The 56148-nt window shown below is 56.0% G+C and carries 58 protein-coding genes (2 of these 58 only partly in view); 29 read left to right on the top strand and 29 right to left on the bottom strand.

Annotated features, from left to right (window positions below):
* The 3 genes in view from flhB to FHW71_RS01580 are tightly spaced (each overlapping or abutting the next) and all read left to right on the top strand, a layout consistent with a single transcriptional unit that may run on beyond the window.
* Positions 1-109, top strand: the 3' end of a protein-coding gene (gene flhB, locus FHW71_RS01590) for a flagellar biosynthesis protein FlhB (RefSeq protein WP_008110543.1). 1043 nt of this gene lie to the left of the window's left edge; only the last 109 of its 1152 coding nucleotides appear in the window; its start codon lies beyond the left edge, outside the window; the stop codon is at positions 107-109.
* On the top strand, positions 102-2189 hold the full coding sequence (gene flhA / locus FHW71_RS01585; protein WP_061718560.1) for a flagellar biosynthesis protein FlhA: 2088 nt from the start codon (positions 102-104) through the stop codon (positions 2187-2189). The genes flhB and flhA overlap by 8 nt, the downstream gene beginning before the upstream one ends.
* Positions 2189-2596: a flagellar protein FlhE gene (locus FHW71_RS01580; protein WP_154181677.1), complete on the top strand. Its 408-nt coding sequence runs from the start codon at positions 2189-2191 to the stop codon at positions 2594-2596. Before flhA ends, FHW71_RS01580 begins: the two co-directional genes overlap by 1 nt.
* A gap of 57 nt (positions 2597-2653) precedes the next feature.
* Here FHW71_RS01580 and FHW71_RS01575 read toward each other — a convergent pair whose 3' ends face one another.
* The 8 genes from FHW71_RS01575 to galB form a co-directional block, all read right to left on the bottom strand.
* On the bottom strand, positions 2654-3955 hold the full coding sequence (locus FHW71_RS01575; RefSeq protein WP_179450564.1) for a cytochrome c: 1302 nt from the start codon (positions 3953-3955) through the stop codon (positions 2654-2656).
* 10 nt (positions 3956-3965) lie between these two features.
* Positions 3966-5567: a GMC family oxidoreductase gene (locus FHW71_RS01570; RefSeq protein ID WP_179450566.1), complete on the bottom strand. Its 1602-nt coding sequence runs from the start codon at positions 5565-5567 to the stop codon at positions 3966-3968.
* On the bottom strand, positions 5560-6087 hold the full coding sequence (locus tag FHW71_RS01565; RefSeq protein ID WP_179450568.1) for a sugar dehydrogenase complex small subunit: 528 nt from the start codon (positions 6085-6087) through the stop codon (positions 5560-5562). The genes FHW71_RS01570 and FHW71_RS01565 overlap by 8 nt, the downstream gene beginning before the upstream one ends.
* 15 nt (positions 6088-6102) lie before the next feature.
* Positions 6103-6558, bottom strand: coding sequence for a heme-binding protein (locus tag FHW71_RS01560; RefSeq protein ID WP_061718565.1), 456 nt, complete (start codon positions 6556-6558; stop codon positions 6103-6105).
* Between the two features lie 116 nt (positions 6559-6674).
* Positions 6675-7559, bottom strand: coding sequence for a DUF1932 domain-containing protein (locus tag FHW71_RS01555; protein ID WP_179450570.1), 885 nt, complete (start codon positions 7557-7559; stop codon positions 6675-6677).
* A 3-nt stretch (positions 7560-7562) separates the two neighbouring features.
* Positions 7563-8651: a 4-oxalomesaconate tautomerase gene (locus FHW71_RS01550; RefSeq protein ID WP_179450572.1), complete on the bottom strand. Its 1089-nt coding sequence runs from the start codon at positions 8649-8651 to the stop codon at positions 7563-7565.
* A 3-nt stretch (positions 8652-8654) separates the two neighbouring features.
* Complete coding sequence (locus FHW71_RS01545; RefSeq protein ID WP_179450574.1) at positions 8655-9368, bottom strand: 4-carboxy-4-hydroxy-2-oxoadipate aldolase/oxaloacetate decarboxylase; 714 nt, start codon at positions 9366-9368, stop codon at positions 8655-8657.
* Complete coding sequence (gene galB / locus FHW71_RS01540; RefSeq protein ID WP_061718569.1) at positions 9365-10105, bottom strand: 4-oxalmesaconate hydratase; 741 nt, start codon at positions 10103-10105, stop codon at positions 9365-9367. Before galB ends, FHW71_RS01545 begins: the two co-directional genes overlap by 4 nt.
* Positions 10106-10235: 130 nt before the next feature.
* Here galB and FHW71_RS01535 point away from each other — a divergent pair, with 130 nt between their 5' ends.
* Positions 10236-11462, top strand: coding sequence for a LysR family transcriptional regulator (locus FHW71_RS01535; protein ID WP_179450576.1), 1227 nt, complete (start codon positions 10236-10238; stop codon positions 11460-11462).
* Here the strand turns inward: FHW71_RS01535 and aroQ are convergent, their stop codons facing one another.
* The 6 genes from aroQ to FHW71_RS23980 all read right to left on the bottom strand — a co-directional run bounded on the left by aroQ (position 11463) and on the right by FHW71_RS23980 (position 17804).
* Positions 11463-11894: a type II 3-dehydroquinate dehydratase gene (gene aroQ / locus FHW71_RS01530; protein ID WP_179450578.1), complete on the bottom strand. Its 432-nt coding sequence runs from the start codon at positions 11892-11894 to the stop codon at positions 11463-11465.
* On the bottom strand, positions 11891-12730 hold the full coding sequence (locus tag FHW71_RS01525; RefSeq protein WP_179450895.1) for an amidohydrolase family protein: 840 nt from the start codon (positions 12728-12730) through the stop codon (positions 11891-11893). The genes aroQ and FHW71_RS01525 overlap by 4 nt, the downstream gene beginning before the upstream one ends.
* On the bottom strand, positions 12730-13989 hold the full coding sequence (locus FHW71_RS01520; protein WP_179450580.1) for a gallate dioxygenase: 1260 nt from the start codon (positions 13987-13989) through the stop codon (positions 12730-12732). The genes FHW71_RS01525 and FHW71_RS01520 overlap by 1 nt, the downstream gene beginning before the upstream one ends.
* An 18-nt stretch (positions 13990-14007) precedes the next feature.
* On the bottom strand, positions 14008-15387 hold the full coding sequence (locus FHW71_RS01515; RefSeq protein ID WP_061718574.1) for an aromatic acid/H+ symport family MFS transporter: 1380 nt from the start codon (positions 15385-15387) through the stop codon (positions 14008-14010).
* A 393-nt stretch (positions 15388-15780) separates the two neighbouring features.
* Positions 15781-17511, bottom strand: coding sequence for an arginine--tRNA ligase (argS, locus tag FHW71_RS01510; RefSeq protein ID WP_179450582.1), 1731 nt, complete (start codon positions 17509-17511; stop codon positions 15781-15783).
* A 170-nt stretch (positions 17512-17681) separates the two neighbouring features.
* A complete protein-coding gene (locus tag FHW71_RS23980) occupies positions 17682-17804 on the bottom strand; it encodes a hypothetical protein (RefSeq protein ID WP_007889544.1) in 123 nt (40 codons plus the stop codon).
* A gap of 311 nt (positions 17805-18115) precedes the next feature.
* Here FHW71_RS23980 and FHW71_RS01505 point away from each other — a divergent pair, with 311 nt between their 5' ends.
* Positions 18116-18676 (top strand): VOC family protein, encoded by a 561-nt coding sequence (locus FHW71_RS01505; protein WP_179450584.1) that lies wholly within the window; start codon positions 18116-18118, stop codon positions 18674-18676.
* Here FHW71_RS01505 and FHW71_RS01500 read toward each other — a convergent pair.
* Positions 18673-19812 carry a PatB family C-S lyase gene (locus FHW71_RS01500; RefSeq protein ID WP_179450586.1) on the bottom strand — a complete coding sequence of 380 codons (1140 nt, stop codon included), beginning with the start codon at positions 19810-19812 and terminating at the stop codon, positions 18673-18675. The two genes, FHW71_RS01505 and FHW71_RS01500, sit on opposite strands and share 4 nt — an antisense overlap.
* Before the next feature lie 85 nt (positions 19813-19897).
* Here FHW71_RS01500 and cutC point away from each other — a divergent pair, with 85 nt between their 5' ends.
* The 3 genes from cutC to FHW71_RS01485 all read left to right on the top strand — a co-directional run bounded on the left by cutC (position 19898) and on the right by FHW71_RS01485 (position 22538).
* Positions 19898-20650: a copper homeostasis protein CutC gene (gene cutC / locus FHW71_RS01495; protein WP_179450588.1), complete on the top strand. Its 753-nt coding sequence runs from the start codon at positions 19898-19900 to the stop codon at positions 20648-20650.
* Between the two features lie 169 nt (positions 20651-20819).
* Positions 20820-21677: a hypothetical protein gene (locus FHW71_RS01490; RefSeq protein WP_179450590.1), complete on the top strand. Its 858-nt coding sequence runs from the start codon at positions 20820-20822 to the stop codon at positions 21675-21677.
* A 240-nt stretch (positions 21678-21917) separates the two neighbouring features.
* Entirely contained in the window at positions 21918-22538 is a 621-nt protein-coding gene (locus FHW71_RS01485) for a LysE family translocator (protein ID WP_179450592.1), read from the top strand.
* Positions 22539-22541: 3 nt separating this feature from the next.
* On the opposite strand, the gene cmoB is transcribed toward FHW71_RS01485, so the two are convergent.
* From cmoB to FHW71_RS01470, 3 genes are all read right to left on the bottom strand, one after another.
* Positions 22542-23510, bottom strand: coding sequence for a tRNA 5-methoxyuridine(34)/uridine 5-oxyacetic acid(34) synthase CmoB (gene cmoB, locus FHW71_RS01480; RefSeq protein ID WP_179450594.1), 969 nt, complete (start codon positions 23508-23510; stop codon positions 22542-22544).
* Positions 23507-24235 carry a carboxy-S-adenosyl-L-methionine synthase CmoA gene (gene cmoA / locus FHW71_RS01475; protein ID WP_097097065.1) on the bottom strand — a complete coding sequence of 243 codons (729 nt, stop codon included), beginning with the start codon at positions 24233-24235 and terminating at the stop codon, positions 23507-23509. The genes cmoB and cmoA overlap by 4 nt, the downstream gene beginning before the upstream one ends.
* A gap of 78 nt (positions 24236-24313) precedes the next feature.
* Positions 24314-25135: a DUF72 domain-containing protein gene (locus FHW71_RS01470; protein WP_179450597.1), complete on the bottom strand. Its 822-nt coding sequence runs from the start codon at positions 25133-25135 to the stop codon at positions 24314-24316.
* Positions 25136-25367: 232 nt separating this feature from the next.
* Here FHW71_RS01470 and aspS point away from each other — a divergent pair, with 232 nt between their 5' ends.
* From aspS to ruvB, 6 genes are all read left to right on the top strand, one after another.
* Positions 25368-27149: an aspartate--tRNA ligase gene (gene aspS, locus FHW71_RS01465; protein WP_179450599.1), complete on the top strand. Its 1782-nt coding sequence runs from the start codon at positions 25368-25370 to the stop codon at positions 27147-27149.
* Positions 27149-27580: a dihydroneopterin triphosphate diphosphatase gene (gene nudB, locus FHW71_RS01460; RefSeq protein WP_179450601.1), complete on the top strand. Its 432-nt coding sequence runs from the start codon at positions 27149-27151 to the stop codon at positions 27578-27580. Before aspS ends, nudB begins: the two co-directional genes overlap by 1 nt.
* Before the next feature lie 271 nt (positions 27581-27851).
* Positions 27852-28595 carry a YebC/PmpR family DNA-binding transcriptional regulator gene (locus FHW71_RS01455; protein ID WP_008110488.1) on the top strand — a complete coding sequence of 248 codons (744 nt, stop codon included), beginning with the start codon at positions 27852-27854 and terminating at the stop codon, positions 28593-28595.
* Between the two features lie 37 nt (positions 28596-28632).
* Entirely contained in the window at positions 28633-29160 is a 528-nt protein-coding gene (gene ruvC / locus FHW71_RS01450) for a crossover junction endodeoxyribonuclease RuvC (RefSeq protein WP_008110486.1), read from the top strand.
* An 80-nt stretch (positions 29161-29240) separates the two neighbouring features.
* Positions 29241-29855: a Holliday junction branch migration protein RuvA gene (ruvA, locus tag FHW71_RS01445; protein WP_007889559.1), complete on the top strand. Its 615-nt coding sequence runs from the start codon at positions 29241-29243 to the stop codon at positions 29853-29855.
* A gap of 8 nt (positions 29856-29863) precedes the next feature.
* A complete protein-coding gene (gene ruvB, locus FHW71_RS01440; protein ID WP_007889560.1) occupies positions 29864-30868 on the top strand; it encodes a Holliday junction branch migration DNA helicase RuvB in 1005 nt (334 codons plus the stop codon).
* A 7-nt stretch (positions 30869-30875) separates the two neighbouring features.
* On the opposite strand, the gene znuB is transcribed toward ruvB, so the two are convergent.
* Positions 30876-31661: a zinc ABC transporter permease subunit ZnuB gene (znuB, locus tag FHW71_RS01435; RefSeq protein WP_179450603.1), complete on the bottom strand. Its 786-nt coding sequence runs from the start codon at positions 31659-31661 to the stop codon at positions 30876-30878.
* Positions 31658-32413 (bottom strand): zinc ABC transporter ATP-binding protein ZnuC, encoded by a 756-nt coding sequence (gene znuC, locus FHW71_RS01430; protein ID WP_036650204.1) that lies wholly within the window; start codon positions 32411-32413, stop codon positions 31658-31660. The genes znuB and znuC overlap by 4 nt, the downstream gene beginning before the upstream one ends.
* A gap of 77 nt (positions 32414-32490) precedes the next feature.
* On the opposite strand from znuC, the gene znuA reads away from it, so the two are divergent.
* The 3 genes from znuA (at position 32491) to lpxM (ending at position 35905) form a co-directional block, all read left to right on the top strand.
* Positions 32491-33462, top strand: coding sequence for a zinc ABC transporter substrate-binding protein ZnuA (gene znuA / locus FHW71_RS01425; RefSeq protein WP_179450605.1), 972 nt, complete (start codon positions 32491-32493; stop codon positions 33460-33462).
* A gap of 13 nt (positions 33463-33475) precedes the next feature.
* On the top strand, positions 33476-34804 hold the full coding sequence (gene mepM, locus FHW71_RS01420; protein ID WP_179450607.1) for a murein DD-endopeptidase MepM: 1329 nt from the start codon (positions 33476-33478) through the stop codon (positions 34802-34804).
* A 126-nt stretch (positions 34805-34930) separates the two neighbouring features.
* Positions 34931-35905, top strand: coding sequence for a lauroyl-Kdo(2)-lipid IV(A) myristoyltransferase (gene lpxM / locus FHW71_RS01415; RefSeq protein ID WP_154181687.1), 975 nt, complete (start codon positions 34931-34933; stop codon positions 35903-35905).
* A 53-nt stretch (positions 35906-35958) separates the two neighbouring features.
* Here lpxM and FHW71_RS01410 read toward each other — a convergent pair whose 3' ends face one another.
* The 3 genes from FHW71_RS01410 to FHW71_RS01400 all read right to left on the bottom strand — a co-directional run bounded on the left by FHW71_RS01410 (position 35959) and on the right by FHW71_RS01400 (position 39682).
* Positions 35959-37191: an MFS transporter gene (locus FHW71_RS01410; protein WP_179450609.1), complete on the bottom strand. Its 1233-nt coding sequence runs from the start codon at positions 37189-37191 to the stop codon at positions 35959-35961.
* A gap of 86 nt (positions 37192-37277) precedes the next feature.
* The gene (pyk, locus tag FHW71_RS01405; protein ID WP_008110470.1) at positions 37278-38720 is read right to left on the bottom strand and encodes a pyruvate kinase; all 1443 of its coding nucleotides are present in this window, start codon (positions 38718-38720) and stop codon (positions 37278-37280) included.
* 107 nt (positions 38721-38827) lie between these two features.
* Positions 38828-39682, bottom strand: coding sequence for a MurR/RpiR family transcriptional regulator (locus FHW71_RS01400; protein ID WP_061718589.1), 855 nt, complete (start codon positions 39680-39682; stop codon positions 38828-38830).
* Positions 39683-40054: 372 nt separating this feature from the next.
* Here FHW71_RS01400 and zwf point away from each other — a divergent pair, with 372 nt between their 5' ends.
* Together zwf and FHW71_RS01390 are read left to right on the top strand one after the other, a co-directional pair.
* Entirely contained in the window at positions 40055-41530 is a 1476-nt protein-coding gene (gene zwf / locus FHW71_RS01395; RefSeq protein ID WP_036650196.1) for a glucose-6-phosphate dehydrogenase, read from the top strand.
* Positions 41531-41717: 187 nt separating this feature from the next.
* Positions 41718-42359, top strand: coding sequence for a bifunctional 4-hydroxy-2-oxoglutarate aldolase/2-dehydro-3-deoxy-phosphogluconate aldolase (locus FHW71_RS01390; protein ID WP_008110463.1), 642 nt, complete (start codon positions 41718-41720; stop codon positions 42357-42359).
* 40 nt (positions 42360-42399) lie between these two features.
* Here FHW71_RS01390 and purT read toward each other — a convergent pair whose 3' ends face one another.
* Positions 42400-43578 (bottom strand): formate-dependent phosphoribosylglycinamide formyltransferase, encoded by a 1179-nt coding sequence (purT, locus tag FHW71_RS01385; protein ID WP_179450611.1) that lies wholly within the window; start codon positions 43576-43578, stop codon positions 42400-42402.
* 161 nt (positions 43579-43739) lie between these two features.
* Between purT and FHW71_RS01380 the strand changes: the two genes are divergently transcribed.
* Positions 43740-44381: a DUF533 domain-containing protein gene (locus FHW71_RS01380; protein ID WP_154156400.1), complete on the top strand. Its 642-nt coding sequence runs from the start codon at positions 43740-43742 to the stop codon at positions 44379-44381.
* Positions 44382-44520: 139 nt separating this feature from the next.
* On the top strand, positions 44521-46584 hold the full coding sequence (locus FHW71_RS01375; protein WP_179450613.1) for a prolyl oligopeptidase family serine peptidase: 2064 nt from the start codon (positions 44521-44523) through the stop codon (positions 46582-46584).
* On the opposite strand, the gene exoX is transcribed toward FHW71_RS01375, so the two are convergent.
* Positions 46578-47246 carry an exodeoxyribonuclease X gene (exoX, locus tag FHW71_RS01370; protein ID WP_179450615.1) on the bottom strand — a complete coding sequence of 223 codons (669 nt, stop codon included), beginning with the start codon at positions 47244-47246 and terminating at the stop codon, positions 46578-46580. The two genes, FHW71_RS01375 and exoX, sit on opposite strands and share 7 nt — an antisense overlap.
* 3 nt (positions 47247-47249) lie before the next feature.
* Positions 47250-47480 (bottom strand): DNA polymerase III subunit theta, encoded by a 231-nt coding sequence (locus FHW71_RS01365; protein ID WP_008110458.1) that lies wholly within the window; start codon positions 47478-47480, stop codon positions 47250-47252.
* A gap of 153 nt (positions 47481-47633) precedes the next feature.
* On the opposite strand from FHW71_RS01365, the gene copC reads away from it, so the two are divergent.
* The 7 genes from copC to FHW71_RS01335 all read left to right on the top strand — a co-directional run bounded on the left by copC (position 47634) and on the right by FHW71_RS01335 (position 50942).
* On the top strand, positions 47634-48011 hold the full coding sequence (gene copC, locus FHW71_RS01360) for a copper homeostasis periplasmic binding protein CopC (RefSeq protein WP_179450617.1): 378 nt from the start codon (positions 47634-47636) through the stop codon (positions 48009-48011).
* 3 nt (positions 48012-48014) lie between these two features.
* On the top strand, positions 48015-48896 hold the full coding sequence (gene copD, locus FHW71_RS01355) for a copper homeostasis membrane protein CopD (RefSeq protein WP_179450619.1): 882 nt from the start codon (positions 48015-48017) through the stop codon (positions 48894-48896).
* A gap of 33 nt (positions 48897-48929) precedes the next feature.
* Positions 48930-49277, top strand: a complete 348-nt coding sequence (locus tag FHW71_RS01350) for a YebY family protein (RefSeq protein WP_179450897.1) — start codon at positions 48930-48932, stop codon at positions 49275-49277.
* Between the two features lie 505 nt (positions 49278-49782).
* The gene (locus FHW71_RS01345) at positions 49783-49995 is read left to right on the top strand and encodes a cold-shock protein (protein ID WP_007889586.1); all 213 of its coding nucleotides are present in this window, start codon (positions 49783-49785) and stop codon (positions 49993-49995) included.
* Positions 49996-49997: 2 nt separating this feature from the next.
* Positions 49998-50141, top strand: a complete 144-nt coding sequence (locus FHW71_RS23975) for a cold-shock protein (protein WP_085982370.1) — start codon at positions 49998-50000, stop codon at positions 50139-50141.
* 195 nt (positions 50142-50336) lie between these two features.
* Positions 50337-50657: a hypothetical protein gene (locus FHW71_RS01340; RefSeq protein ID WP_154193655.1), complete on the top strand. Its 321-nt coding sequence runs from the start codon at positions 50337-50339 to the stop codon at positions 50655-50657.
* Between the two features lie 117 nt (positions 50658-50774).
* On the top strand, positions 50775-50942 hold the full coding sequence (locus FHW71_RS01335; RefSeq protein ID WP_008110452.1) for a hypothetical protein: 168 nt from the start codon (positions 50775-50777) through the stop codon (positions 50940-50942).
* 85 nt (positions 50943-51027) lie between these two features.
* Here the strand turns inward: FHW71_RS01335 and FHW71_RS01330 are convergent, their stop codons facing one another.
* On the bottom strand, positions 51028-51759 hold the full coding sequence (locus FHW71_RS01330) for a class I SAM-dependent methyltransferase (RefSeq protein ID WP_179450621.1): 732 nt from the start codon (positions 51757-51759) through the stop codon (positions 51028-51030).
* Between the two features lie 256 nt (positions 51760-52015).
* Here FHW71_RS01330 and FHW71_RS01325 point away from each other — a divergent pair, with 256 nt between their 5' ends.
* A complete protein-coding gene (locus FHW71_RS01325) occupies positions 52016-52663 on the top strand; it encodes a metallophosphoesterase (RefSeq protein WP_179450899.1) in 648 nt (215 codons plus the stop codon).
* A 3-nt stretch (positions 52664-52666) separates the two neighbouring features.
* Here FHW71_RS01325 and rsmF read toward each other — a convergent pair whose 3' ends face one another.
* Together rsmF and FHW71_RS01315 are read right to left on the bottom strand one after the other, a co-directional pair.
* Positions 52667-54091 (bottom strand): 16S rRNA (cytosine(1407)-C(5))-methyltransferase RsmF, encoded by a 1425-nt coding sequence (rsmF, locus tag FHW71_RS01320; RefSeq protein ID WP_179450623.1) that lies wholly within the window; start codon positions 54089-54091, stop codon positions 52667-52669.
* Between the two features lie 72 nt (positions 54092-54163).
* A protein-coding gene (locus tag FHW71_RS01315; protein ID WP_179450626.1) for a PqiB family protein crosses the window boundary here: on the bottom strand, positions 54164-56148 show its 3' portion. The gene runs 655 nt beyond the window's last position; only the last 1985 of its 2640 coding nucleotides appear in the window; the start codon falls outside the window, past its right edge; it ends in the stop codon at positions 54164-54166.

The raw sequence follows: 56148 nt of genomic DNA, 5'->3' as shown, positions 1-56148 counted from the left end.
GCAGCTGCGACGCTGGAAGCGCGAAGGCGGCCTGATTCCAAACAAACCAAAAAACCTGCCGGTTCCGGCAGACATGGACTTTGCAGGAGAGAACACTAACGATGGCTAATTTAGCCGAGAAGCTGCGTTTACCGGGCAACTTTAAAGACACGCAATGGCAGGTGCTGGCGGGCCCGGTACTGATCATGTTGATCCTGTCGATGATGGTGCTGCCGTTACCCGCATTCATTCTTGACCTGCTGTTCACCTTTAACATTGCGCTGTCGATCATGGTGCTGCTGGTGGCGATGTTCACCCAGCGCACGCTGGAGTTCGCCGCATTCCCGACCATTCTGCTGTTCTCGACGCTGCTGCGTCTGGCGCTGAACGTCGCCTCAACCCGTATCATTTTGCTGGAAGGCCATACCGGTGCCGATGCCGCCGGACGCGTGGTGGAAGCCTTTGGTCACTTCCTCGTTGGCGGTAACTTCGCCATCGGTATCGTGGTGTTCATTATCCTCGTTATCATCAACTTCATGGTTATCACCAAGGGTGCGGGACGTATCGCTGAAGTCGGCGCGCGTTTTGTGCTGGATGGTATGCCGGGTAAGCAGATGGCGATCGATGCCGACCTCAACGCCGGTTTAATTGGTGAACAGGAAGCCAAACAGCGCCGTACGGAAGTGACGCAGGAAGCCGATTTCTACGGCTCGATGGATGGTGCGAGTAAGTTCGTTCGTGGTGACGCCATCGCCGGTATCCTGATCATGGTGATCAACATCATCGGCGGCCTGTTGGTCGGCGTGGTGCAGCACGGCATGGATCTCGGTCACGCCGGTGAAACCTACACGCTGTTAACCATCGGTGACGGCCTGGTGGCGCAGATCCCGGCGCTGGTGATCTCCACCGCGGCGGGTGTCATCGTGACGCGCGTGGGCACCGATCAGGATGTCGGCGAGCAGATGGTGACCCAGCTGTTCAAGAACCCGCGCGTGCTGATGCTGAGTGGCGGCGTGATTGGTTTGCTTGGCCTGGTGCCGGGCATGCCAAACCTGGTGTTCCTGCTGTTTACCGCTGCGCTGCTGGGTCTGGCCTGGTGGTTGCGCGGTCGCGAAATGCAGCCGAAGAAACCAAGCGAAGCCTCCAGTCTGGTGAAAACCCAGGAAACGCCGGCCACCGTGGAAGCGTCGTGGACCGATGTGCAGCTGGAAGATTCGCTCGGCATGGAAGTGGGTTATCGCCTGATTCCGATGGTCGATCACCTGCAAAATGGCGAACTGCTGGGGCGTATCCGCAGTATTCGTAAGAAGGTGGCGCAGGAGGTCGGCTTCCTGCCGCCGGTGGTGCATATCCGTGACAACATGGAGCTGCCGCCCGCGCGTTACCGCATCCTGATGAAAGGCGTGGAAATTGGCAGCGGTGATGCTTACCCAGGCCGCTGGATGGCGATCAACCCAGGCACCGCCGCCGGTTCGCTGCCGGGCGAGCCGACTGTCGATCCGGCCTTTGGTCTGGCGGCGATCTGGATCGACAGCGCTTTGAAAGAGCAGGCCCAGATTCAGGGCTTTACCGTGGTCGAAGCCAGCACCGTGGTGGCGACGCACCTCAATCACCTAATTGGACAATACGCCAGCGAGCTGTTTGGTCGTCAGGAAGCGCAGCAGCTGTTGGATCGCGTTACGCAGGAGATGCCGAAGCTGACAGAAGATCTGGTGCCGGGCGTCATCACCCTGACCACGCTGCACAAAGTGCTGCAAAACCTGCTGACCGAGCGCGTCTCGATTCGCGATATGCGCACCATTATTGAAACGCTGGCGGAACATGCGCCGGTGCAGAACGATCCGCAAGAGCTGACCAGCGTAGTGCGTGTGGCGCTGGGACGTGCGATTACCCAGCAATGGTTCCCTGGCAACGGCGAAGTGCAAGTGATTGGCCTCGACGCTACGCTGGAACGTCTGCTGTTGCAGGCCCTGCAGGGCGGTGGTGGGCTTGAGCCGGGTCTGGCGGATCGCTTACTGGTGCAGGCGCAAGGCGCACTGCAGCAGCAAGAGATGGCGGGTGCGCCGCCGGTGCTACTGGTGAATCATCCGCTGCGTGCGCTGCTGGCGCGCTTCCTGCGCCGCAACCTGCCGCAGCTGATTGTGCTGTCGAATATGGAGCTGACCGACAACCGTCAAATCCGTATGACCGCCACCATTGGAGGCAAGTAATGCGTCGCTGGTGCTGGGCATTAATGATGTTGCCGATGATGGCGCTGCCGCTCGCTGCCGATGCGGCCAGCGGAGCCTGGAGCGCCAGCGCCAGCGGCCCAAGCATTGGCGTGCGCGGTAACTGGCTGATGACGCCAGCGCTGCGTGCGCCCTCCAGCGCACCGGGCAACATCTCGCTGGTGAACTGGCGTTATCAGCTCAGCCGTCCTGCGCCTTCGGGTCTGCTGGTACGCTTGTGCGCGGGCGATCGTTGTGTCGAGATTGAAGGCGCCAGCGGCAGTACGCGCGGCTTAGCAAACGTGGCGGCGGAAGAGACGCTCCATCTGGCGTTTGGCTTTCAGGGGAAGGGCGCATTGCCACCGGGATTGCGCGTGGTGAGCAGTGAAGTGACCGTGAATTATCAATAACGCGCGCTACATCGGCGGCGCGTCCTGCGCCGCCGAGTACGTTAATTAAGGCTTATCTCACTGACCGTAAATCGGAGGTGAAGCCAGTTTTGCATCCTCTCTTAACCCTTTCACCTGCTTCGCATCCACCTTGGCCGCTGCCGGATTACCAAACTGCTGGGTCACAAAGTTACTGACATCCGCCACCTGCTGGTCACTCAGTTCAGGGGCAAAAGGCGGCATAAAAACTTCGCCCTCGGTCATATGGCGATGTACGCCGTTGAGGATCACCGATACCACGTTCAGCGCATCTGCCGCGCCGGTGCTGGTGTGATGGAACAGCGATGGATAGGCATGGAATCCGCTGCCCGATCCCGCACCTTCCGCGCCATGACAGCTGGCACAGTTACCGGCAAACAGCACCGCGCCGGGCTGAGCATTGCGGGTTGCGTCATCGGCACCGCGCAGTGCAATCAGCGCAGTGGAAGGCTGTCCCCAGCTGTCGCGCGCACGGGTTTGCTGTGAGTCCGGCTGCGGCTTGACGCTGCGCAGATAGGTAGCGATATCCTGCAGATCACTCTCCGGCAGATATTGCAGGCTGTGCTCAATCGCTTCGGCCATCGGACCGGAGGCGCTGGCTTTATTGGCAACAAACCCGGTTTTCAGGTAGGTCACCAGCTGCTGCTGACTCCAGTCACCGATGCCTGCCTGCTTATCCGGCGTAATGTTGTACGCCATCCAGCCACCAAGATCGCCGCCCGCCAACGCTTTATCGTTATCCATGCCCATGGTCAGATTACGCGGCGTATGACAGGTGCCGCAGTGCGCCAGCGCTTCAACCAGATAGCGGCCGTTATTCCACTGCGCGCTCTGCTGCGTAACGGTCTGCAATTCGCCCTTATCGAAGTTAAACCACTTCCAGAAACGCATGCCCCAGCGTTGATTGAACGGGAACGGCAGGTCGGTTTGCGGTGAAGCCTGATGCACCGGCGGCATCGACAGCAGATAGGCCTTGATCGCCAGCACATCGTCGCGCTTCATTTTGGTGAAGGAGTCATACGGCATTGCCGGATAGAGCTGCTCGCCGTTTTTACCAATACCGTCGCGCACTGCGGCCACGAACTGATCGTCGCTCCAGCTGCCGATACCGTACTGCTTATCGGAGGAGATATTGCTGCCCCAGATCTGGCCGAAAGGCGTACTGACCGCAAAGCCGCCGCCAAACAGCGGGCCGTTGGTGGCGGTGTGACAGGCGGTGCAATCACCGGCGCGCGCCAGATATTCGCCGCGCTTAATCTGAGCGGCATTGTCTGCCGCCTGCGCCATAGCGCACTGCATCAGGACCACCGTGATAGCGGCCTGAATAAATACAGGTTTCATCGGGTGCTCCTTACAAGCTTGCCAGAACGCTATCGGCCATACGCAGCGCCAGCGCGGTTCCGGTCAGCGTTGAGTTAACCGTCGAGGCCGACGGCATAATGCCGGTGCCGGCGATAAACAGGTTCGGGTGATCGTGGGTACGGCAGTGACCGTCCACCACCGAATCCCGCGGATTGCTGCCCATGATCATGGTGCCGGTGATGTGCTGGTTGTTGTCGTAAACGCCGCGCTTGCTGTAAACCGCTTCCGTTCCGCCCATCTCTTTCACCATGCGCTGGAAGTCGATCATCGACTGGTCATAGCCGCGATGCACATATTCCGGGAAGCTGTAGTAAACCTCGAGGCGTGGAATACCCCACGCATCCTTCTCGGTTTTGCTCAGCGTGACGCGGTTTTGCGGCTCCGGCAGCATCTCCAGCAGGCACTTCAGCTGGACAAAGCGCTCGGCCTGGAAGGCCAGCTTGTCGTTAAGCGCCTTGCCGTAATAGCCCTGACGCACCAGACGTTCGGTGAGATAGCGCACCGGCGAGGTGTTGGCGAGGTCGATACGCAGCGCCGAACGCTCGCCACGAAAATCACCGTCGCGCATATTATTGATGCTGCCGGGACGCATCGGTCCACGGCCAAACCACACCGGCTCATCGGCGTAAAATTCTACTGACGATCCCGGATGATCCATCAGGTTGCGGCCCACCATGCCGGAACTGTTGGCAATGCCGTTCGGGTAGCGATCGCTGGTGGAGAGCAGCAGAATTTTCGGGCTTTCGATGCCGTTGGCGGTCAGGACAAACTGTTTGCCGGTCACGCGATGGCGCGCTTTGTTCTGATCGATATAGTGCACCGCCTGAATGGTGCCTTTGTCGTCGGCCTCAATGCGGAACACCACCGCGTTGGTAACGATTTTGACACCGGCATCCAGCGCCTTACGTGCGGCGATGCCGCCGTGATACTGCGCATCAATCGGGCAAACCGGCATGCAGTTGTTGTTGCCGCAGCAGGCCGGGCGACCGTCGTAGGCGATGCTGTTACGCGCCTGCGGGCCAATGCCGACCTCATAACCCAGCGGACCGAGACGCTGCTTCAGGCGATCGAAGCCGTACGGCAGCGGAATGCCTGGCAGCGGGTAAGGGCGCGAACGCGGTGAAGCCAGGTCGCTGTCGCCGGAAACGCCCATCTGGTATTCAGCGTCACAATAATAGGGTTCCAGCTCGTCGTAGCTGATCGGCCAGTCACGGCCAATGCCGTACAGTGACTGAATGCGCATATCGTTTGGCAACAGGCGGAACGCTTGTCCAGCCCAGTGCCATGTGGTGCCGCCGGTGCCGCGCAGATATTGGGCGCGATAGGGATCCGGGCCTTTCTGGATCAGGTAATTATTATCGCTGGGGATAAACTTCGGCTGCGGCGCCCACGGCTGTGGCGGATAAGGTTCGGTAAAGTCGCCCTTAAACGGCGAGTTGCGGAAATATTCCACCGCCTGATCGCGCTTAATCTCCGGGCCAGACTCCAGCATCAATACCGATGCGCCGGCTTTGGCCATTTTCAGCGCCGCCAGTGAACCGGCAATCCCGGCGCCAATTACTACCACATCGGCGCTTAATGAATCAGACATGTGCTCTCCTTGCAGGCGGCTGCGTCCAGAAGTTAGGTTGCCCCGGCGCGTAGCTCGGCGGTAACAGGGAATCGCGTAGCAGCTGATAACTGACGATGTTCTCAAAAGCGATGCATTGCGGGCGCGGCAGCGGGCCAACAACGCCGAGATACCAGCCGGAAACCAGCGCCTGATAAAGATCGTTGAGGGCTTTGGGCTGCGTACTCAGCAACGCCAGCAGGCTGCTGCCGTTGGCGGCGGGTTGCTGTTGCAGCAGCGCGTTGAGCGTATCGAGCTGGCTATCCAGCTGCGGGAAGTGGTCGTGCAGCCAGCTGTAGAGGCGCTGCGCCAGCAGAGCATCCGGCTGCTCCATTCCGGTTAATCGGGCGGAAATCGCAGTGAAACTGGCAGAAGGTGCGACTGCGGCGGCCAGCGGTGGCGAGGCGAGTGCCAGGCTGCCGGGAAGCGCCTGCGTCAGGACGCCAGCCACCAGCAGGCCCGCCGTGCCGGTCAGCAACCGGCGGCGTGAAAGAGTCATCATGGAAATTCCCGAAAGTTATTTCAGCGCCTGAGCGGCAGCCTCTGAAGCCTGGTTATCCAGATCCTGTTTGGGCGTGCTGACGCCGACCGCGCCGACCACTTCATTCTGCAGCGTGAGCGGGAAACCGCCGCCGAGCGCTACAGCGTGCGGGATGGCGAGCACCGTGGTTTCGCCGCTCTGCAGACGCTGCATAAATTTCAGGGAAGGGGCGTGATACAACGCCGAGGTGCGTGCTTTACCGATCGCGGCATCGACACAGCCCGGCGACGCGCCATCCAGGCGCTGGAAGGCCAGCAGCGTGCCGCTGGCATCAACCACCGCCACGCAGCCGGTGCTGTGCTGGGCGCTGATGCTGTTTTTCACACTGGTGATAACCTGGTTGGTGTGGCTGGCGTCCAGCGCGGCTGCGCTGGCCTGGCCAATACCCGCTGCCAGCAGCAGGGAAAGGGCGACAGATGCTCTAATCTTCATGTTTTGCTTCCGATATTTATTGTTTTATAACGTGCTTCTCGTCTCGCTTACGCTACGCCGTTGCAAAAATGTAAACAATTGCCGATAAACAAAACGCATACCTTTAGGCGTATAACTCATTGAGGTGGATAGATCTTATCCAGCGTCTCTTGCCAAACGAACGGTGTCAGTTGTTGATAACGCAGGGAACGGGCGTTTAACTCATCCACCAGCCCTTGCTGGGTGGCAACAATCGCTGCGCTCATGGCGGCCGGTACCTTGACGTCCTGCAGCGTTTTCACCACTTCCTGCATCTCTTCGGCGCGTCGCTGGCCGTGTTCCGCCACGCGGCTGATCAGGTAGTGCGGCAGCTGATCGTTCCAGCCCATCGACGGGAAGCTGGCATGCAGCGAATCGAGCACCGCTTGCTCTACGCCGTATTGCCGCGCCGCGCTCAGACATTCCGTCGTTAGCGCTTCGAGGCCTTTGATCATCACGCTGCGGCACATCTTAATCGCCGAGGCTTCACCCACTTCGCTGCCCAGCAGGCGGCTATTGAGGCCTAGCTGTTGCAGCAGCGGCTGCACCCGCTCAGCCTGCGCACCACCAATCAGCAGCGGCGTCGCCAGCCGCTTGGGCGGCACCGGCGCCATTACCGCCACGTCGATATAGCTGGCACCGGCGGCGTAAATCACTTCAGCTGCGGCGCGTTTGGTGTGCGGTGCCACCGAGTTGAGATCAAGAAAATGCTGCCCAGCCTGTAACAGCGCTGCCGCCTGCTGCGCCACGTTGAGTGCCTGCGCTGCGGTAACGGTGGAGAACACCAGCGTGGCATCCTGCATCGCGTCCGCCAGTGAAGCGGCCAATCGCACGCCGCCTTGTTGCGCTTTTTGCTGCAGCGCGGGCAGGGTTTCTGCCGCGAGGGCTTTGCGGTCCCACACCGTCACCGCGTTGCCTTGCGCCTGTAAGTCCTGGGCGAGAATGCCGCCCGCTTCGCCAAAACCGATAAAGGTGATGTTCATCAATTACTCCTTGCTGAATGGCCAGACCGCCGCCGGAATCATGACGTCACCGGCAAAAATGGCGCGCGCGGTGCGTAGCAAACCGCAGCCCGCCAGCGGGTTATCGCCTTCGCGCTGCAGCAATACACTGAATTCGCCGCTGGGATGCTCCACGCTCAGGCGCTGTTGGGATTGCTGGCTGGTGCGCGCCAGTCCGTCGGCGACGCTGCCGGGGATCAGGCAGGCGCTGGCGACGCTCACCGCGCCGAGCACGCCAATCGAGGCATGGCAGCGGTGCGGAATAAAGGTGCGTGAGCTGATTGCACCGCCGTGGCGCGCTTCGGCCAGCAGCGTGACTTTGGGCACCGTACGCTGGCTGACATCACCCAGATTCATACGCGGCCCGGCCTGCAGGCGAATCGACTCCAGCCGCTGCTTGAGCTCGCTGTCGCTGTCTAACGCGTCGCGGCTTTCATAGCCGCTGCGATTGACATCCGCCGCACGAATTAAAATCACCGGCATGCCGTTGTCGATGCAGGTGACATCGATGCCATCAAAACGGTCGCGCGGATGACCGGTTGGCAGCAACGCGCCACAGCTCGATCCGGCAATGTCTTTGAAGGTGAGGGCTATCTCGCCTGCGCTGCCGGGCACGCCATCAATGCGCAGATCACCTTCATAGTCGACTTCACCGTCGGGCGTGGCGAACTCTGCTTCGGCAATCTGCCCGGTGTTCTGCATGAAAATGCGCACGCGGGTGCGTTGATTGCCTGCCTTTACCAGCCCGCGTTCCACGGCGAAAGGCCCGACGGCGGCGAGGATATTGCCGCAGTTTTGCCCGTAATCGACGCTGGGTTGATCGACGTTGACCTGGGCAAACAGGTAATCGACATCGGCATCGTCCCGCCGCGAAGCGCTGACGATCGCCACTTTGCTGGTGAGCGGGTCGGCCCCGCCGAGACCGTCAATCTGGCGGATATCGGGCGATCCCATCACCGCCAGCAGCACCCGATCGCGAGCCGCAGGATCTGCTGGCAGATCCTGCGCCAGAAAACAGGCGGCTTTGGAGGTGCCGCCGCGCATCAGTAAGCAGGGAATGCTACGCTGGCGCATGGTTTACTCCTCCAGTTGATCGAGCGTGTCGAGATAGCGCAGTCCTTTTTCCGCCAGGCGCGGGCGCATCTGATAGATATCCAGTCCCAGCTCACCTGCCGCTAAACGCAGGCGTTTGCTCTCTTCCAATTCTTCGCGCTGACGCGCTTTGGCTGCCACGCTGGCGGTTTCATCGCGTGCTACCACCACCACGCCGTCGTCATCGGCGACGATCACATCACCCGGCCAGATCAGCTGCCCGGCACATACCAGCGGCACGTTCACCGAACCGAGCGTCTCTTTGACTGTGCCTTGCGCATACACTGCGCGCGACCAGACGGCAAAGCCCATCTCGCGCAGCGTGCGGCTATCACGCACACCGACATCCGCCACCAGTCCACGCACACCGCGCGCTTGCAGCGAGGTCGCCAGCAGATCGCCGAAGAAGCCGTCGCTGCACGGCGAGGTCGGCGCAACCACCAGCACATCGCCCGGCTGACAGAGCTCCACTGCGACGTGGAACATCCAGTTATCGCCCGGTGCCACCAGCACGGTGACCGCGCTGCCCGCGATGGCGCAATCCTGCTGAATCGGACGAATGGCGGGATCGAGCAAGCCTTTGCGGTCTTGCGCTTCATGCACGGTGGCTACGCCGGAGCGCGCCAGCGCGTCGATATCCGTAGCTGCCGCGCGCGGAATGTGGCGCACCGCGACGCCTTTTTTAGCGATAATGCTCATGCCAGATCCTCGGTTACGCGCGGGAAGATGCTCTGATAACCTTCGCCATAAATGATGTCGCGGCTGGTGGTAATCCCGACGTTACGCTTGGCCTGCACGCCGCGCTGCTGCGCCACGCGCGTGTAGTATTCCCACAGATGTTCCTGCCCGGCCATGCACTGAATCGCCTGATATTTTTTGTCCCACACCGAGGTGATATCCAGCAGCACATCCGGCTTCCAGTTGCACTGCTCGGGCTGATGCGGTTCGAAGCAGTAAACCGGCGGCGCACCGACGATTTTTTCGCCCGGACGGTAGCCTTCGGCCTGGGCGATAATGCGCGCTTCCTGCGCCAGATGCGTGGCCATTGGGTGATCGTAGTTGTAGGGATCCTGCAATGAGTGGGTCAGAACAAAGTGCGGCAGCACCCGGCGATAGACATCGGCGAGGCGGAACAGGGTTTCTTTGTCGGCACGCAGCGGATAATCGCCGAGATCAAAAAATTCGATGCTGGCACCGAGAATCTCAGCGGCGGCCTGCGCTTCACTGCGGCGGGCGGCTTTGACTTTCGCCTCGCTCATCTCCCCTTTGCGCCACAGCTTGGCTGACTCGCCGCGTTCACCGAACGAGAGGCAGACAACGTGGACGTCATAGCCCTGCGCATGGTGCAGCGCGATGGCACCGCCGGCGCGCCAGACGAAATCCGCTGAGTGAGCGCTGACCACCAGCGCGGTTTTTTTTGGGGTGTTGTTAGTCATGGCATACTCCTCCGCTGTTTTTTTCCATGCTGTCACTGCCAACCTGGCGGCGATAATTCATTTAATTGCAGCGGGTATGCGTTTTATTTATATTGCGACATCGATCGGTGGCGAAAATGGGCAGGGAAAGATGGCGGAAAAGGACTCGCAGGAGCTGACAAATCTGATGCAAATCAGGGCATTTAGTCAGGTGGTGGCACAAGGCAGTGTCTCGCGGGCGGCAGATGAATTATTTCGCACCCAGTCGGCCATTACCCGCGCCATTCGCGACCTGGAGCTCACCTTAGGCGTGACGCTGTTTGAACGTCACGCCGGTGGCATGATGCTGACTGACTTCGGTAAATGCGTGCTGCCGCGCGCGCTGCGGGCGATCGATGAGCTGCATCAGGTGCCGCAGCGGCTGGCAAAATTGCAGGGACGCGGCGCGCTGCGTAGCGATGCGGAACCGCTGTGGCTGTTTAACGTGCGTCGGCTGCAAATTTTTATCACCCTGTGTCAGACGCGGCATATGCAAACGGTGGCGGCGCGTCTTGGGCTCAGCCAGCCAGCGGTGAGCGCCGCGCTGCGCGTACTGGAAAATGGCGCGGGCATCGCGCTGCTGGAGCGCACGCCGCACGGCATGATGCCTTCGCTGGCCGGACGTGAAATTGAAGCCAACGTGCGACGCGCGTTGAACGAGCTGCGCCATATTCCGGCCGATATCGCCGCCCGCAGCGGGATACTTGAGGGAACGGTGCGCGTGGGCGCATTGCCGCTGGGACGCACGCGCATCCTGCCACAGGCGATCGTGATGCTGACGGCGCGATATCCGGGCGTGCGCGTGGTAACCAGTGAAAGCGCCTTTGGCGTGCTGGCCTCGGAAATGCGCTCGGGCGATATCGATTTTATCTTTGGCGCGCTGCGCCGCGATGAAGATGCGCTGGACGTGACGCGCGAGACGCTGTTTTCCGAACGCATGGTGCTGCTGGCGCGTCACGATCATCCGCTGTTAGGACGTGAGCTTTCTACCGAAGATCTGCGCGCTGCGCGTTGGGTGCTGCCGCGTTCGGCCACGCCAGCGCGATATCTGCTGAATAACAGTTTTCAGGCGATGGGCATTCCGGCGCCCGATCCGGTGGTGGAAACCGGCGATTTGGCGTTGGTGCGCGGCTTGCTGATGCAGTCGGATATGCTGGCGGCGGTCTCCGCGCACCAGTTGGAAGTGGAACTGGCGTCCGGTGCGCTGGTGGCGCTGCCGGTGCCGTTACCGGATACCGATCGCGCTATTGGGCTGACGGTGCGGGCGGGCTGTCTGCACTCACCGGCAGCGGATGCGCTGATCCGCTGCCTGCGAGAAGTGTGCGGGCAGGATGAATAATCAGCCTGCGCGCGCCGCTTCCATCAACGCATAGCGGTAACCGCGAATGCCGTAGCCGCAGATAACGCCCTGCGCGACATCGGAAAGATAGGAGTGGTGACGGAAGGGCTCACGCTTGTGCACGTTGGTGATGTGCACTTCCCACAACGGCAACGCCACGCCAGTCACCGCATCGCGGATCGCCACTGACGTGTGCGTCCACGCCGCCGGGTTGATCACCAGCGCCTGCGCTTCGTGACGCGCCTGCTGAATCCACTCAATCATTTCACCTTCGTGGTTGGTCTGGCGAAACTCAATCGCCACGCCCAGCTCTTCCGCCGTTGCGCGGCACAGCGCTTCCACGCTTTGCAGCGTGTCGGAGCCGTAGGTTTCTGGCTCGCGCGTGCCCAGCAGATTGAGGTTCGGGCCGTTCAATACATAGATGGTTCTCATCGTGACTCCTGTAATTCAGTAAAACCAAACAGCCGCTGTGGCGTGTGCCAAAGCACCTGACGGCGACTCTTTTCATCGGGGATCAGCTGTTCGAGCAGCAGCAGTTGCGTGCCCATATCCATGCGTTCAGTGGCGCGCAGGAAGGGCCAGTCCGATCCCCACATGCAGTTTTCCGCGCCGAAAGCGTCCAGCAAGGCCAGCAAATAGGGATGTCCATCGCTGAAGGGATACGGCTGCCGGGAGAATTTCGCCAGCCCGGAAAGTTTCACGCTGGTACGTTGCTGACCGGCCAGCGACAGCAGCGCCTGAAAGGCCGGTTGTGCTATGCCTGCGCCGACATCTGGTCGGCCGGAGTGATCGATAAGCAGGCGCGTGCGGGTGCGTGACAGCAGCGGCATTAGCGCTAGCAGCTGATCGTTCTGCACCTGAATCTGGGCGAAGAGATCCAGCTCCGCCAGCCTGCCCATCAGGGCATCGAGCTGGAGAAACGGCTCGGTGCCGAGCATCGCCACGTTAAGCGCAATGCCGACGATGCCCTGATCTTTCAGGCTGGCGAGCGTGTCGCTATCCACATCACGCGGCGTGACGGCAATGCCCTTGAAACGGCCTTCACCGCGCTTGATGGTATCCAGCAGGCAGCGATTGTCAGTGTTATAGCCCGACGTCGGGCCGACAATCAGCGAGTGGCGAATGTTGTAGGCCTGCATCACGGCGCGATAGTAATCCGGCGTCGCCAGCTCGTGTCCGTCCGGGTTGTAGGCGCTTTCGGGCGCCCAGGGAAAGTTTTTGGGATCAAAAACGTGGTGATGGCAGTCGATAACCGGTTGCGTAAACATCACTCTTTTTTCCCCGCTACCGAGTAGAGCACCTGCTGATTGCGCGTCTGCTGGAACTGTTCCAGCGTTTCGCCACGCATCGCCGAGTAGATATGCAGGTTAGACACGCCCACCACTGCACCCAATTTTTCCAGCAGGAAGAAGCTGACGCCGTAATGGATCATGCCGCGCCAGTCGAGCTCGGTAATCAGCGTTTGCTCTTCAGCGGTCAGTCCGGCTTCCTGATACAGTGCCTGCGGAGCTTCGCGGAAACGCTTACGCCACTCTGGCTGAATCATGCGGTGCAGGAAGCGGTTGATACGCAGTGCTTTCAGGCTGCGCGCCTGGGTGAACGGATAGGTGCCGGGCAGTTTTTCCACGCCGCTCAGTTGCAGGTTGATCTTATCGCGCTGACGCTGATGCACATCAACCGGTGCTTCGCGTGACTGGTTTTCGAGGATCAGCGTGGCGATACCGGTCATCGAAGGCAGATAGTAATCCTGATGCAGTTTCTCGACGTTGGCCGACAGCGCACCGCGCATGATCAACCACATAATCACTTCCGCACCTTCCAGGCCGCCGAGCGTGGCGTATTCCGCCAGGGTGATTTCGGTCAGGCGCTCGGGATCGTTGATCAGCAGATCGATAAACTGCGCATCCCATTCGGGATTGTTGAAGCCGCAGCGCTCGCCGTGAACCTGATGTGATACGCCGCCGGTGGCTACCACCGCAACTTTCAGATCTTCCGGGAAACTCTCCACCGCGCGCTTCAGTGCCTGGCCGAGTTTATAGCAGCGACGTGCCGTCGGAATCGGGAACTGTAAAACGCCGACCGCCAGCGGAACCACCTGCATTGGCCAGCCGCCTTGCCACGGTGCCAGCGCCGACAGCGGCGAAAACAGGCCGTGATCCAGCGCTTTGTCCTGGAAGAATGACATATCGAACTCATCCGCCATCAGGCTGGCACCAATATGCTGTGACAGCGCCGCATGACCTTTTACCGGTGGCAAGTCGCGCGGGCCGCCGCCTTCGTCCGCCACGGCATATTGGTCATCAATGCCCAGCACAAAGGCCGAGTAGTGATCAAAAAAGAAGGAGGTGACGTGATCGTTAAACACATACAGCAGCACGTCCGGTTTCTTCTCCTCCAGCCAGCGCTGCATCGGCGCAAAGCCATCGAAAATCGGTGCCCATGCGCCTTCCTGCTGCTTGTTGTGATCAACCGCAAAGCCAATGGTGGGGGTATGGGAAACCGCTAAACCGCCTATGATTTTAGCCATAATTTTTTGACCTCTACTTCATCGATTATTGAGGGTACGCGACAGGGACGGCAGGTCATTAAGGTCGATGCCTTTAACCTGACGGGCCACCTGTGCAGGGTGATGTCGGGTGATGGAAAGTGCCGCCAAAACTGCCGGGAGCGACAAAACGATAAAAATGGCTGTTTGCCCAGGGAAAACGCCGAGCAGCACGCCGCCCAGCGAGGAGCTGATAATGGCGCCGCTGCGTCCAATGCCGTGCATCCAGCACACGCCGGTGGCACGCATTTCAGTGGGATAAAAGGCCGGGGAGAAGGCTTGCAATCCGGTTTGCGCCCCGTTGATACAGACGCCAGCGAGGAACACCAGCAGGGCCAGTACATTCGGGCCAAAGCTCCAGATGCCCTGCGATACCAGGCAGAAACTGCCCAGCAGATAGAACAGGGCGATAACGTATTTCGCTTTGAAGCGGTCCATCAGCCCACCGACCATCAGGCCGCCAAAGGTGCCACCGAGCTGAAACAAGCCCGCGACAATCGCGGCGCGCTCCAGCGTTACGCCGCCAGAACGCAGAATGGTCGGCAGCCAGCCGTTCAGCAGGTAGATGACGAACAGCCCCATGAAGTAGGTGAGCCATAACACCACAGTGCCGCCCGCATAGCCGCGGCTGAACAGCTGCAGCACCTGAGCCTTTTTCGGGATGATGGGCGCATTGAGCACAAAGGCGGTGCCAGCGGAGAACTCGCCGCCCAGACGTTTGAGCACCGCTGCAATCTTGTCGCGACTGACTTTACGCACCACCATGTACATCGCCGATTCCGGCAGCAGCCACAGCAGCAACGGCAACATCAGCAACGGCAGCAGGCCACCCAAACCCAGCACCGCTTGCCAGCCAAAGTGCGGCAGCATGCCGGCGGCGATGAATCCGCCCAATCCGGAGCCGATATTAAATCCGCTGTACATCACGGTGATCATCAGGCTGCGGCGGCGCTCCGGCATATATTCCGACACCAGCGTGACGCAGTTGGGCATCACCGCGCCGAGACCGAGGCCGGTGAGAAAACGTAACGCGCCCATTTCCAGCGGCGTACGGGCGAAAGCGCTCATTAGACTGAAGCAGGCAAAGACGGCAATCGACAACAGCAGCACGCGCTTCCGGCCGAATTTGTCGGACCACGGACCGGCGATCAGCGCGCCAATTGCCACACCAAACATCGCAGCGCCGAGAATTGGCCCCATTTCCGCGTGGCTGATGCCCCAGTCTTCAATCAGCGCGGGCGCAATGAAACCCATCGCTGCCGCGTCGTAGCCATCAAACATGATGATGATGAAACACAGGCTGAGGGTCAGCCACTGGTATCCGGTGATCGGGCGGGCGTCGATCCAGCCTTTTACATCGATAATGTCGTGATTGCTCATAGGATACGCTCTGATTTTTTTATTAATGACGTTATCGGGTTGAGATTCTTTTCCGCCCTGACGTTGGCCGGGGGCATCACTTTAACCCGATTACAGGGGTAAGTTTTATAGTTTTTAGCTTTTAAAACAGCTTGTTGCATGTTTATGCTTTCTTGCTTTCAATACCAAATTAGGGATGGCTTGCGACTTTGTCTGCCATAAAATGGTTATGAAGGTATGAGTTTTGTTTATTTGGTGAGCTGTGTCGGAAAATTGAGAAAGCGTGTGAAGCGAGAGAAATTGCAGGTATTGAGCAGGATAAAAGCCAAATTCAGAGCGGATTGAAGGGATTTTTAACAGGAAGGAAGAGGGAAAGCAGCGGAGAGCCGTTTGCGGTGCTCTCCGCTGTTGATATTACATGCGCTCGACGGTTTTAATGCCCAGCGTGTCCAGACCTTGCTTCAGCGTTTTCGCGGTTAACGCGGCGAGCTGCAGACGGCTCTGACGGATGTTCTCGTCCTCGGCGGAGAGAATAGGGCAGTGTTCGTAGAAGCCGGAGAACTGGCCGGCCAGATCGTACAGGTAAGCACACATCACGTGTGGCGTACCGTCGCGCGCGACCTGCGTAATCACTTCTTCGAACTGCAGCAGGCGCGTAGCCAGCTGCGCTTCACGCTCTTCGGTTAGCACGATGTCGCCGCTCAGGCTATCGGCATCAATGCCGGCTTTGCGGAACACCGACAGCACGCGCGTGTAGGCGTATTGCATGTAAGGCGCGGTGTTGCCTTCGAATGCCAGCATGTTGTCCCAGTCGAAGATGTAATCGGTGGTGCGGCTTTTCGACAGGTCAGCGTATTTCACTGCGCCGATGCCCACCACTTCCGACAGATCTTTCAGCTCCTGCGCTGACATCTCTGGATTCTTCTCGCTGACCAACGCATGCGCGCGTTCGACTGCTTCATCCAGCAAATCGGCGAGGCGAATAGTGCCGCCGCTGCGGGTTTTGAATGGACGACCATCTTTGCCGAGCATCATGCCGAATGCGTGATGCTCTAGCGGTACCGATTCCGGCACATAACCGGCTTTACGCACGATGGTCCAAGCCTGCTGCAGATGCTGATGCTGACGGGAATCGATGTAATACAGCACGCGATCGGCATGCAGGGTTTCGAAACGGTATTTGGCGCAGGCGATGTCGGTGGTGGTGTAGAGATAGCCGCCATCTTTCTTCTGAATGATTACGCCCATCGGTTCGCCTTCCTTGTTTTTGAACTCATCAAGGAAAACTACCGTGGCGCCTTCGCTGGTCACCGCCAACCCTTTTTCGCGCAGGTCGGCGACGATGCCCGGCAGCATGTCGTTGTACAGGCTTTCACCCATCACATCTTTGCGCGTCAGCGTCACGTTCAGGCGGTCATATACCAGCTGGTTCTGGCTCATGGTGATATCAACCAGCTTCTTCCACATGCTGCGGCAATATTCATCGCCACCTTGCAGCTTCACCACGTAATTACGTGCGCGCTCGGCAAAGGCTTCGTCGGCATCGTAGGTCACTTTGGCTTCGCGGTAGAAGGCTTCCAGGTCAGCCAGCGCAATCTCTTCATGGTGTTCGTTCTGCTGCTTTTCCAGATAGGCAATCAGCATACCGAACTGCGTGCCCCAGTCGCCGACGTGGTTGGCGCGGATCACCTTATGGCCGAGAAACTCCAGCGTACGCACTGCGGCATCACCAATGATGGTGGAGCGGACGTGACCGACATGCATCTGCTTCGCCACGTTGGGCGCGGAGTAATCCACCACGATAGTTTGCGGCGCGACACTGCTCACACCGAGGCGCGGCAGCTGCAGCGCCTGCGCGGTTTGCGCCGCCAGCCATGCACGATCGAGGAAGATATTGATAAAGCCGGGACCGGCGATTTCGACTTTGCTGGCGATGCCGTTAAGATCCAGATGCTGAATCACCTGCTCAGCCAGTTGTCGCGGTGCCTGACCGAGCTTTTTCGCCACGGCCATCATACCGTTTGCCTGGTAATCACCGAACTGTACCTTCGCAGACTGACGAACCTGAGGTTCGCAATCGGCAGGCGCACCCGCCGCAATCATTGCCTGACTGACTTTGTCGGAAAGAAGAGCCTGAATATTCACCGCGTTACCTTCATATGCTGAAAAGGCCCGCCTGTAGGCGGCGAGCCGATGTCGTCATCCCGCAACTGCGCGGCGGGACGGAAAAATAAGAGGGGAAGTATACGTGAAATGTTAAAGTGAGTCAGCTATTCGGTATTCAGTGAGACATAACATCGGGCCCTCAGCGCCGATTAACGGCGCCGTGGGTGACGACGAGGATTTTTAACGCTTTTGTCTTCACGCACCTTCCAATGGCGGGAAATTGCAAATCCCATTAATGCAATCAGGACCGCGACAACAATGAGCATAGACATAAGGCCGTTCCTTGTAGTTGTGAAACACAAATTTATAAGAAAGGGTATCAGGCTGCAATTGTTTGCAACTTAAATAAGAGTTATCTCATTGTATTAACTATCCTGAATAATAACAGAAGGTTAAGCCACTTTCATAAAGTAACTGCTGGACCTGTTTTGGCGATAAATCCGAAATGAATGGTCTATTTATGCGGTTTTCAGCCTTTTTGACGCCTAAATCGGATGAATCCGACAATTTTGTCAAGCGGAATCAACGGCTAGCAAATTTCATATTGATTAGTAAACCTGAACTGAATTAGAGGTAAAACGTGATGCGGACCAACTTTCCTATGGAATTGGATGATTTAAAACAAGACCTGGCTCGTTTTGAGCACTCTTTGGCGCTATTTGCTGAACGTTTAGGCATTAACCTGGCTGAACATGAAGCCGATCACGTTGCGGTGCGCTGCCACCAGTTTGCGACGGCAGAACGCTGGAAAACTGGATTGCTGCAAATCGCCACACAGTTTTCCGAAGCAATGATCAATGGTCGCCCGATCTGCTTGTTCAAACTGCATCAGCCATTGAACCTCGCGGGCTGGCAAATCGATGTGATTGAACTGCCTTGGCCGGGCGAGAAACTGTATCGCCATGAAGGGTGGGAACACGTGGAGATTGTGCTGCGCGGTGAACCGGAAACGCTGGGTGTGCGCGCGATGGCGTTGCTCTCGGATGATGCGCTGACGCAGCCGGGCATCTCGTTTAAAACCAGCGCGCCCAAAGGCGAGAATGAACGTTTGCCCAATCCGACACTGGCGGTGACTGACGGGCAAACCACCATCAAGTTTCATCCGTGGCGACTGGAAGAGATCGTCGCTAGCGAGCAGGCTTAACGGCGCGCTGCTACCGCCAGCTGCAAACGCGCCACCGCCTGTTCCAGCGTGGCGCGCGTACAACCAAAGTTGAAGCGCACGAAATTATCGTCGCCGAAATCGTGACCCGGTGAAAAACCGAGGCCGTGCTGCTCGAAGTAGTCCATTGGGCTGGCGACATCCAGTTTGCTGGCGTCGATCCAACCGAGATAAGTCGCTTCCGGCGCGGCCATCTGCAGTTCTGGCAGCGCATTGATCTGCGCCACCAGCCAGTCGCGATTGGCACGCAGATAATCCAGCTGCGCCGCCAGCCATTCATCGCCATCGCGCCACGCCGCTTCGGCTGCCACCAGCGCCAGAATATCCACGCCAGGCACGATGCCTTCCCGCACACGTTTAAAGCGTGCGCGCAACTCTGGATTGGGAATGATCGCCATCGACGCGCCTAATCCGGCAATGTTGAAGGTTTTGGACGGCGAGATCAGCGTGATGCTGCGTTGTGCGGCATCTTCACTTAATGACGCAAACGGAATGTGTTGCGCGCCGGGTGACAGCAACAGATCGCAATGGATTTCATCGGAGCAGACAATCAAATCATGCTGCTGCGCAAATGCCAGCTGGGCTTCCAGCTCGTCGCGACGATAAACCGTACCACCCGGATTCTGCGGGTTACACAGCATCAGCAGGCGCTCATTGCCCTGCATGGCGCTGGCGTCGAGATCCATCACCCAGCGATCGTCCTGTAAACGCAGCGGTAAATGCACCTGTGCGCGATCGGCCAGTTTTGCCGCACCGCGAAACGGCGGATAAATCGGCGTTGGGGAAACCGTGGATTCGCCCGATTCCGTGAATGCGCGGACCGAAAGATTTAAACCGCACACCACGCCGGGCAATAACACAATCCAGTCCGGCTCAATCTGCCAGTTGTAGCGCTGCGCTAAACGGGAAAGGGTGATATCAATCAATCCGCCTGGCGTTGCGCCATAGCCAAAAACGCCGTGCTCAGCGCGCTGTTTAATGGCCTCAATCACACTCGGCGGCGAACGGAAATCGCTGTCCGCTACCCAGAGCGGCAGCACATCGCGATCACCATATTTGTGCCATTTCAAACTATCGCTGTGACGACGGTCTATCCATTGATTAAAATCGAATGCCATAGTGCGAGTTCCACGTAAACTGTCCAATTAAGTAGACTAACTGAAGCATTCATCCCGAGCCAGAAGTCATGAGAAGGAGCATGGTATGACGAAACTGGAAATTTGTTGCTACGGCATCGACTGCGCAATGACTGCGCAGCTGTCCGGTGCCGATCGCGTGGAGCTGTGCAGCGCACCGCGCGAAGGTGGGTTGACGCCTTCAGCCGGCGTGCTGGAAGTGGCACGACGTGAAATTTCGATCCCGGTACATCCTATCGTCCGTCCACGCGGCGGCGATTTTTGCTACACCAACTATGAGTTTGAGTCGATGAAATCGGACGTTGCGCTAATGCGTGAACTCGGTTTTCCCGGCTTAGTGATTGGCATGCTGGATGAAGATGCGCATGTTGATATCGCCCGTATGCAGCAAATTATGACGCTGTGTGACGGCATGGACGTCACTTTCCATCGCGCCTTCGATTTATGCCACAGTCCAAAACGCTCACTTGAGGTGCTGGCTGATTTAGGCATCGCGCGTATCCTGACGTCTGGCCAGCAACAGAGCGCCGAAGCAGGAATTGCATTATTACGGGAACTAAATGAACACAGCACAGGTCCGATTATTATGGCCGGTGCGGGCGTGCGTTTGAGCAACATCCAGAAGTTCATCGACAGTGGATTGCAGGAAGTTCACAGCTCCGCCAGCCGTTTAGTCGCTTCGCCGATGCGCTACCGTAAAGCCGGTGTTTCCATGTGCTCCGAAGCGGAAACCGATGAATTCAGTCGCTATTGCGTTGATGGTGATGTGGTTGAAGCCATGAAAAGCATGACGCAGATGAGCGCCGTCCGGGTAGCCTGAATTCACCCCGATTTTGCCGCGCAGCACGCCAGTCCAAACGACGTGATGTTTGCAAGTACCAACCCCAGTTCTTCTAACTGGGGTTCTTTTTATCTGCCATTCCCGCAGAGATAGCGTGATCGTGTAAATGATGCTTTGATTACTCTATGGCCTCGTACGGATAACCTTCATGAAATCCATCCCTTGTACCGTTTTACTGCTGCTTCTCCCCTACTGCGGCGTTGCGCTGGCTGTCAGCACGGCGTGTCCACCGATGAGCAAAAACATCACCAGCAGCAACAACTGGATCATGCTGGGTGGCGATGCCAAAGGCGCGGTGCGTCAGGTGGTGGCGGGCGAATTTGGCAAAGATGTGAACTCGCAAAAGCGCGTACTTGGCCAGTTTGATCAGTGCGGCGATTTAATGGTGGCCGATATCTCCTACGACAAAAACGAAGGCAACGTCCTGCTGACGATGGAACAGCATATCGCCCGCGTTCAACGCGGCTGGGTGGCGGAATATGCCTACATGGTCAAAGTGATCAAAGCGGGTCAGGAGGAAGTGGTTGATAACCGTCAGGGCACCATCAGCTGGCAAATCGGCCAGCATGGCAACATCGTCAGCTCATCCGATAAATTCACCAGCATGGGCAAAGATGGCTTTACCGATACCACTTACCGCTATGACAAACAGTTCAGAGTAGAAAAAAGCGTGGCGCGCGGCAGTGATAGCATGACCAGTGGCGAAAGCAGCTGGCGCTGGAATCCACAAGGATTGGTCACCTCATCCAGTAGCGCGCGTAGCAAAGATACTTACAGCTACGATAACCAGTGGCGGGAACTGCGCCTGAACGGCACATCGACCACGCCAGTCAGCACGCTACGCTCGATTGACGAGTGCCAACTGTGGGATGAAGTGGGCAACTGTACGCTCAGTTATCTGCATGAAACCGAAGTATTCGCCAAAGGCACCATTGAACGCCATCTCAGCTCCGCTTATAAATACCAATACTGGAACGCCCCCAGCGAAACAGCCGCACAAGATTAAACCGCACAAAACCCACATAAAGGCAAAGAATCAGGGCCGCGGAGTAAAGCTTCCGCCGCATGGACAAAAACGCCGGGAGCGTTTTTGAACAACGCAAAGCGTTGGCCCACGAAGTGGGCGAGCCTCATGGATGAGGCGAGTAACCGGCGGCAGAGTCCACAGGGATGTGTTCACGACGCCTTTACGGAGCGGCCCTGATTCTTTGCCTGAAACGCACGGAACTAAACAGGGAGCCCGCACATGACACTGATCCTTTCATTCCTTTTCGCCATCACCATCCTCACGCTCACGCCCGGTTTTGATACCGCATTAGTGTTGCGTTCCGCCGCCGCGCAAGGCTGGAAGCGTGCATCGGCCACGGCGTTTGGCGTCACGCTGGGTTGCCTGGTGTGGGGCATTGCGGTGGGTTTAGGCTTGGGCGCGCTGCTGCTGGCTTCGGAAATGGCGTATAACCTGCTGAAATGGATCGGTGCGGCCTATCTGCTCTATCTCGGCGTCAAATTACTCATCAACCCACGTACCCAAGCGGAAGCAGGTCAGCATGCGCAGAATAAAGAGCAAAGCTATGTTGCCTGCTTCACACGCGGACTATTCGGTAATCTGTTAAACCCCAAAGTCGGCGTGTTCTACGTCACCTTCCTGCCGCAGTTCATTCCGGCGGGCGCATCGGTGCCGCTGTGGTGTACGCTGATGGCTCTCACACATATGGTGATTGGATTAGTGTGGAATGCGGTGCTAATTGGTAGCAGCCAGTACTTTGCGACGCATCTGCGTCGTCCAGCGGTACTGAAAGTGATGGATCGCCTGACGGGCTGCGTCTTTATTGGCTTTGCCGCGAAGCTGGCGCTATCGCGGCGTTAAGCATTACGGCTTGCGCGCCACTAACACAGCACGCAGCGGGGCGGGATAACCTTCAACGGTCTTACTGCTGTCATTCGGATCAAGGAACTCGGCCAGCGACTCGCTGGTCATCCAACTGGTACGACGCTGCTCTTCCACGGACGTCACCGCGTAATCTGCGATGCGCACATCGACAAATCCGCACTTCTCCAGCCAGCTCTTCAGCGCTGCCGCAGAAGGGATAAAGTACACATTACGCATCTGCGCATAACGCTCACCCGGAACCAGCACCGCGTTCTCATCGCCTTCAATCACCAACGTCTCCAGCACCAACTCACCGTCGCTAACCAACTGATTTTTCAGCTGCATCAAGTGGTCGAGCGGTGAACGGCGGTGATAAAGCACGCCCATCGAAAACACGGTATCGAACGCTTGTAACGCCGGAAGCTGCTCAATGCCCAGCGGCAGCAAATGCGCCCGACGATCATCGCCCAACAGCTTACGCACCGCTTCAAACTGGCACAAAAACAGCTGCATCGGATCGATGCCGACCACCAGCTTCGCGCCCGCACCAATCATGCGCCACATGTGATAACCGCTGCCGCAACCAACATCCAGCACCGTGCGATGCAGCAACGGCGAAATGTGCGGCAACACGCGATCCCATTTCCAGTCAGAACGCCACTCGGTATCGATCTCGGTGCCGTACAGCGAATAAGGACCTTTGCGCCACGGCATTAAATTGCGCAGCAGATTCTCAATGCCAAGACGCTGACGATCGGTCAGATCCTCAACATCCGCGCTCACGCTGTGCAACAAATCCAGCTTCTGCGGCGTCAGCAGCGGCAGATAATCAACGGACTTCTCCCAGTCGCGAAACTTACCGTGCAAATTGTCACGCTGCCATGCGGCAACTTGCGCCGGTAACACTTCCAGCCAACTGGCCAGCGGGCCGGTGGCAATCTGCTGATAAAAACGGCCAAACTCAATCATTTCAACGCCACCAACGAACCAAAATTAAAGCACTGGAACCACAACTCCGCATGTTTGAAACCGGCGGTTTTCAGGCGCGCCTTATGCGCTTCGACGCTATCGGTCAACATCACGTTCTCCAGCATGCTGCGTTTCTGGCTGATCTCCAGTTCGCTGTAACCGTTAGCGCGTTTGAAATCGTGATGCATGTTAAACAGCAACTCGCCGACATCGGCATCTTCAAAACTAAACTTCTCGGACAACACCAGCGCGCCACCCGGATTTAATCCATTGACGATCTTCTTCAGCAACTCAAGACGGGCCGGCGGCTCAAGAAATTGCAGGGTAAAGTTAAGCACCACCAACGAGGCGTTCTCAATGTGGATATCCTGAATATCCGCTTCGATCACCTGCACCGGGGTATCCGCGCGGAAGGCATCGATGTGGCGACGGCAACGCTCAACCATCGCTGGCGAATTATCTACAGCAATAATCTGGCAGCCAGGCACATGAATATTGCGGCGCACCGACAGCGTGGCGGCACCCAGCGAACAGCCAAGATCGTAAACCTGGCTATTCGGCTGAACGAAGCGTTCTGCCAGCATGCCAATCATCGAAATGATGTTGGAATAACCCGGCACCGAGCGCTGAATCATATCGGGAAAAACTTCAGCTACGCGCTCGTCAAAGGTCCAGTCGCCCAGCTTATCGATGGGCGCGGAAAATAGCGTATCGCGATCAGACATAATGAAAGGTCCGGAGAGAAAACGGAAAGGGCGCTATTTTGGCAGAAACGCGGGCGGGCTGCACCCTTTGCGTTGCGTCTAGAACAGGCTTGATTGCTGCGGCCAGTCGGGCAGATCGCGTAACGATGGCTCCAGCTGCTGCAACTGTGACCACAACGCCTGAATCAGCGGAAACACCTCGCCCATATCCGGCGTATGAATAAACAGCATTGGATCGCTATCCAGCTGCCACGCTTGCAGCTTGCTGTGCCACGGCTGAAACAGCGGCACGCTCTCCGCCACGTTATCGCTGCCAATGAAACGCACCATCGGTTGCGAACCGGTGCGCACCGCATGCGGCGGCACGCGCGGCTTTTTCGCTCGCGCGTCCACGGCGGCGGCGGTTTGCGAGGTTGAAGCATGCACCGGACGACTATCTAAAATCACCCGATTAACGCCGCGATCCAGTAAACCGCGATTCAGCGCGCGTTCGGCTTCACCTTTGGCAAAAAACGCCTGATGTCGCACCTCAACGCCATAGCGGAAATTGCGTGGCAAACTATCGAGAAAGGACCATAAATCAACCAGCTGTGCCGGTGAAAACGCGGCGGGTAACTGCAGCCAATATTGACCAATGCGTTGGCTCAGCGGATCGAGCAGGCGGAAAAACTCCGTCAGCAACTCATCGCAATCGCGCAGCGCCGCTTTATGGCTGATGCTATCGGGAAACTTAAAGCAGAAACGAAAATCGTCGTGCGTCATATCCCGCCAGCGCATCACCACTTCAGGCTTTGGCAGCGCATACAACGTGGTATTGCCTTCCACACAACCAAACAGCTGCGCGTAGTCGGCTAAGGTTTCAATGCCGAACTGTTTCCATTGCGCGTGCTGCCATTGCGGTAATCCTATGCGAAGTGTCAACGCGAACTCCTGAATCCTTTAGGGGCGGGAAAGGGCGGCTTAATGTACCCTGTTTTGATGTCGGCAGGAAAAACAGCGCGATAAAGCATAATGTTTTGTCCGCTTTGATCGGGCTCCACTTATCCTGCCTGGGTTTTTCCATTATAATAGCCGCCTTTTTTGCGACAGCATCTCATAAGGTTACGCGGCCTGATGTTGTCTGGCAGCAGCGGCGAAGTTAAAAGGATACGTTATGCGTACAGAATATTGCGGACAGCTCAATCTGTCTCACGTGGGTCAGCAAGTCACTCTCTGCGGCTGGGTAAATCGCCGTCGCGATCTGGGTAGCCTGATTTTTATCGATATGCGTGACCGTGAAGGTATCGCTCAGGTGTTCTTTGATGCCGATCGTCAGGACGCTTTCCAGCTGGCATCTGAGCTGCGTAACGAATTCTGTATCCAGATCACCGGCACCGTGCGTGCACGTGACGAAAAGAACAAAAACAGCGACATGGCAACCGGCGAAATCGAAGTGTTCGCTCATGAGCTCAACATCATCAACCGTGCTGAACCGCTGCCGCTGGACTCTAACCAAGTGAACAGCGAAGAAGCGCGCCTGACCTATCGCTATCTGGACCTGCGTCGTCCGGAAATGGCGCAGCGTTTGAAAATCCGCGCTAAAATTACCAGCTTCGTGCGTCGCTTTATGGACGACCAGGGCTTCCTCGATATCGAAACGCCAATGCTGACCAAAGCCACGCCAGAAGGCGCGCGTGACTATCTGGTGCCAAGCCGTGTGCATAAAGGCAAATTCTACGCGCTGCCGCAGTCGCCACAGCTGTTCAAACAGCTGCTGATGATGTCGGGTTTTGACCGCTACTATCAGATCGTTAAGTGTTTCCGTGACGAAGATCTGCGTGCCGATCGTCAGCCTGAGTTCACCCAGATCGACGTGGAAACCTCTTTCATGACCGCCGAGCAGGTGCGTGAAAAGATGGAACGTCTGATTCGTGAACTGTGGATCAACATCAAAGGCGTGGATCTCGGTGACTTCCCGCAGATGACCTTTGCGGAAGCGATGAACCGTTACGGTTCCGATAAGCCAGACCTGCGTAACCCAATGGAGCTGGTGGACGTTGCCGATCTGCTGAAAAACGTGGAGTTCCAGGTGTTTGCCGGTCCAGCCAACGATGCCAAAGGCCGCGTGGCTGCCCTGCGCGTACCGGGCGGCGCTGCGCTGACGCGTAAGCAAATTGATGAGTACGGCGAATTTGTAAAAATCTACGGCGCTAAAGGGTTGGCGTGGATGAAGATCAACGAACGCGCTAAAGGCTTCGAAGGCGTACAGAGCCCGGTTGCCAAGTTCCTCAGTGCAGAAATCGTTGAAGACATTCTCAACCGCACGGGCGCACAAGATGGTGACCTGATCTTCTTCGGCGCGGACCGCGCTAAAGTGGTAGCGGATGCGCTCGGCGCGCTGCGTCTGAAAGTGGGCCGCGACCTGCAGATCACCAATGACAAAGCCTGGGCACCGCTGTGGGTAATCGACTTCCCAATGTTTGAGGAAGATGAAGAGGGCGGCCTGGCAGCAATGCACCATCCTTTCACGTCGCCGAAAGACATGAGCGCAGAAGAGCTGGCAACCGATCCGGTACAAGCGGTGGCCAATGCCTACGATATGGTGATTAACGGCTACGAAGTGGGCGGCGGTTCCGTGCGTATCCACAGCGGGAAAATGCAGCAGACGGTATTCAGCATCCTCGGTATCACCGAAGAAGAGCAACGTGAGAAGTTTGGCTTCCTGCTCGACGCGCTGAAATACGGTACCCCGCCGCACGCGGGCCTGGCGTTTGGTCTGGATCGTCTGACCATGCTGTTGACCGGCACCGATAACATCCGTGATGTGATCGCGTTCCCGAAAACCACCGCCGCCGCATGCATGATGACCGAAGCCCCAAGCGAAGCCAATCCAGCTGCGCTGCTGGACCTCGGCATTCTGGTGGCGCCGAAGAAAGAAAAGACAGAGAACAAGTAATGGGCTTTAAACATCCGGTTTCGGTGCTGGTGGTGATTTTTGCCCGCGATACCGGCCGGGTGTTAATGCTGCAGCGACGTGATGACGACAGCTTCTGGCAATCGGTCACTGGCAGCCTGGAAGCGGGCGAAACCCCGTGCCAGGCGGCTCAGCGCGAAGTGTTAGAAGAGCTTGCCATCGATATTGCGCACGAAAAGTTAGTGCTGGACGATTGCCACAAGCAAATCGAGTTTGAGATCTTCCCGCACTATCGCCATCGTTACGCACCGGGCACCACGCACAACCGCGAACACTGGTTCAGGTTGGCCATACCCGCAGAGCGCGACCTGCTGCTCACCGAGCATCTCGCCGCGCGCTGGCTCGAACCCGCCGCTGCCGCAGCCCTCACCAAGTCCTGGAGTAACCGCCAGGCAATTGAAGAATTTATCTGAATGCTCACCGCCGCGCGTTTTTCCCGTGGCAGTTCAGTTAAATTCCGTTAATTCGACGAAGTTATTCCTTCGTCCCTTAAACCCGGTGCAGGATGTGAAACCTGCACAATTAAAATTGAACAGTCGGGCGTAATCGTCGCAGCGAGGTCGGTTACCGCCAGCGCACAGCAACCGGAGCGTACTTATGTACGTGAGGATTGCGAGCACTGCCGGGAGCCGAGATCGCAAGTAAGATAGCCCGTGCGATTGATAAGATCGGAGAATATGCAAAATGGCTGGACACAGTAAATGGGCGAACACCAAGCACCGCAAGGCTGCTCAGGACGCTAAGCGCGGTAAAATCTTCACCAAAATCATTCGCGAGCTGGTCACCGCCGCGAAACTGGGCGGTGGCGATGCGGGTTCCAACCCACGTCTGCGCGCAGCGATGGACAAAGCGCTGTCTAACAACATGACGCGCGACACCATGAACCGTGCCATCGCACGCGGCGTGGGCGGTGAAGATGATTCCAACATGGAAACCATCATTTATGAAGGTTACGGTCCAGGCGGCTCAGCGGTGATGATTGAGTGCCTGAGCGACAACCGTAACCGTACCGTGGGCGAAGTGCGTCATGCCTTCACCAAAACCGGCGGCAACCTCGGTACCGACGGTTCTGTTGCTTACCTGTTCAGCAAGAAGGGCGTTATCTCCTTCGCGCCAGGTCAGGACGAAGATGCGGTGATGGAAGCGGCGCTGGAAGCCGGTGCAGAAGACGTTGTGGCTTATGACGACGGCGCGATTGATGTCTTCACCGCGTGGGAAGAGATGGGTGCAGTGCGTGATGCGCTGGAAGCGGGCGGTCTGAAAGCCGACTCGGCTGAAGTCTCAATGATCCCTTCAACCAAAGCCGAAATGGATGCCGAAACTGCGCCGAAACTGCTGCGCTTGATCGACATGCTGGAAGACTGTGACGACGTGCAGGAAGTTTACCATAACGGTGAAATCTCTGATGAGATCGCAGAAACGCTGTAATGGCGTTGCTTAAAACCCCACTCACCGGAGACGCGCTGTGGCGATAATTCTCGGGATCGATCCCGGCTCGCGCGTCACCGGTTACGGTGTTATCCGCCAAACCGGCCGCCAGCTTACCTATCTGGGCAGCGGCTGTATCCGTACCAGCGTCACCGATCTGCCGACGCGTCTCAAACTGATCTACGCGGGCGTCAGCGAAATCATTACGCAGTTCTCACCCGACTATTTCGCCATCGAGCAGGTCTTTATGGCGAAGAACGCGGACTCAGCGCTCAAGTTGGGCCAGGCGCGCGGTGCGGCGATTGTCGCGGCGGTGAATCACGATTTGCCGGTGTTTGAGTATGCAGCGCGTCAGGTGAAGCAAACTGTCACCGGCACTGGCGGCGCAGAGAAAAGTCAGGTGCAGCATATGGTGCGTACCTTGCTGAAACTGCCGGCCAATCCGCAAGCGGATGCCGCCGATGCGCTGGCCATCGCCATCACGCATTGCCATATGAGCCAAAATGCGGCGCGTATCAGTGACACCAAATTGGTGATGACGCGCGGTCGTATGCGATCGGGTTAGCAAACGCCAAGGCTGGATATTCATCCAGCCTTTTTTGTGCTATAAACTCAGGCTTACTTACAGATTAAGGAACTGCTCAGGTGATTGGTCGTTTACGAGGCAACATTCTGGAGAAACAGCCGCCGCTGGTGTTGATTGAGGCGCACGGTGTCGGTTATGAAGTGCACATGCCAATGACCTGCTTTTACGAGCTGCCGGAGATCAATCAGGAAGCGATCATCTTCACCCAGTTCGTGGTGCGTGAAGATGCGCAGCTGCTGTTCGGTTTTAACAACAAGCAGGAACGCACGCTGTTCCGCGAGCTGGTAAAGGTGAATGGCGTTGGACCAAAGCTGGCGCTGGCGATTTTGTCGGGTATGTCGGCCCAGCAGTTCGTGACCGCCGTTGAGCGACAAGAAATTGCCTCTCTGATCAAACTGCCGGGCGTGGGTAAAAAAACCGCCGAGCGTCTGATTGTGGAGATGAAAGACCGCTTTATCGGCATGCACGGCGATCTGTTTGGTGGTGATTCAACCTTTACGTTGACCACGCCTTCTGCGGCACAAGACAATAACGATGCCGAAGCCGAAGCGGTCTCAGCGCTGGTGGCTCTCGGTTATAAACCGCAGGAAGCCAGCCGGATGATCAGCAAAGTTGGTAAACCGGATGCGGATTGCGAAACCCTGATTCGTGAAGCCCTGCGCGCAGCTATTTGAGGTAAAGCATGATTGAAGCCGATCGTCTGGTCTCGGGCAGTTCCTTTAATGAAGAAGAAACGCTCGACCGTGCCATTCGCCCCAAGCTGCTGACGGAATATGTTGGTCAGCCGCAGGTGCGCGAGCAGATGGAGATTTTCATCCAGGCGGCGAAACTGCGTGGCGATGCACTCGATCATCTGCTGATTTTCGGTCCGCCAGGATTGGGTAAAACTACGCTGGCTAACATCGTCGCCAACGAAATGGGCGTCAATCTGCGCACCACCTCCGGGCCGGTGCTGGAAAAAGCCGGCGATCTGGCGGCGATGCTCACCAATCTTGAGCCGCATGATGTGCTGTTTATCGATGAGATCCATCGCCTGTCGCCGGTGGTTGAAGAAGTGCTGTATCCGGCGATGGAGGATTATCAGCTGGATATCATGATCGGTGAAGGTCCAGCAGCGCGTTCGATTAAGCTCGATCTGCCGCCGTTTACCCTGATTGGTGCCACCACGCGCGCCGGTTCTTTAACCTCGCCACTGCGTGACCGCTTCGGCATTGTGCAGCGTCTTGAGTTCTATAACGTTCCCGATCTGCAGCACATCGTTGGCCGTAGCGCGGCTTGTCTTGGCCTGGCGCTGAGTGAAGAGGGCGCGCTGGAGATAGCGCGTCGTGCGCGCGGAACGCCGCGTATCGCTAACCGTTTGCTGCGCCGCGTACGTGACTTTGCTGAAGTGCGTGCCAACGGCAACCTGAGCGGTGAAGTGTCAGCCAGCGCGCTGGATATGCTTAACGTCGACAGCCAGGGTTTTGATTATATGGACCGCAAACTGCTGCTGGCGATTATCGACAAGTTCTCGGGTGGTCCGGTTGGCTTAGATAATCTGGCTGCGGCGATCGGCGAAGAGCGGGAAACTATCGAAGATGTAATTGAACCCTTCCTGATCCAGCAAGGATTCATACAACGCACGCCACGCGGCCGAATGGCAACGCAGCATGCTTATAAACACTTTGGTATTAGTCGCGAAGAGTAAACCGGCATTATGCCGCCGGTTTTTTTGCCATACTGATGATGAATAATACCGCAGCGCATAACACCACCGAAGGACCGGCTGGCGTATCGTAGGTGGCGGAGAAGGCGAGTCCGCCGGTCACCGCGATAATACCGGCAATCACCGCAAAACCGGCCATCTGTTCCGGTGAGCGCGAGAAGCGACGTGCCGTCGCCGCCGGGATAATCAGCAGTGACGTAATGATCAAGGCACCAACAAACTTCATTGCCACGCCGATGGTTAATGCCGTCACCAGCATCAGCATCAAACGCGTGCGCTGAATGTTGACGCCATCGACCTGCGCCAGCTCCGGACTGATGGTCATCGATAACAGTGAATTCCACTGCCACGCCATCACCGCCAGTACAATTGCCACGCCGCCACCCATCATCCATAAATCATCGGGCGTCACCGCCAGCAGATCGCCAAACAAGTAAGCCATCAGATCGACACGCACGCCTTGCATCAGACTGACAACCACTAAACCCAGCGACAGCGCGCTGTGCGCCATAATACCGAGCAGCGTGTCGATGGCCAGATGCGGGCGACGCTCCAGCCACACTAATCCCAACGCCAGACATACGGTCACTAAAATCACCGCATAGTAAGGATTTACGTTAAGCAGCAAACCAAACGCCACACCCAGCAAAGATGCATGCGCGAGAGTATCGCCAAAGTAGGACATGCGGCGCCAAACCACAAACGAGCCAAGTGGACCGGCCGCCAGCGCCAGCAAAACGCCGCCCAGCCAGCCAGGTAATAACAGTTCAATCATGACGGGCCATTTCCTTTACGCAGAACAATGCGTCCCTGTAAATCGTGACGGTGATTATGATGATGACGATAAATCGCCAACTGCTGCGCGCCGCGTGGGCCGAACATCGCAATAAACTCAGGATGTTGTGATACCGCTTCCGGCGTGCCCGAGCAGCAGATGTGATGGTTGAGGCACAGCACTTCGTCGGTTTTCGCCATCACCAGATGCAGGTCGTGTGAAACCATCAGCACACCGCAATTTAATTCACGGCGCAGTTGATCGATCAAATCGTACAGCGCAACCTGGCCGTTGACGTCAACGCCTTGAGTTGGTTCATCGAGCACCAGCAATTGCGGCTCATTGAGTAATGCGCGCGCCAGCAGCACACGCTGCGTTTCACCGCCGGAGAGTTTTTGCAGCGTCGCGTGCAACAGATGCCCGGCCTGGACGCGCTTCAGCGCCGGCAAAATGGCATCGCGTTTGGTGCCCCGAGACAGACGCATAAAGCGCTCAACGGTGATCGGCAAAGTCGGATCGATGTGCAGTTTTTGCGGCACATAACCGATACGTAAATCAGTGGCGCGTTTGACGCTGCCGCTGGTGGGTTTAAGCAGCCCCAACACCGCGCGAACCAGCGTGGATTTACCGGCGCCATTCGGGCCGAGCAGGGTGAGAATTTTTCCCGGCTCAAGTGTGAGGCTAATGCCTGCAAGCACTGGACGCTGGGAGAATTTCACAGAAATGTTTTCAAGAGTAACAAGTGGCGGCATGTTATTTACGGGTTGCATTGAATTTCGAATGTTATAATATCACATTCCATCACCTGGTCACGATGGAATGACGTATTATGTTACACAATAAAAAGCGCCTTATTTTCACCCTTACTGCTGCGGCAATTGCCGCCACAAGCGCGTTACCCGCGCACTCTGCAGTCGTAGCTTCAATTAAACCTATCGGATTTATCGCAGCGGCTATCGCAGATGGCATTACGCCGGTTGAAGTATTGCTGCCTGATGGCGCATCAGAACATGATTATGCCTTACGTCCCTCTGATGTAAAACGTATTAAAAACGCAGACTTAGTGGTGTGGACGGGGCCTGAAATGGAAGCTTTTCTCACCAAGTCAGCGGCCGAATTACCGGCCAATAAAAACCTTGAAATAGCCGCTTTGCCAGGCATAAAACCGCTTTTGATTAGCGGTGATGATGGCGATGAGGAACATGAGCACGGTCACGATCATGATCATGACTCAGAAAATTCTGAACAACAAGACCTGTCTCATGCACACCACCACCACGGCCAGTTTAATATGCACCTGTGGATGTCCCCTGACATGGCCTTACAAACTGCGGTTGCAATCCATGGAAAATTATTGGAACTTATGCCGCAAAGCAAAGCCAAACTTGACGCTAATCTGCAGGAATTTAAGGCAGAATTAGCCGATGCAGACAAACACATCGGCGCGCAACTCGCGCCTGTGCGGAACAAGGGTTATTTCGTTTTTCACGACGCTTACAGCTACTTTGAAAAACATTACGGTTTGTCACCTTTAGGTCATTTTACCGTCAATCCTGAGATCCAGCCGGGCGCCCAGCGTTTACATCAAATACGAACACAGTTGGTTGAGCAGAAAGCCGTTTGCGTTTTCGCTGAACCACAATTCAGACCGGCCGTCATCGATGCCGTGTCCCGTGGAACTTCCGTCCGTAAAGGCACGTTAGATCCATTGGGAATGGACATCAGCTTATCTAAAGACAGCTATGTGAAATTCCTTTCACAGTTGTCGAGCCAGTATGCGAGCTGCCTGAATGGAGCATGAGGAATAGGTAAAAGTGCAGCAGATAGCCCGCTCTGTCGCCCTCGCATTTAATAATTTGCCGCGCCCCCACCGCGTTATGCTGGGTTCATTAACCGTTGTTACGTTGGCCGTCGCCGTATGGCGGCCTTACGTTTACCATCCGCGTGATGTTGCGCCCATCGTGAAAACCATCGCGTTGGATAAAGACGAACTGCGTACGCTGTTGCCCGAAGCCAGTGAGCCGATTGATCAGACTACCGAAGAACCGGCCGACGATATTCCTGCTGACGACATCGATAAAGACGTTCCGGACAATCCCAACGTACATGATTACACCGTCTCTTCAGGCGATACGCTGAGCAGCGCGTTAAATCAGTACGGTATTGAGATGGGCGATATCAATGCACTGGTCAGCAGCGATAAAGATTTGCGCAACATGCGAGTCGGCCAGCAACTGAGCTGGACGCTGGATGCCGATGGTCAACTGCAAACCTTCAGCTGGGAAATCGATCGTCGTGAAACCCGTACTTATCAGCGCGCCGACAACGGAAGCTTTAAGATGCAGCAGGAGCTGCAAAAGGGTGAATGGCGTAACAGCGTCTTGAAAGGTGAAGTACACGGTAGTTTTGCCGCCAGCGCACAGCGCGCGGGCTTAAGCAGCTCGGAAACCAGCAACGTCATTAAAGCGATGCAGTGGCAAATGGACTTCCGCAAACTGCGTGCCGGTGATGATTTCAGTGTATTGATGTCACGTGAAATGCTTGATGGCAAAAGTGCTCAAAGCCAACTGCTGGGCGTGCGTTTACGCACCGGCGGCAAAGATTATTACGCCTTCCGCGCGGAAGACGGCAAGTTCTACGATCGCAATGCATCTGGTTTAGCACGTGGCTTTATGCGTTTCCCAACGGTTAAGCAATATCGTGTCTCTTCCAACTTCAATCCGCGCCGCCTTAACCCGGTAACCGGTCGCATCGCACCGCATAAAGGCGTCGACTTCGCGCTGCCGATTGGTACGCCAGTGTTAGCTGTGGGTGATGGTGAAGTGGTGATGGCGAAAAACGGCGGTGCTGCCGGCAATTACGTGGCAATTCGTCACGGTCGTCAATACATGACGCGTTATATGCACTTGAGTAAAGCGCTGGTGAAACCGGGGCAAAAAGTGAAACGCGGTGATCGTATTGCGCTATCGGGTAACACCGGACGTTCAACCGGCCCACATCTGCACTATGAAGTATGGATCAACAATCAGGCAGTGAATCCATTGACGGCAAAACTGCCGCGCATGGAAGGGCTGACGGGTAAAGATCGCAGCACTTACATGGCGCAAGTCAAAACCTGGTTGCCGCAGTTGACGTTGAAATAACGCATTATTGCGCGTAACACAAAAAAACCGACGGATTCTTCGTCGGTTTTTTTCTATCTGGCGCTTGAAGATTGCAAAATTAACCATCGTCACTATTATTGACCGGTCATTGTCAGAGGCGAGTGCATGGAAACCCGAAAGAAAAATAACAGTGAGTTTATTCCCGTTTTTCAACGTTCTTTTTTAAAGCCGAAATACTGGGGAAGTTGGTTGGCGATTGGTGCGCTGGCCGGCATGGCATTACTTCCCGCCAAAGTGCGCGATCCGATTCTGGGCGGATTGGGCAAGTTCGCCGGTAAACTGGCGAAAAGTGCGCGCCGCCGTGCGCTGATCAATCTCTATTATTGCCTGCCGGAATTGAGCGAAGCGCAGCGCGAAGAGATTGCTGATCGTATGTTTGCCACCGCACCGCAGGCGATGGCGATGATGGTTGAACTGGGATTACGCAATCCCGAACATGTGCGTAAGCGCGTTGACTGGCACGGCCGGGAAATCATCGAGCAACTGCAGGCGAACAAAGAGAACGTTATTTTCCTTGTGCCGCATGGTTGGGGCGTGGATATTCCGGCGATGCTGCTGGCGTCTGAAGGTCAGATGATGGCGGCGATGTTCCACAATCAAAGCGATCCGTTAATGGATTATTTGTGGAATACTGTGCGACGCCGTTTTGGTGGCCGCATGCATGCGCGTAATGACGGCATTAAGCCGTTTATCGCTTCGGTGCGTCAGGGTTATTACGGCTATTATCTGCCGGACCAGGATCACGGCCCGGAACACAGCGAGTTTGTGGATTTCTTTGCCACTTATAAAGCAACGTTGCCGGCAGTCGGCCGCCTGATGAAAGTGTGCCGCGCACGCGTGGTGCCGCTTTTCCCGGTGTATAACAGCGAAACCCATCGTCTGGAAATCTACGTGCGTCCGCCTATGGATGACTTGCTGGATGCTGATGACAATACGTTGGCGCGCCGCATGAATGAAGAAGTAGAAGTGTTTGTGCGCCCCCATCCAGAACAGTACACCTGGATTTTAAAACTGCTTAAAACGCGCAAGGAAGGTGATATTGAACCTTACGCGCGTAAAGATCTTTATCCTCGGAAGTAAATGGTAGGGTCGCCATTCATGGCGACCAGGTGCGCATCACTGCGCACCTTACATTACACTGCTGCCACATGACTGCGACGCTTACGCTCGCGCAGGAACAGCGTCACCAGCCCAAACCACAATACGCCAGCCACGAAGTTAATCCCGCTAAACCACGGTGTGCCGCCGCTGAAGTAACCACTTTTCGCCAGCTCAATCCCGACCGCTAAGGTCAGAATACTGATCATCCCGAGCATCGCCGCCACGCTGCCTTTGCCTTCGTTACTGGAGTAAAGCGTCAGTCGGTACAGACCGGCATTCACCATGCCCGCGCCAAAAGCGTACAGACTTAAACCGGCAGTCAGCAGCAGATAGGTGTGGCTATCCAGCAAGTTCGCCAGCAGCGAAATGCTCAGACCAATCAGGATTGGCCACGCAGCAAATTTCACTGGCTGCTCAATCGGCACGCGGCCCGCCAGTTTGCCGAGAGTGATATTGCCGGCAATCATCGCCAGGAACACCGGCAACTGCAGCAGCGCATACTGCATGCGCGACAATCCTTCATCATGCATCAGAATCACTGGCGACAGCGCCACCCATGTCAGGATCGGGATAAACACCAACCCAATGGCAAAGGATCCGAACATCACCTGACGATCGCGCGCTAAACGCGCATAGCCGCGCGCCAGCGTTGGCAGGGCGATAGAGTGACTGTGATCGCCAGCCGTTTCCGGCATTACGCGCCACAGCAGGGCAAACGCAATCACGCTGCAAATCGCAAACAGCCAGAACATGCTGCGCCATTCGCCAACGGTAAGCCATGCCGCACCGGCCAGCGGGCCGGCTAACGGTGCCAGCAGCGCAACGTTGGCCATTAGCGCCATCATGCGCACCGCCAGCGCTTCGTCAAAGGCTTCCTGCACCGCCGCATAGCTGACAGCGCCAATAAAGCACAGGCTAATGCCCTGCACAAAACGCAGCGCGACAAACTCTTCAATACTGCTGACCCACGTTGTCAGAATGCAGGCGGCGGCAAAAAACAGGATGCCAAACAGCAATACCGGACGGCGGCCATATTTGTCTGAAAGCGGACCAAGCAGCCATTGCAGCACCACGCCGCCCATCAGATACGCGGTTAATGAGGTAGATACCCATTCCGGCCCGACACTGAATTCAGACGTCACCAGCAGCATGCCGGGCTGGATCATGTCATGCGCGATATAGGTGGCGAACTCAAATAGCACCAACGCGAGCGGAAACAGCAGCACGCGCCCGGTGAGTTGAGTAATAGGTTGATAGCGGGCCATCTGGCCTCCTTGTCAAAAAAATAAAAACGCGACTGCCAGGCAGTCGCGTTTGTCCATGTTGTTACAGCCGCTGTCGGTGGTGCGTATTAATCTACGCGCAGTACACGGCTGGTATTGGTGGTGCCAGTGGTCGACATCACGTCACCCTGGGTAACAATCACCAGGTCACCTGAAACCAGGAAACCTTTCTCGCGCAGTAGGTTAACTGCATCATGCGCGGCGGCAACACCATCATTATTGCTGTCGAAGAACACCGGTGTAACACCACGGTACAGCGCGGTCAGGTTCAGGGTACGTTCATGACGTGACATGGCGAAGATCGGCAAACCGGAAGTGATACGTGAAGTCATCAGCGCGGTACGGCCCGATTCGGTCATGGTGATGATGGCCGAAACCCCTTGCAGATGGTTGGCAGCATACATCGCCGACATGGCAATCGCTTCTTCGACGTTATCGAACTGCACTTCCAGGCGATGCTTGGAAACGTTAACGCTCGGGATTTTTTCTGCGCCGAGGCACACTTTCGCCATCGCTGATACGGTTTCAGCCGGATACTGGCCTGCAGCCGTTTCCGCCGACAGCATCACCGCATCGGTACCATCCAGCACGGCGTTCGCCACGTCCATAACTTCGGCACGCGTTGGCATTGGATTGGTGATCATCGATTCCATCATCTGCGTTGCGGTGATGATGGTGCGGTTCAGCTGGCGCGCGCGACGGATCAACGCTTTCTGAATACCCACCAGCTCAGGATCGCCAATTTCTACCCCCAAATCGCCACGCGCAACCATCACCACGTCAGAGGCGAGGATGATGTCATCCATCGCTTCCTGTGAGGCAACGGCTTCAGCACGTTCCACTTTCGCCACCAGTTTGGCATCGCAGCCGGCATCGCGCGCCAGACGGCGGGCGTAATTCATATCTTCGCCGTTACGTGGGAAGGAGACGGCCAGATAATCCACGCCGATTTTCGCAGCGGTAACGATGTCAACTTTGTCTTTCTCGGTCAGTGCGTCGGCAGAGAGGCCGCCACCGAGTTTGTTGATACCTTTATTGTTGGATAGCGGGCCACCGACGGTGACTTCGGTGAACACTTTCACGCCCTGAACTTCCAACACTTTCAGCTGTACGCGACCGTCGTCCAGCAGCAGGATGTCGCCTGGCACCACATCTTCTGGCAGGCCTTTATAATCGATACCGACTTTTTCTTTGTCGCCTTCGCCTTTACTTAAGTCGGCATCCAGCAGGAAACGATCGCCGACATTAAGGAACACTTTGCCTTCTTTGAAGGTTGAGACGCGAATTTTTGGACCTTGCAGGTCGCCAAGGATCGCCACATGACGTCCCAGTTTCGCCGCTATTTCACGGACTTTATTGGCGCGCTGCTGATGATCTTCCGGTGTGCCGTGGGAGAAGTTGAGTCGTACAACGTTAGCACCCGCCGCGATGATTTTTTCGAGGTTATTGTCGCGATCGGTGGCTGGACCGAGGGTTGTAACGATCTTGGTTCTTCTGAGACGTCTGGACATGAAGGACTCCGTTAGCAAAGTATCGTGTCGCTCTCAAGTGACACGTAGTGTTCATCTATTCTATATGATCGATGGGCTGTGATTCGACTCACATTGTGAATGTGATGTTAATTATTTTCCTGCGCCTGTTTCTCCAGGCGTGAATCTTTCAGCGCTTCTTTCACCCGTTTCAAATTTTCACGGAAAGCGGCGCCGCGCTCAAGGGTAAACCCTGTCGCCAGAACATCAATCACGGTTAATTGTGCGAGGCGGGAAACCATTGGCAGGTAGATATCGGTATCTTCGGGCACGTCGAGCGTCAAAGCCAGTGTGGCTTCGGCCGCCAGCGGGGAACCCGGAGAAGTGATAGCCAGCACAGTGGAAGCGTTTACACGCGCCAGGCGAGCCAGTTCTACCATATTTTTGGTGCGACCAGTATGTGAGATGAGAACAAACACATCATTTGGACCACTATTTATGCAACTCATGCGCTGGATCACAATATCCTCTGACCAGATGACCGGCAGATTAAAACGCAAAAATTTGTTGGTGGCGTCGTGTGCAACCACGGCAGAGGCACCAAGGCCAAAGAAGGCAATTTTATGGGCGTTTGATAATGCCTGAACGGCCTGGCGAATGACCTGAGAATCGAGTTGCTGACGTACGCGGCTGAGGCCGGCTAACGCGGAATCAAAAATTTTGTGGCTATAGCTTTCCACACTGTCATTTTCTTCCACATCGCGGCTCACCCAGTTCGGGCTTTTCACCAGGCTCTGCGCGAGCTGCAATTTGAAGTCAGGAAAGCCGCGCGTGCCCATACGATGGCAGAAGCGATTCACCGTTGGTTCGCTGACGTCAGCGGCGCGTGCCAGCGTGGCGATGCTGGAGTGCATCGCCTGCTGCGGCGCAGCGAGAATTTGTTCTGCGACTTTACGTTCTGATTTACTTAACGCATCGAGTTGCGCCTGAATTTGTTCCAGCATGGTTTAACCTAATGAGCGTCAATCACTTTTCCGCGTTCATCAATCAATGAAATCGCTGCCAATTCCCAAGAATATACCGTGTAATAGCAGCTCGCACGCAGCGGAGGACAAATGTAAACGCGAATTTTTTGCGATACTTTGATCGCTGACGTGTTTTGCCACGACAAATATCGAAACAGAAAATGTGCTCAAATGGCACGCTACAACACACTTAACACCTTTATTACGTCCACAGTTAACGCCAGCAAAACGCGGTGTTCGGGTTGTCCTGGACCGGCGAAAAACGTACATTGTGCTGTAAGAAAATTACAATAAGGACCCGGCGTGATGAGAACGCTCAAGCCGGGTATATCCTGCAACGAGGAGAGGAAAATGGCGGTTACACAAACAGCCCAGGCATGCGATCTGGTGATTTTCGGTGCCAAAGGCGATTTAGCGCGCCGTAAACTGTTGCCATCACTGTATCAGTTGGAAAAAGCCGGTCAGATTCATGAAACCACTCGCATTATTGGCGTGGGTCGCGCGGATTGGGACAAAGCCGCGTACACCAAAGTGGTACGTGAAGCGCTGGAAACCTTCATGAAAGAGAAGATCGATGAAGCGCTGTGGGACACACTCAGCAGCCGTCTCGACTTCTGTAACCTCGACGTAAATGACACCTCGCATTTCACCAAACTGGGCAAAATGCTTGACCAGAAAAACCGCGTCACCATCAACTACTTCGCCATGCCGCCAAGCACCTTTGGCGCGATTTGTGACGGTCTTGGCGCCGCCAAACTGAATGCCAAACCGGCGCGTGTAGTAATGGAAAAGCCGCTCGGCACCTCATTGGAAACCTCGCAAGAGATCAATGACAGCGTTGGCAAATACTTCGAAGAAGGTCAGGTTTTCCGTATTGACCACTATCTTGGTAAAGAGACGGTGCTTAACCTGCTGGCGCTGCGTTTTGCCAACTCCATCTTCGTCAACAACTGGGACAACCGCACCATCGATCACGTGCAGATCACCGTGGCGGAAGAGGTCGGTATCGAAGGCCGTTGGGGTTACTTCGACAAAGCTGGTCAGATGCGTGACATGATCCAGAACCACCTGTTGCAGATCCTCACCATGATTGCCATGTCGCCGCCATCCGATCTGAGCGCGGATGCGATTCGCGATGAGAAGGTGAAAGTGCTGCGCTCACTGCGCCGTATTGATCAAACCAACGTGCGCGAGAAAACCGTGCGTGGTCAGTACACCGCTGGCTTTGTGCAGGGCAAGAAAGTGCCAGGCTATCTGGAAGAAGAGGGCGCGAACAAGCAGAGCGCCACTGAAAGCTTCGTCGCTATCCGCGTGGATATCGACAACTGGCGTTGGGCTGGCGTGCCGTTCTATCTACGTACCGGCAAGCGATTGCCAACCAAATGCTCTGAAGTGGTGGTGTACTTCAAGAATCCTGAGATGAACCTGTTCAAAGATTCTTACGCTGAACTGCCGCAGAACAAGCTGACCATTCGTCTACAGCCAGACGAAGGCGTGGATATCGAAATCCTCAACAAAGTGCCGGGACTCGACCACAAGCATAAACTGCAGACCACTAAGCTGGATCTGAGCTACTCCGAAACCTTCAACCAGTCGCATCTGGCCGATGCTTACGAGCGTCTGCTGCTGGAAACCATGCGCGGTATTCAGGCGCTGTTTGTACGCCGTGATGAAGTTGAAGCTGCATGGGGCTGGGTGGATTCCATTATCGATGCCTGGAATGCCGATGCCGAAGCACCGAAGCCGTATCAGGCGGGAACGTGGGGACCGGTTGCCTCAGTCGCGATGATCACCCGCGATGGCCGTTCCTGGAACGAGTTCGAATAAAGACCTAATGCTGAGCCCGCCAATGCGCGGGCTTTTTTTTCGGCCAAAATCCATTTTTCTTAAAAGTGAACCTGAGTTTCAAAAAATTTTGATATCCGATGGACGCCGCTCCAGCCAATCTTGTATGGTAGAGCCCAATTATTGACAGCGTGGCGTTACGCCGGGCTGATGCAACCAAGGAAACGTGATGAAGAACTGGAAAACAAGTGCTGAACAGATCCTGAAAACAGGCCCGGTTGTGCCGGTCATCGTGGTGAACAAGCTGGAACACGCGGTGCCGATGGCGAAAGCGCTGGTGGCTGGCGGAGTGCGCGTGCTGGAAGTCACGCTGCGTACCCCTGTGGCGATGGACGCGCTGCGCGCCATGATTAAAGAAGTACCGGAAGCGATTGTTGGTGCGGGCACAGTGATCAACACCCAGCAGCTGAAAGAAGTCACTGACGCCGGTGCGCAGTTTGTTATCAGCCCAGGATTGACGGAATCGCTGCTGAAAGCCGCAGTTGAAGGTCCGGTGCCATTGATTCCAGGTATCAGCACGGTTTCAGAACTGATGACCGGTATGGATTACGGCCTGCGTGAGTTCAAATTCTTCCCGGCAGAAGCCAATGGTGGCGTGAAAGCATTATCTGCGATTGGTGGTCCGTTCCCGCAGGTGCGTTTCTGCCCAACCGGCGGCATCTCGCCAGCCAACTACCGTGATTATCTGGCGCTGAAAAGCGTGCTGTGTATTGGCGGTTCGTGGCTGGTACCGAATGATGCGCTGGAAAGTGGTGACTGGGATCGTATTACGCGTCTGGCGCGTGAAGCGGTTGAAGGGGCGCGTGCATAAATTGGTAGGGTCGCCATTCATGGCGACCTCTCATTTATACTTAACCTTCCACTTTTACCGCTGCCGCACTGGCAACGGCGCGCGCGATAGCTTCATCGGTGTTTTCACCGGTTGCCAAAGCCACACCCAAACGGCGTTGACCGGCGATTTCCGGTTTACCAAACAGGCGCAGCTGCAACCCGGCTCCCAGCGCGGCTTCGATATTCCCGAATTGCACGTTCTGGCTGTTCAGCTCAGGCAGAATCACTGCCGACGCCGCAGGGCCGTATTGACGAATGCCGCCAATTGGCAGACCGAGGAAGGCGCGCACATGCAGCGCGAACTCAGACAGATCCTGCGAAATCAGCGTTACCATGCCGGTATCGTGCGGACGCGGTGACACTTCGCTGAACACCACTTCATCACCACAGACGAACAGCTCCACGCCAAACAGGCCGTATCCGCCGAGCGCTTTCACCACGTTAGCGGCGATATCCTGCGCGCGTTGCAGCGCCAGTTCACTCATCTGCTGCGGCTGCCATGATTCACGATAATCGCCATCTTCCTGACGATGACCAATCGGCGCGCAGAAGTGGATGCCATCCACCGCGCTAATGGTCAGCAGGGTAATTTCGAAATCAAACTTCACCACACCTTCGACGATCACGCGGCCCGCACCGGCACGTCCGCCTTGCTGCGCATAATCCCAGGCTTTGTCCAGCTGGCTGGCTTCGCGGATAAAGCTTTGACCTTTACCGGATGAGCTCATCACCGGCTTAACGATGCACGGGAATCCAATCGCTTCAGCGGCGGCAATAAAATTCTCTTTGCTGTCAGCAAACTGGTAAGTCGAGGTCGGCAACGACAACTCTTCCGCCGCCAGACGACGAATGCCTTCGCGGTTCATGGTCAGACGCGCGGCGCGTGCAGTCGGCACCACTTTCTGACCTTGCGCTTCCAGCTCCAGCAGTTTTTCGGTGGCGATGGCTTCAATTTCAGGCACCACGAAGTGCGGCTTTTCCTGGGCAATCAATGCGGCCAGCGCGTCGCCGTCCAGCATGTTGATTACATAGCTGCGATGCGCCACGTGCATCGCTGGGGCATCGGCGTAACGATCCACCGCAATCACTTCCACACCCAGACGCTGGCACTCGAGTGCCACTTCTTTGCCTAATTCGCCTGAACCTAACAGCATGACACGCGTAGCGGCAGGGCGCAGCGCGGTTCCGAGAGTCGTCATAATTTCACCTTAGCAGTCAAAATGCGCGCGCAGTATAAACGAAAACGTTTGCGTACTCACGCTTTCGCCACGATCAGGTTTGCCATACTTTTCCCGCTCTGACGTTAACTGACACAGCCTGCGGCAGCATGGAGAACGGAAAATTAAACGGGAGTTAAACGATGAGTAATTGGCTACAGCAAATTCAATCGGTGCTGGCGAAGAAGGGCGGTGGCGGAAAGTCGGGCGGCTTAAGTGACATGCTGGCACCTGGCGCATTAGGCGGGCTGGCGGGATTGCTGGTGGGCAGTAAATCCACGCGTAAGTTGCTGACCAAATATGGCGGCAAAGCCTTGTTGTTGGGCGGCGGCGCGGCGGCGGGCGCGCTGCTGTGGAACAAATACAAACAGCGCATACGTGAAACCCATCAGGACGATGCGAGCTTTGGTCAGCTGCAAACGCCTATGGATCAACGCGCAGAGCGATTAGTCACGGCGCTGGTGTTCGCGGCGAAAAGTGACGGTCACATTGACGATCAAGAGCGCGCGGCGATTGAGCAAAACATTCAGCAGGCGGGCTACGGCGCACAGGCTGAAGCGCTGATTCAGCAGGCGATGAATCGCCCGCTCGATCCCAACTGGCTGGCCGCTGACGTTAAAAACGAAGAAGAGGCGCTGGAGCTCTATTTCCTCAGCTGTGCCGCCATTGATGTCGACCACTTTATGGAGCGTAGCTATCTCTCCGCGCTCGGCGATGCGCTGAAAATTCCCCAGGATGTGCGCGACGGTATTCAACGCGATATCGATGCGGAAAAAGCCGCGTAATCCATTACGAAGGTTGCATCCGCAGCCTTCGTTTTCCCTGTCTGGCTTGCCCTGTGCAAAGTGATGCTGCGTGCAGCTTGGCATCGCACGCGATTAGTGCCACGCTTGCTGAATGTTGTCCTTCAGGGAGAAGAGCCTAATGAATCAGCCACACGCGAAAAAAATTCCCCATGCCATGAATCTGCACGGTGAAACGCGCATCGATAATTATCACTGGTTACGTGATGACGACCGCGAGAATCCAGAAGTGCTGGCCCATCTGCACGCCGAAAATGATTATGGACGCGCCATGATGGCGTCGCAGAATCCGCTGCAGGAACGAGTGTTGAAAGAGATTGTTGACCGTATTCCGCCGCAGGATCACTCGGTGCCCTACGTGAAAAACGGCTATCGCTATCAAAGCCGCTATGAAGTGGGCAACGAATATCCCGCCTATTTCCGCCAGCCGCTAGACGCGCCGGCGGAGGAGCCGTGGCAGCTGCTGCTTGATGGTAACCAGCGAGCCGCGCACAGTGATTTTTACACTATGGGTGCGCTGGCGATTACGCCGGACAATCAGGTGATGGCCTTAGCGGAAGACTTCCTGTCACGCCGTCAATACGGCATTCGCTTCCGTAATTTACAGAGCGGCAGCTGGTATCCGGAAGTGCTGACCAATGCGTCATCCAGCGTGGCCTGGGCCAATGATTCCCGCACGCTCTACTACGTGCGTAAGCATCCGAAAACGCTGCTGGCGTATCAGGTGTGGCGCCATGAGCTGGGACATCCGCAATCTGACGATCAGCTAGTGTATGAAGAGAAGGATGATTCCTTCCACCTGAGCGTGCACAAAACCACCTCCGAGCACTTCATTCTGATTGCGCTATACAGCACCAACACCAGCGAGATTCTGCTGATCGATGCCGAGTATCCAGATGCACAGCCGCAAACGTTTTGTCCGCGTCGCCGCGACCATGAATACAGCATCGATCACTACAATCATCAGTTCTACATTCGCTCGAATCGCGACGGCAAAAACTTCGGCCTCTTTCGCAGCGCGTGGCTGGCGGAAGCGCGCTGGCAATCGCTGATCCCGGCACGTGACAACGTGGTGCTGGAGGATTTCCAGCTGTTCCGCCATTGGCTGGTGGTGGAAGAGCGTCAGCACGGCGTGAACACCTTACGGCAGATTAACTGGGAGAGCGGCGAAAGCTTTGGCATCGCCTTTGACGATCCGGCCTACGTCACCTGGCTTGCCTATAATCCTTCGCCGGAAAGCGACACTTTGCGCTATGGCTACTCCTCCATGACCACGCCAACCACCTTGTTTGAACTGAACATGGAAACCGGCGATCGTCGCGTGCTAAAGCGCACGCCGGTGCCGGGCTTCAAATCCGAGGATTATAAAAGCGAGCATCTGTGGATCACCGTGCGCGATGGAACGGAAGTACCGGTTTCGCTGGTCTATCACCGCAAGCATTTCCAGCGCGGCAACAATCCGTTGCTGGTATATGGTTACGGCGCTTATGGCAGCAGCATGGATGCCAGCTTTGGCACCAGCCGCATCAGCTTGCTGGAACGCGGATTCGTCTACGCCATTATTCACGTGCGCGGCGGCGGCGAACTCGGCCAGCAATGGTATGACGGTGGCCGCCTGAAGAATAAAATCAACAGCTTCACTGATTTTATTGATGTCACCGAAGCGCTGGTGGCGAAAGGGTATGGTAATCGCCAGCAGCTCTACGCGATGGGCGGCAGCGCCGGAGGATTACTGATGGGCGGCATGGTGAACATGGCACCGGATCTGTTCCACGGCGTGGTGGCGCAGGTGCCGTTTGTGGATGTGGTGACTACGATGCTCGATCCGACGATTCCGCTGACCACCGGCGAATACGATGAGTGGGGCAATCCCGAACAGGCGGAGTTTTATCACCTCATCCGCCAATACAGCCCGTATGACAACATCGAAGCCAAAGCCTATCCACATTTGCTAGTCACAACCGGCCTGCACGATTCGCAGGTGCAGTATTGGGAACCGGCCAAATGGGTGGCGAAACTGCGCGAGTTGAAAACCAACGATTCGCTGCTGTTACTCTGCACTGAGATGGATTCTGGCCACGGCGGCAAATCGGGTCGTTTCAAAGCGTATGAAGGTGTGGCGCAGGAGTTCACTTTCCTGATCGGCCTGGCGCAGGGCAGCTTGCCAGACCGCGTCGATTACTGATCGCTCTTCACGTACTTACGCAGCGCCTGCCGTAACGGTGGGCGCAAATCGCGCACATTTTCCAGCACCCAACGCAGATAGCCGGGATCTTTGCGCGCGATGCTGCCAATGCTCTGACCGCGATATTTGCCGAACGGGAAGACATCGCCGCTCACCGGCGCAGGCTGGCACAAATTCGCCATCTGCTCGGCGTTCCAGCCTGAGGTTTCCATAATGCGGATCAGCAGCGCAGCGGTGACGTAACAGTCATACAATGCGCGGTGCGCATGCAATTCAGCAGGCGGCGTGACATCCAGCTTCAGGCTATGACGCAGTGCCTGATTTCCATATTTAATGCCTGGCCACAGTTGACGCGCCAGCGTCATGGTGCAGATCCATTCGCCTGGCATCGTAGGCAACATGCGACGGTCAAAACTGGCATTGTGCGCCACATAATGCGGGCTGCCATGATAGCGGCCGATCGCTTCTTCAATGGTGGGTTTGCCCACCACCATCGCTTCGGTAATGCGATGTACCGTCATCGCCTGGCGACTGATTGGGCGATCCGGGCAGATTAAGTCGCTCATCGGATTAACAATCTGACCATCAATGACATCCACCGACGCCACTTCCACCACGCCGCCCTGCAAGCCGCAGGTTTCGGTATCAATAACACGTAACATAAATTACTTCTGCTTAGGTTCGTAGGGCAGGCGCGACAGGCTAAGCGAAGCCTGGCGATAGTTCATTAAGCGCTGACGAAACCAGTCACGCAGCGCTTCGGGTTGCTCGCGTTCCACCATTTCGGCAATCACCGGCATATTGTAGCGTTCTTTAAATGCAACGCCTGCGGCGGCCAGATCGACATTCACTTTGTCTTTCTCTTCCTGCGAGAGCAGGGCAAGGTTTTGGCTCATGCTTTTCTCCTGATAAACAGGGGCAAAAGTAATGGTTTCGGACCCTGGGATCAAGGGGATTGGATCGCACCGCAAGTCTCGACACCTGCGGATCGGCGGCGTATCCTGCTGCCACGTTTACGGTGGTTTGCCGTATTTAAAAGGGAAGAAGTCATGAAGAAAACTGCGTTCAACTCGGTCGTCGCGCTACTTCTGGCGTCATCAACGCTGGCCTTCAGCCAGTTTGCCATGGCGCATGCTCACCTGAAAACACCGGTTCCAGCCGATAAAGCGGTGGTGGAAACGTCCCCGCAGAATTTAACGCTGACCTTTACCGAAGATGTTGAAGCGGCATTCAGTGGCGTGGATGTGCTCAATGCTCAACATCAGCCGGTGGCGACTGGAAAAGCCCAACTCAACAATAAACAACATGATCAGTTGATTGTGCCGATCAGCCAGCCGCTGCCATCGGGCAATTATCAGGTTAACTGGCATGTGCTGTCCGTTGATGGGCATAAAACCAAAGGCAGCTACAGCTTCAGCGTGAAGTGATTGATGAGTTTGGGCACGTTGTGGATTGGCTTGCGAGCGCTGCATTTTTTGTCGGTGCTGCTGCTCGCCGGTAGCGCCTTCTATACAGCGCTGCTGGCGCCGCGCCGCTATCGTCCGCTGCTATCACAACGTTTAGGTTTAATTTTACGTACTAGCGCGCTGCTGAGTTTGTTCAGCGCGCTGTTGATGCTGGCAACACAAACCGGCTTGATGAGCGGCGACTGGCGAAATGTCAGTGATAGCGCAATCTGGCAAGCGGTGCTTAGCACACGCTTCGGTCAGGTTTGGCGCTGGGAAATTGCTTTCGCACTGCTGAGCACGTTGGCGCTGCTGCTGCGTGGCACACTGCGGCAAAATCTGCTGCTATGCAGCGGCCTCTTGCAGTTGATGGCTTTAGCCGGCGTAGGGCATGCCGCGATGCGCGATGGCTGGCCTGGATTGCTGCAGCAAGGCAATCATGCACTGCATTTAATTGCGGCTGCATTCTGGGCGGGGGGATTATTGCCGCTATTAGTGCTGATGCGTGAAGCGCGGCAGATTGCCTTTCGCACCGATGCGATCCGCTGCATGATGCGCTTCTCGCGTTACGGACATCTCGCGGTAGCGCTAGCGCTGCTGACGGGCACGATTAATAGCCTGCTGATTGCCGGTTCACCGCTGAATTGGCAAGCCACGCTGTGGAGCGAGCTGCTGGTGGTGAAGGTGCTGCTGGTCATGCTGATGATCGCTATCGCGTTAACCAATCGCTATCTGCTGGTGCCGCGTTTTCGCCTGGCGGCCAGCAATACAGCGCATCTGTTTATTCGCCTGACGCAGCTTGAGCTGCTGCTGGCCGTTCTTGTTATTGGGTTGGTGAGTGTGTTTGCCACACTGTCACCTGCCTGAATGTGTCATTAAAGAAGATGAAATGAGGTCGATATTTTGCTGAAGAAACTGATTCCAGCTTGCGTATTGATGGCGCTGTGCAGCCAGGCGATGGCGGCACAGATTATTACCGTCAGCCGTTTTGAGATTGGAAAAGATAAATGGCCCTTCACCCGCGAAGAGGTGATGTTGACCTGCGAGAAAGACGGCGCGTTGTTCGCGATTAATCCGGGCACGCTGCTGCAGTATCCGCTTAACGATAAAGCCCTGGCGCGCAAAACTGCCGGGCAGGGCACTCTGCAATCGATCGACACCATCGTCGCCGTTGATAAAGCCCATCCAGATCAGAAAATGAGTCTGCAGCCGATCATCGATCGCGCCCAGCAACTGTGCGATAAGTAATCCCCTCATTTTTCAGGCGTAGCGCACATTTTTGCCGCTACGCTTGCTTACTTGTTCTGTCAGCACGATCACAGAGTTGTCACCTTTCCGTATCAAACCTCCAGATTGGCTGGAAAACCATCAATCCTGGTCTACCTTTAAATGGCAAGGCGTCCTCGCCTGCAAAAATGCCAACTTTTAGCGCACGGCTCTCAAAGAGCCATTTCCCTGGACCGAATATAGGAATCGTATTCGGTCTTTTTTTGTCTCTTTTTTACGTTCTAAATTCAAAAACCATCATCACTAACCGAGAATTAAATATTCTTTTCGCTTGCTAGTGTCGAAAATAAATGCGTTAATGTTTCGTCGGTCTGAATAGCAGACAGTTAGAAGGTTAGTTCCCATTGTATTTCTCATCCCAGTTAGTGCCGCTTCAAGCCCTTTCTCTTTGAGTCTTATCCTAAGTTCTGATTCGTATCTGCAACTCGGCCCTTACGCCAATAGGCTCATTTAAAAGGTAAAAATTATGTCTAATAAAATTCTTGGAACGGTAAAATGGTTCAACTCAGAAAAAGGCTTCGGCTTTATTTCTCCTGAAAATGGCAGCAAGGACGTTTTCGTCCACTTCTCTGCCATTCAGGGCACTGATTATCGCTCACTTGATGAAGGTCAGCGTGTTGAGTTTTCAGTTGAAGATGGTCCTAAAGGTCCGTCTGCAACAAATGTATTAGGTCTGTAATTATTCGTATTTATCATCGTTTAAGATGTCCGCATTGCCAGAGTTCACAATATCGCACCTCCGCGTTCGATATTACTAAAATGAACCCACATGGCGCTAAATGCATTTTCTGCAAATCATCAATGATTATGTTGAAAACTGCATAATAACGGATTTTCTGCCCTGATAATTATTAGGGCTTATCAGGCAATTGCCTGATATGAGAATTATTAGCACTGCTTAGGCAGTGCTTTTTTATTTTTAAATACCCATCTTAACGTTACTTATTCCCCCGATCGTCATCTCCCCCGGATGCTACAGTTTCTCGTAATAAATCGCCGCTTTAGTGAGAATTTTGCAAGATGTACAAGCCTGTTATTCTGATCGCCATGCTGCTGAGTGGTTGCGCGCTGAAACAATATCCGCAGTCTGCCAATGTGAGCGATGCCGAAGCGCAAACCTACGACTGTGCAGCACTGAATCAGGAGATTGCTAAAAGCCAAAGTGTTAAGCAGCAGATCGATAAAACTGGCGAGTTTGATGCGTTGACAGTCCTCGGCTTCGTTGGGGATTTTGGTATCGGTAACGGCATTGCGAAAGCCAGTGCGAACAATAAGGCTGCAGCGCGTTTACAGCAGTTGGAAAATCTCAAGGCTGTGCGTTGCGAGCATAACGCGACTTGATGATGACTGGACGGGAAATAATCAGCAGAAAAGGTGCGGTTATATAGCTGCAGTCAGCCTGTGTGAAAAATGGTATAACGTTGGCGCATCTGATTAATGGCCGGATAAGGATCCTTCATGGCAAATACACAATATCTTCTCTGGGTAATGATTGGCACCCTAACGCTGCTTTGTATCTTTATTGGTGTGGTAGTCGGCCGCGCCAAAACGCCGCGTATTGGGACACTGACATTTGCCGGTTTATTAGCCTTCTTCTTGCTGGCGATCTTTTTAATCACGCGTTAGCCGTTAAATATTAAGCACGATGCCCGCCGCATATAGCGCTGCAGGGATGTGCAAAAGGCTGCATTGTGCAGCCTCAGGACAACGGTCACAGCGGTTTACGCGCTGCCAGCAAAAACATCATCGGACGATCGCGTTCTTCCGCCAGCGCGGGATTCAGCGCAACCATCTCTTCGCTCGGGCCCCATTCATCAAGATGTACCATCTCAAATCCTGCGCCGATTACTGCATTGATCCAGGTTGACAGCTTGCGATGCTGCTTCTTCACGCCATCGGCAAACCAGTTGCTGATGCGCTCGCCTTCCTGCTGATAATGATTGACCGGCCAACTGCGCTGCTGGTGCTCATCCACCATCCACTGCTGTTGTGCAGGTGCGGTGTAAATCGGATGTTCACAGGAAAACACCAGCGCGCCGCCAGGTGTGATTGCCTCAAACAGGGTTGCGAAGAGCGCGTCAATATTGGTGAGGTAGTGCAGCGCCAGCGAGCTGTAAGCGAGATCAAAGGATTCGCTTAGCTGCAGCGTTTCTAAATCGGCGCGCTGGTAGCGAATCTCCGTTCCCTGCGTCATGGTTGCGGCCTGCGCCAGCATCTTCTCGGAAACGTCGAGTCCCAGCACGTCGCGTGCGCCTTGCTGCTGTGCGTATCGGCAAAACCAGCCGTAGCCGCAACCTAAATCGAGAACACGTTTATCCTGCAGGTCAGGCAGTAATGCACGCAGTGCGGCCCATTCTGGCGCGCCGTCTAATCCCTTAACGGAACGTGGCAAGGTGGCGTAACCGGCAAAAAAGGTGGGATTGTCGTAAATATTCTGGCTCATACAGGCTCCTTTATATGATGCGCAAAGGAGTTTAGGCGTTTAGCGCGGAATGTAAAGCCGCGTAATTATCCCACAAATAACAGATGTACCAGACGAGCGAGTGATTCCAGCAGCAGCAAGCTGCCAATGAAAATAACGATTAATACACCAATGAATTGCTTCCGTCCGCTCATGCTGTTCCTTCCGCTGGCTAAACCTGACCGGACTATACTTTATGCCGGGCTCACTAAACTTCCAGTCAACCGGGGAAGATTACATGCTTTACCAAACGGTAAACACGCAAATGTGGCGAAAGATTTGGGTGGTTGGCGATCTACACGGTTGCCGCGCCCAACTCGATGCGCAGCTTCTCAAGCGGGATTTCGATAAACAGCAGGATTTATTGCTGTCGGTGGGCGATTTAATCGATCGCGGGCCGGACAGTCCTGGCTGTTTAGCGCTGATGCAGGAACCCTGGTTTCGCTGCGTGCGCGGCAATCACGAACAGATGGCGCTCGCTGCGCTGGATGGGCGCGATCAAACCTTATGGATGATGAACGGCGGAGAGTGGTTTTGGCAGTTGAAGGGCGCAAAATTAATTGCTGCGCGCCATGCGTTGAAACGCTGCGCTGAGTTACCGTTGATCCTGCACCTGGATTTCGGCGATCGCGTGGTGGTCATTGCCCACGCCGATTATCCTGCCAGCCATTATGCGTTGGGGCAGGATGTTGACTGGCAACAAGTGGTGTGGAGTCGCGATCGGCTGGGACGCCATCAACGCGGCAGTTCAGCCCACATCGATGGCGCCAGTGATTTCTACTTCGGCCACACGCCGTTAGAACAACCGCTCAATGTGGCGAATCAGCATTACATCGATACCGGCGCGGTATTCGGCAATCATCTCACTCTGGTGCAATTGCAGTAACGTTTAACGGAACAGACGCCCGTCGCGCACCAGTTCACGCGGATAACTGTTTTTAATGCGATTACCCACTTTCTTCGCCAATCCCAGCGGCTGCTGCTGATAGGTGACGATCACTTCATCCCGGTTGGGCAAGGTTTCCGGATGGATATCCTGACCGCGATACCAGGTTTCCGCTTCCGCATCGGTGAGTTCGAAATCCAGCGCGCTGCCTGGCTGCGACAGCGCCACAACCGCTTCGTGCTGCCAGCGATAGCCTTTCGGGAAGGTTTCTGCCAGCTTAAGGCCGATGCGCGAGAAGCGCACTTTGCCCAACCAACTCTCCAGCGCCGCTGGGAACAGCCACAGCTCTTTATCGCGCTGCCACAGCGTGTGGTTCTCATCCCACTGCAAGCCGACTTTTGCCGCCGCCTGCTGCACTTCGGCGCTCAGTTTACGGCTGGCCGGAGAGAAGGGCAGTTTGCCAACTTTATAGGTTGGCGTGGGCAATGCCGGAATGCTGGCGGTTTTACGTAGGCGCGCGACAAAGAAACCTTCGCTATCGAAAATCTGCGGGAACACGTGCAGGAAACCTTCGGCGGTTAACGCCTGATCGGCGCCGGCGAACAGGCCGTTCAATGGCACGATCTCAACCGCGTCGGGATAACGCTGCTGCAACCAGTGAATCACCTGCTGATTCTCGATCTGATTCAGTGTGCAGGTGGAGTAAATCAGCGTGCCGCCGGGCTGCAAGGCATGGAAAGCGCTGTCGAGCAGATCGCGTTGGGTTTCGGCAATTGCTTCGGTGCTGGCCAGCGTCCAGTTACGTAATGCGTCGGCATCTTTACGTACCACGCCTTCGCCAGAGCAAGGCGCATCAAGCAGAATGGCATCGAAACGCTCCGGCAGCGCGGCGCCAAACACGCGACCATCAAAATGGGTCAGCGCCACATTACTGACACCGCAGCGGCTGATATTAGCGTGCAGCACTTTAACGCGGCTGGCCGAGTATTCATTCGCCAGAATAGCGCCTTCATTGCGCATCAGCGCGGCCATCTGCGTGGTTTTGGAGCCCGGTGCAGCAGCTACATCCATCACCTGACGCGCATCAGGTGCGGCATCAAACAGCGCGGTGACCGGCAGCATCGAGCTGGCTTCCTGGATGTAGAACAGTCCGCTCAGGTGTTCCGCTACGCTACCGAGCGGCAGCGATTCGTCGTCACGCTCAATCCAGAACCCTTCTGCGCACCACGGAATGGGCGACAAGCGCCAGCCATAGTTGGCGGTGCGGGCGAGGAAATCTTCCACACTAATTTTTAAGGTGTTGACGCGTAAGCTGCGACGCAGCGGTTGCTGGCTAATAGCGAGAAAGCGTTGCAGTTCGGCGTCGTCAGCAAGGCTGGCGCGCATCAGCGCGAGGAAATCTTCGGGAAAGCGATCGGACACGGGCATCTACCGGGAAACGAAATGAGCGCGAAGTGTAACACGTGAAAAAGAATCGGGCAGCCAGGCTGCCCGATTTGCTTAAGGTTGATTAGGGTCCGGAATCGCGGTGCCCCAGTCGCGCCACGCTTTCGGCGCTTCATCCTGTAGCAGGAAGTGTTTGTTGGCGCCGGCCTGCGGTGCTAATGGCACCGTCGGCGGTGTGGCAAACTGTACGCCGCCGCGAATGAACTGCTGGAAGGTGCCGGTTTTCAACACGCCGCCAATCAGACCGAAATCGAAGTTATAGCCGGAAGCAAGCCAGAACACCGAGTTGTTGCGCACCAGATGTTGATACTTCTTGCTGATGCGTAGCGCGATCTGCACGCGATCCGCCATATTGCCCAGCGACGTTCCGGTGACGGTGCCCACTTCTACGCCGCGGAACAGCACAGGCGTGCCGACAGACAGCGATCCGGCGTCAGCGGCATCGACATAAATCGTCAAGCCGTTCAGGTAGCGGGAATCGGTGATGGTGCTTTCTTGCAGTTCAAAAGTGCGCGCCGGAGCACCTTTGCCCGGGTCGACGTTGAGATAAGGCTGCAACAGCGTTTCGATATGATTCACGCCCGCCGCAGAAATCTCCGGTGATACCACCGAGAAGCGGCTGCCAATGCGCGCGAAGTCCTGCACGTATTCCGGATAAAGCACCGCTTTGGCGACAACCTGATTGTTATCCGAACTCAACGCCAGTGATTCAACCTGGCCAATGTTGATACCGAGATAACGAATCGGCATTCCCGCCGCCAGTTTGCTGGCATCAAAGGTGTGCAAGGTAATCTGGCTGCCAACCGCACGCGCGGCGGTTTCTGATGCGTACAGCACGCGCTTAACGCCTTTCGCTGCCTGCGCACCGGTCAGATTATCGAAGCTGATAGCACCTTTCAGCGCACGGTTGAGCGGAGACGCTTGTACCGTCAAGCCGCTGCCGTTGAGCTGCACTTTGGCGCCGCCTTCTGCCCAGAACACGCTCTCGCTGGTGAGCAGCTTGCGATACTGCGGTTGGATGTGAATCGAGATTTCAAACGCATCCGCGCGCGGCACCACATCCACCACTTCACCAACCTGGAATTTGCGGTACAGCAGCACCGAACCGGCCTGCACATCCGGCAAGCTGTTGGCGGTAAGTTTCAGCGTGGTCGGCGGCTGTTCGCCCACGATGCCTTCCTGGGCCCGCTCCGCATCGGCATATAAAGGATAACGACTGGATGGATTACCTTTCGCGCCGGGAATCAGGCGAATACCGCCATCGACCCATTCGCGCGCGCTGGCGCCGAGCACCTGCATACCGTCGAGGCCAAACTTCACATCGAGGCGGCTATTCACCACAAACTTGCTGTCGGCATGCACCAGATTACGGTGTTCCGGGTTGATAGCTGCGACGAAGCTGATGCCATTCTCATCCAGTGTGCGTGAAATCACCTGGCCGATTTTCATGCCATACAGCATCACCGGCTGGCCGGCATCGATGCCGTAGGTTTCCGGTGCGCTGAGTTTTACCGTCAGTACGTCAGGTTTTTGCAGCAAGGTTTCGCTGGCCGGTAATACGGTGAAATGATCCTGCGGCTCGCCTTCGCCTGGCACCAGCTCAAAGGTATTGCCGGTTAACAGGCTGCTGAGATTGGTATCGGTCAGGCTGATCTTCGGTGTACGCATCTCAATGCGCGTACCGCTGCGCATCAAACCGGTTACTGAAGGATCGACCGTTAACTCGCCGGTGACTTTGCCGCCATCCAGCAGGTTGAGTTTGGTTAAGGTGCCGACTTCAAGTCCCTGATACATCAGCGGCGTGCTATCGGCTTTCAGGTTATCGCCGCTCGGCAAATCCAGTTTCACTTGCACGCCGCGCTGACTGCGCGCCAGATCCGGATAGAGTTGGTAATTGGCATCTACCTGCGCTTGCTCACCGTCATTGGGCGAATCGAAGGCAATCGCGCCGTTCACTAACGCGGCCAGGCTTTCCAGCTTCACTTTGGCACCGCTCAGGCTGACATCCGCATCGACGCCGGAGACATTCCAGAAGCGGC

It is taken from the genome of Enterobacter sp. Sphag1F, assembly GCF_014193275.1.
Lineage (GTDB): Bacteria > Pseudomonadota > Gammaproteobacteria > Enterobacterales > Enterobacteriaceae > Pantoea > Pantoea symbiotica.
The sequence above is the reverse complement of the archived record's forward strand: the minus strand, read 5'-3'. Positions and strand labels throughout refer to the sequence as shown.

What these genes read in the sequence shown, in the direction of transcription:
- FHW71_RS01550 (WP_179450572.1), bottom strand. Translation starts at nt 8,651, where the DNA reads ATGCGCCAGCGTAGCATTCCCTGCTTACTGATGCGCGGCGGCACCTCC.
- FHW71_RS01525 (WP_179450895.1), bottom strand. Translation starts at nt 12,730, where the DNA reads ATGTTTACGCAACCGGTTATCGACTGCCATCACCACGTTTTTGATCCC.
- FHW71_RS01365 (WP_008110458.1), bottom strand. Translation starts at nt 47,480, where the DNA reads ATGAGCCAAAACCTTGCCCTGCTCTCGCAGGAAGAGAAAGACAAAGTG.
- FHW71_RS01535 (WP_179450576.1), top strand. Translation starts at nt 10,236, where the DNA reads ATGGCGGAAAAGGACTCGCAGGAGCTGACAAATCTGATGCAAATCAGG.
- FHW71_RS01500 (WP_179450586.1), bottom strand. Translation starts at nt 19,812, where the DNA reads ATGGCATTCGATTTTAATCAATGGATAGACCGTCGTCACAGCGATAGT.
- aspS (WP_179450599.1), top strand. Translation starts at nt 25,368, where the DNA reads ATGCGTACAGAATATTGCGGACAGCTCAATCTGTCTCACGTGGGTCAG.
- FHW71_RS01390 (WP_008110463.1), top strand. Translation starts at nt 41,718, where the DNA reads ATGAAGAACTGGAAAACAAGTGCTGAACAGATCCTGAAAACAGGCCCG.
- exoX (WP_179450615.1), bottom strand. Translation starts at nt 47,246, where the DNA reads ATGTTACGTGTTATTGATACCGAAACCTGCGGCTTGCAGGGCGGCGTG.
- FHW71_RS01485 (WP_179450592.1), top strand. Translation starts at nt 21,918, where the DNA reads ATGACACTGATCCTTTCATTCCTTTTCGCCATCACCATCCTCACGCTC.
- FHW71_RS01565 (WP_179450568.1), bottom strand. Translation starts at nt 6,087, where the DNA reads ATGATGACTCTTTCACGCCGCCGGTTGCTGACCGGCACGGCGGGCCTG.
- purT (WP_179450611.1), bottom strand. Translation starts at nt 43,578, where the DNA reads ATGACGACTCTCGGAACCGCGCTGCGCCCTGCCGCTACGCGTGTCATG.
- pyk (WP_008110470.1), bottom strand. Translation starts at nt 38,720, where the DNA reads ATGTCCAGACGTCTCAGAAGAACCAAGATCGTTACAACCCTCGGTCCA.
- FHW71_RS01520 (WP_179450580.1), bottom strand. Translation starts at nt 13,989, where the DNA reads ATGGCTAAAATCATAGGCGGTTTAGCGGTTTCCCATACCCCCACCATT.
- FHW71_RS01560 (WP_061718565.1), bottom strand. Translation starts at nt 6,558, where the DNA reads ATGAAGATTAGAGCATCTGTCGCCCTTTCCCTGCTGCTGGCAGCGGGT.
- copD (WP_179450619.1), top strand. Translation starts at nt 48,015, where the DNA reads ATGAGTTTGGGCACGTTGTGGATTGGCTTGCGAGCGCTGCATTTTTTG.
- FHW71_RS01455 (WP_008110488.1), top strand. Translation starts at nt 27,852, where the DNA reads ATGGCTGGACACAGTAAATGGGCGAACACCAAGCACCGCAAGGCTGCT.
- rsmF (WP_179450623.1), bottom strand. Translation starts at nt 54,091, where the DNA reads ATGCCCGTGTCCGATCGCTTTCCCGAAGATTTCCTCGCGCTGATGCGC.
- FHW71_RS01515 (WP_061718574.1), bottom strand. Translation starts at nt 15,387, where the DNA reads ATGAGCAATCACGACATTATCGATGTAAAAGGCTGGATCGACGCCCGC.
- FHW71_RS01570 (WP_179450566.1), bottom strand. Translation starts at nt 5,567, where the DNA reads ATGTCTGATTCATTAAGCGCCGATGTGGTAGTAATTGGCGCCGGGATT.
- flhA (WP_061718560.1), top strand. Translation starts at nt 102, where the DNA reads ATGGCTAATTTAGCCGAGAAGCTGCGTTTACCGGGCAACTTTAAAGAC.
- FHW71_RS01400 (WP_061718589.1), bottom strand. Translation starts at nt 39,682, where the DNA reads ATGCTGGAACAAATTCAGGCGCAACTCGATGCGTTAAGTAAATCAGAA.
- FHW71_RS01335 (WP_008110452.1), top strand. Translation starts at nt 50,775, where the DNA reads ATGGCAAATACACAATATCTTCTCTGGGTAATGATTGGCACCCTAACG.
- FHW71_RS01490 (WP_179450590.1), top strand. Translation starts at nt 20,820, where the DNA reads ATGAAATCCATCCCTTGTACCGTTTTACTGCTGCTTCTCCCCTACTGC.
- FHW71_RS01545 (WP_179450574.1), bottom strand. Translation starts at nt 9,368, where the DNA reads ATGAGCATTATCGCTAAAAAAGGCGTCGCGGTGCGCCACATTCCGCGC.
- zwf (WP_036650196.1), top strand. Translation starts at nt 40,055, where the DNA reads ATGGCGGTTACACAAACAGCCCAGGCATGCGATCTGGTGATTTTCGGT.
- FHW71_RS23980 (WP_007889544.1), bottom strand. Translation starts at nt 17,804, where the DNA reads ATGTCTATGCTCATTGTTGTCGCGGTCCTGATTGCATTAATGGGATTT.
- FHW71_RS01375 (WP_179450613.1), top strand. Translation starts at nt 44,521, where the DNA reads ATGAATCAGCCACACGCGAAAAAAATTCCCCATGCCATGAATCTGCAC.
- FHW71_RS01325 (WP_179450899.1), top strand. Translation starts at nt 52,016, where the DNA reads ATGCTTTACCAAACGGTAAACACGCAAATGTGGCGAAAGATTTGGGTG.
- nudB (WP_179450601.1), top strand. Translation starts at nt 27,149, where the DNA reads ATGGGCTTTAAACATCCGGTTTCGGTGCTGGTGGTGATTTTTGCCCGC.
- FHW71_RS01575 (WP_179450564.1), bottom strand. Translation starts at nt 3,955, where the DNA reads ATGAAACCTGTATTTATTCAGGCCGCTATCACGGTGGTCCTGATGCAG.
- FHW71_RS01330 (WP_179450621.1), bottom strand. Translation starts at nt 51,759, where the DNA reads ATGAGCCAGAATATTTACGACAATCCCACCTTTTTTGCCGGTTACGCC.
- FHW71_RS01345 (WP_007889586.1), top strand. Translation starts at nt 49,783, where the DNA reads ATGTCTAATAAAATTCTTGGAACGGTAAAATGGTTCAACTCAGAAAAA.
- lpxM (WP_154181687.1), top strand. Translation starts at nt 34,931, where the DNA reads ATGGAAACCCGAAAGAAAAATAACAGTGAGTTTATTCCCGTTTTTCAA.
- aroQ (WP_179450578.1), bottom strand. Translation starts at nt 11,894, where the DNA reads ATGAGAACCATCTATGTATTGAACGGCCCGAACCTCAATCTGCTGGGC.
- cmoB (WP_179450594.1), bottom strand. Translation starts at nt 23,510, where the DNA reads ATGATTGAGTTTGGCCGTTTTTATCAGCAGATTGCCACCGGCCCGCTG.
- FHW71_RS01410 (WP_179450609.1), bottom strand. Translation starts at nt 37,191, where the DNA reads ATGGCCCGCTATCAACCTATTACTCAACTCACCGGGCGCGTGCTGCTG.
- znuB (WP_179450603.1), bottom strand. Translation starts at nt 31,661, where the DNA reads ATGATTGAACTGTTATTACCTGGCTGGCTGGGCGGCGTTTTGCTGGCG.
- FHW71_RS01340 (WP_154193655.1), top strand. Translation starts at nt 50,337, where the DNA reads ATGTACAAGCCTGTTATTCTGATCGCCATGCTGCTGAGTGGTTGCGCG.
- cutC (WP_179450588.1), top strand. Translation starts at nt 19,898, where the DNA reads ATGACGAAACTGGAAATTTGTTGCTACGGCATCGACTGCGCAATGACT.
- FHW71_RS01555 (WP_179450570.1), bottom strand. Translation starts at nt 7,559, where the DNA reads ATGAACATCACCTTTATCGGTTTTGGCGAAGCGGGCGGCATTCTCGCC.
- galB (WP_061718569.1), bottom strand. Translation starts at nt 10,105, where the DNA reads ATGACTAACAACACCCCAAAAAAAACCGCGCTGGTGGTCAGCGCTCAC.
- znuA (WP_179450605.1), top strand. Translation starts at nt 32,491, where the DNA reads ATGTTACACAATAAAAAGCGCCTTATTTTCACCCTTACTGCTGCGGCA.
- ruvB (WP_007889560.1), top strand. Translation starts at nt 29,864, where the DNA reads ATGATTGAAGCCGATCGTCTGGTCTCGGGCAGTTCCTTTAATGAAGAA.
- FHW71_RS01505 (WP_179450584.1), top strand. Translation starts at nt 18,116, where the DNA reads ATGCGGACCAACTTTCCTATGGAATTGGATGATTTAAAACAAGACCTG.
- FHW71_RS01380 (WP_154156400.1), top strand. Translation starts at nt 43,740, where the DNA reads ATGAGTAATTGGCTACAGCAAATTCAATCGGTGCTGGCGAAGAAGGGC.
- copC (WP_179450617.1), top strand. Translation starts at nt 47,634, where the DNA reads ATGAAGAAAACTGCGTTCAACTCGGTCGTCGCGCTACTTCTGGCGTCA.
- znuC (WP_036650204.1), bottom strand. Translation starts at nt 32,413, where the DNA reads ATGCCGCCACTTGTTACTCTTGAAAACATTTCTGTGAAATTCTCCCAG.
- cmoA (WP_097097065.1), bottom strand. Translation starts at nt 24,235, where the DNA reads ATGTCTGATCGCGATACGCTATTTTCCGCGCCCATCGATAAGCTGGGC.
- FHW71_RS01580 (WP_154181677.1), top strand. Translation starts at nt 2,189, where the DNA reads ATGCGTCGCTGGTGCTGGGCATTAATGATGTTGCCGATGATGGCGCTG.